Source organism: Prevotella sp. AGR2160 (genome assembly GCF_000424185.1).
In the GTDB taxonomy this organism is placed as follows: Bacteria; Bacteroidota; Bacteroidia; order Bacteroidales; family Bacteroidaceae; genus Prevotella.
Genome location: NZ_AUJK01000019.1, coordinates 1 through 52,801, shown reverse-complemented (window position 1 = coordinate 52,801; position 52,801 = coordinate 1). Strand labels below are relative to the sequence as shown.

Here is a 52,801-nt window from a genome sequence, read left to right as displayed (position 1 = left end):
TTCACCAAGACATCGTTGGCAATGTTCCAGATGAAGGAGAAGAGTTGGTTATATTGCGTCTGTTCCATATTATCTTTATTTCGTTTGCAAAGTTAAAGCATTTATTCATCATATGCAAATTTGACCTTAATTCCGCAACACTTTGATTTAACTTTATTTATAAGTACCTGAGCAACAAAAAGTTGCTCAGGATTTTGCCATGTCAGATTTTTCACCTATCTTAGTGTTGCAAATCAAAATATGTATCAAACCCGACAGACATGGCAAAGGTAGCAATAAAATCTGAGAAACTCTCTCCTTTTGGAGGTATTTTTCCAATAATGGAGCAATTTGATTCCAAGCTCTCATCTGTAATCGACTCAACCCTCGGTATGAGATGCAGGCTGTATGGTTATCAATACAGCGAAATCATCCGTTCGCTTATGAGCGTTTATTTCTGTGGCGGCTCATGCATCGAGGATGTCACCACTCATCTGATGTATCACCTCTCGCTTCATCCGACACTTCGCACATGCAGTGCCGACACGATTCTCAGAGCCATAAAGGAACTGACCCAGGATAACATTTTTTCATTCAATAATCTTGTAGCTTTGAAATAAAGTTATTATCTTTGTGGCAAAGAAAAAGATATGAACTTCTATCAATTCTATTTTGCAGAATACTGTATCGGCCCTTAGCTTCAAAGCATAGTTATGAATCAAGCCGATGTATTTGCCCGGCTTAAAAAGTCGGGCATAGGGGGAGGGTATTTCATAAAGGGCTACGATACTCTTCATACTTTCAGTAATGAATATGCAGATGGCCTTATAGATTATATGAAGGAGAATGAAGTGCTTGTATGAGTGTCTATCATTCTCAGATTATCCAGATGATATTTTTGATATGTTAGGAAATAGTTCAAATAGTGAAGACGGATGCTTTCCTGGTGGATGCTTTAGTCTCATATTAGTTATCGTGTGGCTTTATTTTTACTACAAGACAAAGTCGCCTGGCGATGGATTTGGCCATATCATCATCTATTCAATCGTATTTGCCGTAGTATATTTATTATTGGCATCGATTGTCATTATTGCTATTAGCCATTTCTTTAGGAACAGACCAGACTCCAAAGACCCCGGAGGTCATGAAGGCTGTTTATCTCTTCTCTTATCATTATTTAAAAGCAAACGTGATGAGGAGGATACGGAAGACGATGTAACCGATATCAGTCCCATTACTTTAGAAACCCATCATGCACAAACATCCGCAAGCAACGGAGCTTCACCCGTAAATTCTAGCCATGAAGGCTTAAAACAAAGCCAGACTTCACAGGATGGACAAAACTCTAACACTGGCGGCAAAGGATCAACAACAGACAACCCTACAAAACTTTATCTTACTGAGCAGCAATTTACGAATCTCAAGAATGCTGTAAACGAGCTTATGGATTATTGTCAAGAAGTTGGGAAGGACAAAGAAATTTACGATTACATCATTGACCTTACCAAAAAGTCTAATCCTATATACGACATGCCAGAATTCACTATATCTGTGAATGTGCCGGACATGTTTTATGGATTAGCTATGAAAGATGTCTTCTCTTGTATGGCAAGCATGGGATTCGCAATTTCAACCCTTTATGGTGGCACGTTTAATTTAGATGGGACACCTAAGATCAACTGCAAGCGATTTGAAGGACAGGCGTTGCTTGCCCTGATGATGCTCAGTAATGACAAATTCCTGGACTATTCAAAGTTCAGGTCCTTGTTAATTTCATACATGTCTGGCAAAGACTGTAAAGAAATTACTTCTGCAGAGAGGTCACTAAACGACTATCTTCAATCGAGCACCTCTGTCAGTACAGAAGAAGCTGAAGTGAAAGATTATCAGGTTGCCCTGATTTTGAAAAGTATAAGCTGAGACGAGGAAAGTCAGAAATACAAAAAGATACTTTACAAAATAGCTTTTTGCTTTGCCTATGCTGATGGGACGCTCTCGACAGAAGAGAAACTATTTCTTAAGCAACTGGGCAATGATGCTGGTATTATTGAAGTTGGTATTACGGTAGACAGTGCTTCTGATGAATCACTGGATAGTCTGGATCATCTCATTGGACTGAAGGAAGTAAAAAATGATATTAAATCGCTGGTCAACTTCATAACCGTCAACCAAAAAAGGAAGACGCTGGGTATGAAGGTACCCTCTGTGTCCTATCACTGTGTTTTTACCGGCAACCCAGGTACGGGAAAGACAACAGTAGCCAGAATATTGGCAGGGATTTACAAAAATTTGGGTATTGTAGAAACAGGACAGCTTGTCGAGACAGACCGCTCCGGTCTTGTTGCCGAGTATGTAGGCCAGACCGCCGTAAAAACCAATAAGATAATAGATAAGGCTATTGGTGGGGTGTTGTTTATTGACGAGGCTTATTCCCTAGTTCAGGGAGGAGACAACGATTACGGTAAGGAGGCTATCTCTACACTCCTAAAAAGAATGGAAGATGACAGGGATAAACTTGTCGTTATCCTTGCTGGCTATACCAAGGAGATGGAAGACTTCATTAACTCTAACCCCGGACTGCGCTCACGCTTCAGCAGATACATACATTTCCCTGATTACACCGCTGAGGAACTGTTCCAGATATTCGAGTTGAATATGCAGAAGTTTGAATACCATCTTTCTGACGATGCTAAACCTTTTCTCCAGAAACTATTAGAAGAAAGAGTCGCTCATAAAAGAAAAGACTTTGGTAATGCACGAGAAGTTCGAAACCTATTCGAGAAAGTCGTCGAGTCACAGGCTGATAGATTGCAAAAATCAGGTGATATGACCAAAGAAATGCTCTCTGAAATTAAGATAGATGATATCAGAAATGCGATATAAATGAATTAGCAATCGAAGACGATGTCATTTCCCTACGATATTCAGCACGATGTATTCCGACTGCGTGGCGATGCGGAACTTCGCGCCCCAGATACCAAGGCCACTGCTGACATAATACTGCGTATGGCCTTTGCGCAACGGACCGAAAGCATCCTCGTAGACGGCATCCGTGATCCAATTGAGCGGCCATACCTGTCCGTGATGGGTATGTCCCGCAAACTCAAAGTCAACGCCGTTGCGCTCTGCCTCCTCGAGATGATAAGGCTGATGATCCAATTCCAAAAGGAAACGTTGGTGATCAACGCCTTTCATAACGGCTGATAACGGTTTGCGATGGAGATTCGTACGGTCATCACGGCCTATCACCGTAATGCTGTCAACATCCGTGTACGCGTCGCGCAAGACATGAATACCCGCTTCCTTACAAAAGAGCAAGTCGTTGCTGACGCCCGTATAATAATCATGATTGCCGAGACAGGCATAGACGGGAATGCCCAACCGCCGGAACTCCTCTGCCATCCGCGTCTCTGCCACAGGACGATAGCTGCCGTCGATGAGATCCCCGGCAATAAGGATGGCGTCGGGCTTCTCCGCTTTCAACAGTTGCAGCCAGCGACGGAGGTCACCGCGAGTACTGTGATAACCGAGATGAATATCACTGACGAGCACGAGCTTCTTCGGTCTGCCTATAGCCTTCTCTGTCTTCACCGTCATCTCCACGCGCTTCTTATCCTCATAATGCCGCCAGGAAAAGAAGAAAAGGGCCGTGAGTCCCACAGCCATGACGGCTGTCGTGATGCCATTCTCCCGCACCGCCGTGACAGGCACGAAGTGGCAAAGGCGGAGGATGTCGAGGACGAGGAAGATCATAAAGAGATAGAGCAGAACGATCAGCCATGACGTGCCGATCTCATAGGTCGCCGTTGCCAGCGCCATTGGCCAATGGTTGATCACGCCCGACATCGCCACGAAGAACAGGATAAACGCCAGCGCCATCAGTGCCACGACCGTGATGCGAAGCGCCGGAATAGCCGGCAATAGCTGCCACGTCCGCCAGGAGATATATCCCTGCGCGAGAATCGGCAGGAGGAGGAAAATGAATATCGCGAGCCTCTGCATGTTTACTATATTTACTGTTTCTAAATATTATATTTACGACTCATAAACGACATATTTACGAGTTGTAATCAACATAGTTATGTTGATTGGCGTGACAAATATAGATATTAAGTTTGATACCACCAATTTTTCTTACATTTTTTATCATTTTCATCGGCTGCTATCCGTGAATTATATCATCTTCTTCAAAAATACTATAATCGTGGTATTTGTACATTTTATAAAATGTCGTAACTTTGCAGCAAAATTTAAAATTGATGATTATGAAACTACAGAAAGATTTCCTTCGCAATACAGACGTAGCGCTGTTGTTGCTCCGCCTCACCATCGGTGGGCTGATGCTTTTCCACGGTATCCATAAGCTCCTCGTCGGAGTAGGCTTCATCGGTGACATGCTCGCCGCCCTCGGACTGCCGACATTCATTGCCTGGTTCTCCGTCGCCGCGGAAGTGATCGCCTCGCTGATGCTTATCGTCGGTGCGTGGACGCGCCTCGCCGCCATTGTCTTCGTCGGCAATATGGCCGTAGCCATTCTCATGGCCCATTCCTCCATGATCTTCTCCGTTGATCCGATGACGGGCGGCTGGGCCATTGAACTGCCGATGCTCTATCTCCTTGGCGCCGCCGTCCTCTTCTTCTCCGGTGCCGGGAAATACGCGCTGACAAAAGGAAGCATATTGGACTAAAAAAACATAAAACTTTTGCCAACTTCAAAAATAATATTTATCTTTGCGATAAACTAAATAGATATGACGTTTAAGTATCAAAGACAAATTGGATACTGTGGGCGGCCTGCGGCATCAACCGGCCGGAGAGCGGGAAACTGACGGTGCCCTCCGCCATCAACGCCCAGGACATCCAAGTCTTTGTCGTCCGCAAGGACGGCGCTTATCTCTATCTGCCGAAAGAGAATCAGCTCAAGCCAGTCAGCAAGGCTGACCTGCGCAGCGCCGTCGCCGGCCGTCAGGCTTTCGCCGCCACGGCTCCCGTCTCTTTGGTACTCGTGAGCGACCATAGTAAGTTTGGCAATCTCCCCGCTGCTGCCGCCAGCCGCATGGGTGCCGTCGACTGCGGTTATGTATCTCAGAACATCTGTCTCATCTGCACGGCTCTCGGACTGAACACCGTGCCGCGCGCCACCATGGATACCGATGCCCTGAAAAAGGCACTCGGGCTCGGCGAACAGTATGATCTGATTATGAACAGCCAGATAGGTTATCCGAAAGAATAAATGAATAAGCATTATCACGACTTGTTCATCGATCTTGATGACACGCTCTACGACACCTACGGCAACAGCATGATTGCCCTGCGGAAACTCTTCGACGAACGGCAATGGCAAAAGGTCATGCCCTCCTTCGATGCCTTTCGCGAGGCTTACTACGAGACGAATCACGAGGTATGGGAGAAGTATGCCCACGGCAAGATTGACCGCGACACCCTCATCGTTGAGCGTTTCCGTCAGCCCGTGACGAAGATGATCTCGCAGTGTGGCGGCGACACCTCCTTCATCTCTGACGCCTGGTGCGTGGCCGTCAGCGACCGTTACGGCGACATCATCTCCCGCGAGCCGGGCATCGTGGAGGGAGCCCGTGACCTGCTCGTTGATCTCAAGGCGAAAGGTTATCGGATGCATATCTGCAGCAATGGCTTCCACGAGGTGCAATACCGGAAACTGCGGTCGAGTGGCCTCGAACCTTTCTTCACGACGGTCATCCTCAGTGAGGATGCCGGCGCCAACAAGCCCCGCAAGGCCTTCTTCGACTATGCCTTGGAGAAAACGGGCGCCAAACGCGAGGCGACGCTCATGATCGGTGACCATTACGACACTGACATCGCCGGAGCCCTCCATGCCGGTATCGACGCCATCCTCTTCAACCGCTGGCAGATAGACGTAAAGGCCCTCGATCCCCAGCCGCAGTATGTCGTCAATCATCTCTCCGAAATCAAAAGCATCCTTCCGTAAAAAATTGTTTCCGTCACTTGCAGGGGCCGTCCCTTGTGGCGGCCCGATGCCGGTACGGCATTCACCATGACAACGGTGGATCATTCGGCGTAACCGCCGACGGGCCGCCACAAGGGACGGCCCCTGCAAGTGGAAGAATAAAGGATCCGAAATACAAACACGTCATTTACGAAAATATCTCAATGAGATAAAAAATTATCTCATTGAGATATTTTTGTAAACAAGGCATTTAGATTGGCGGAACATGATAAATCAAGTCCCTACGTTTAATTCTTTACTTTTTTACTTCTTTACTTTTAAACTTCATTCTGTCGAATCCCATGCCATAGACGGCACTGACACTGCTCTGGGAGACAAAGGCATGGGGATCGATCTCATCGATGACACGGAAGATGTCACGGCGCTGCGTGCGGCGCGCGATGATAAAGAGCATGCCCACGGGCTTGCCGGTGTAGAAGCCATGGGCGTCGATGAGCGTGCAGCCACGGTCGATCTCATCGTTGATGGCCCGTCCGATCTTCTCCCACTGGTCGGAGATGACAAAGAACTGGACACTGCCGCGACGGCCATTGACGACATAATCCACGCAGGCCGACATCACGAAGAGTACGATATAGCCGTAGATCACTTTCTCCCAACTGCCAATGATGAGATAGGACGACGTAACGATCGTCAGGTCGCAAATCAGGATGACACGTCCGAGACTGATGTCGCGGTATTTATGCACCATCGCCGCAATGACATCACTGCCGCCGCTGCTGGCGTTGCACATCAGCGCCAGGCCCATGCCCACACCCATCAACAGTCCACCAATGAGGCAGGCCAGAAAGGGCTGGTCGGCAAAGAGGGGCTGAACGCCGCCCGACTGCAGCACGGAAGTCATCAACGTGAAGATACATACGGCGAAGATCGTGCGGAAGCAGAATTTCCATCCGAGGATCACCAGTGCCGCAACCAGCAGGATGGCATTCAGCGTGAAATACGTGTACTGTACGGGGATGCCGACACTCCAAAATACCAGGGAGGAGATACCGGGGAGACCGCCGATCGTGATGTGATGGGGCAACAGAAAAGTACACCACCCCAAAGAGCCGAGCACCATGCCGAAAGCAATGGTCAACAGGTCTAATACCAGGCGCCATGACGCCCGTGATTTCTTTCTCGTCATCTTTTCAGAAGATTATACGTTTATGGTTGCAAAATTAATAAAAAAAATGGTAACTTTGCACCTCGTTTGGAAGAAACATTGTTGGGATTAAAAGAATCAGATTATGACAGATAGGAATCAAGCTATCATCCGTACGAGCGGTATCGGCATTGCCGCGAATATCCTCCTGGTCATCTTCAAGGCCATCGTAGGTTTCATTGCCGGGTCCATCGCCATTGTCATGGATGCCGTCAACAACCTCAGTGATGTCCTCTCGAGTGTCATCACCATCGTCGGCACCAAGCTATCGGCTCGTCCGGCCGACAAGGAGCATCCCTTCGGCCACGGCCGCATCGAATATTTCTCAGCCATTCTCATCGCCGTCCTCGTGCTCATCGCCGGTGTCTCGTCCATGGTGGAGAGCGTGAAGAAGATTATCCACCCCACCCCGCCGGAATATTCCACCGTGACACTCATCGTCATCATCGTGGCCATCATCATCAAACTTTTCCTCGGACGCTATGTCAAGCGACGCGGCGAGGAGCTCAACAGTGACGCACTGAAAGCCAGCGGCGCTGATGCCCTCTTCGACTCCGTCGTCACCACGGGCACGCTGCTCACGGCCCTACTGATGCTCTTCACGGGGATCGACCTCGACGGTATCGTCGGCGCACTCATCGCCTGCGTCGTCATCAAGGCGGGCTACGACATGCTCATCGCGCCCGTCAGCCAGCTCCTCGGCACGCCGGTGCCGGCAGAACTGAAGCAGGGCATCATCCAGGAAGTCCTCAAGGAACCGGGCGTCAACGGCGTCTTCGACGTCATCCTCAACTACTACGGTCCCTCAACAATCATCGGCTCCCTCCATGTCAGTGTCCTCGACACGACGACGGCCCGCGAGATTCATCTCCTCACGCGGCATATCAGTGATAAGCTGTGGCAATGCCACGGCATCATCGTCACCGTGGGCATCTACGCCATCAACTCCAGCGAGCGTGACCAGCAGCTGCGCATCGCCGTACTCCATGAAGCCGTCAGCCAGCCTCATGTGATGCTTTGCCACGCCTTCTATGTCTTTGAGGATAAGAAACTCATCACCATCGATATCATCCCCGACCGCGACGTCACCGATGACGACCGCTTCCGCAAGGCCATCACCGCGCATTTCGAGGAGAAATTCCCCGGCTACAAGTTCGACGTGGATATCGATCACATATATTAATAAGGTGAACCCTGTCAAAACAAAAATCCTCCCCGAACTATCAAAATAGTTTGGGGAGGATTTTTTATAGTGAATAAATCGGTTTACTTCGTGGCGCGCATGATGATCTCAGCGTGATTGCCGGAAGAGAGAATGACCGTCTTCAGGAAGTTAGCAATATCCTGACCCGTGACGGAAGCAACGGTCTTCTTGTAATCCGTGAAAGAGTCACGGCCGTAGTCCAGGGCATCAACGAGGATTCCCAACCAGTAGTCGTTGTCCTTAGCGTTGACATCAGCCTGCTTGAGGAGAATCTCCTTTACTTTCTGCAGATTGGCGGCATTGGGATCGGTAGATGCCTTCTTCATACCGATGAAGAAATACGGCAGAGCCTCATCGACCTTCGCAGGGTTGAGCATGGAGACACCGATGACAGAATAGACGGCTTTCTTATCCGGCGTCGTAGCAACACGCTGGGTTGCTCCTGCGTAGTAAGCGGCGCTGAGCTTCTCACGGATGCTGTCGTTATAATCCATTTCGAGCAGACGGGCAGCGATATCATTGAGCACATCGTTGCGGAGCGTATAAGCGACAGGGTTGGAACGCCAGTACTCACGGGCCTGCGACTGAGGATTCTCCATAGACTTCGTAAACAGGTTCTTCACCTCTCCGTTATAGGTCGGATAAGGCATAACCTTCAACGTCTCGCCCTTCTTGGACGGCAGAGATGCGATATAGGTCTGGATCAGCGGCTTCAGGGAGTCAACGTTGAAGTTACCGACGAAATAGAACGTGAAGTCGGCGGCATTGCCATACATCTTCTTCGCCAAAGCGAGAATATTGTCGTAGTTGGCAGCCTTCACGTCATCGGCAGTGAGCACACGGCTGTAGGCGTCATGGCCGGTAGTGGTACGGAGGACGGAGTCCTGATAGACGATGTTCGGATTCTTATCCTTATCCTTCAGAATATTGATGAGATACTCACGGGAGTTGTTCACGCTCTTCTCATCCTTCTTCACGGCCGTGAAGTCGAGGTAGACGAGCTGCAGCAATGTCTTCAGATCCTTCGGTGTGGAAGAGCCGTTGATCAGACGACGGTTGTCGGTGAGGGAGAAACTCGTGCTGGCCTGCTTGCCGGCAAGAGCCTTCGTGAGTTCCGTATTGGAGAAATTGCCCAGACCGCTGGCGTTAAGCGCCTGGTCAGCCAACTGATAATCGGGGAAAGAGAGATCCTTCTTCACGGCGAGCATACCACCATTGGCACGGGCGAGGAACTTCACCTCGTCGTCCTTGAAGTCGGTCTTCTTCAGCACCACACGGGCGCCATTGGAGAGCGTCATGACGGTGTAGCCAAGTTTCTTATCTTCTACGGTCTTCACAATCTTGCCGGCTTTCGGCTCCTGGGCGATGAGCGGCTCCTGCTTTGTGTTGTCCACCCATGCGGTGACCGTAGCGGTCTTCGCCTTGTCGAAAGCAGCCTTCAGACTGGCCTCCGTGGGGATCTCCACGCCTTCCTTGTCCTGCATGGAGACGAGGGTGACGAAGTTGGAGTCCTTCAGGTTGACGAGTTCCTTAGCAGCCTCGTTGATTGCCTCAACGGGAATATTCGGGACAATCATCTGATAGATCTTATACTCATCTTCCACAGAGGGAATCGGCTCCTTCTCTACGAAGTTGTCGACATACTGGCTCGTGAACTCCTCATTCTTCATCTTGTTGCGGTTGCTGTAAGCCTTCTCCTCGGCAGAGAGGAAGTCAGCCTTCGCACGGGCGTACTCCGTAGGCAAGAAACCGAAGTCATGGACACGCTTCAGTTCCTCCAGAGCAGACTGGAAAGCCTCAACGGTCTTGCCGGGTTTCGGCAGGAGCTGAAGGGTGAAGGCATCCTCCGTACGGCTGACGAGATACTGGCCATCGTAGGCGCTGGCGCCGATATAAGGACAGGAAGCATCCTGAGAGAGTTCGGAAAAACGCTCGTTGAGCATGCTGCTGATGACGTTCTTCGCATAGTCCTCTATCATATATTCCATATTGCCTTTCAGAGAGTCGGGCGTAGCCTCATGCTTCAAGAAAGACAGGATGAGATTCTGCTGCTGTTCCTTATCCTTATCGACGACGATGATCGGCTGGGCATTATCGGGAACGGCAACAGGAACGACCTTGGCGGCATTCTTCGGCACCGTGATGCCGGAGAAAAGTTTCTTGATGGTGGCCTCAATCTTGTCGACATCGACATCACCAACGATAATCAGCGCCTGATTGTCGGGACGGTACCATTTGTGATAGTAAGCACGCAGCACATCGGGCTTGCAACCGTCGACAACACTCATCAAGCCGATCGGCATACGCTCGCCGTACTTGCTGCCGGGATAGAGCTTCGGCAAAGCACGCTCGAGGATACGCTGCTGGGCAGTCATGCGCATGCGGTACTCGTTGTGGACCACATCACGCTCATCGTCAATGGCTTTCTGCGTCAGGGAGATACCGTTGCTCCAGTCCTTCAGAATGAGCATGCAGGAGTCGATGGCCGTGGCACGCGTCGTCGGTACATTGGTGAAATAATATACCGTCTGGTCAAAACCGGTATACGCATTGAGGTTGCTGCCATACTCCACACCAATCGACTGGAGATAGTTGCGGAGATTATCATCCTTGAAATGCTCCGTACCGTTGAAGGCAAGGTGCTCAAGGAGATGGGCCAGACCGCGCTGGTCGTCATTCTCCTGCAGTGATCCTACTTTCTGGGCAATGTAGAAACTGGCTGTATGTTCAGGATACGCGTTGTGACGGATGTAATAGGTCAATCCGTTACTCAGATGGCCGATCCTGACGGCCGGATCTGTAGGGATGGGCGGCATCTGCTGGGCTATCGCCTGCACCATGCCGAGCAGCAAGAGCGCTGCTGAAAATAGTAGATTTCTTAGTCTCATCTCTTGAGGTTTATAAGATTCAGTACGTAAAGTTGTTGCAAATTTAAGAAAAAAGGCGGAGAAAACAATTTTTGATTTTGTTTTTTACGATATTTATTGTACTTTTGCAAGGAATTTAACGAATATAAATATTAAAGTTCATCAATCATATGGGAAAAATCATCCTCACAGGTGACCGGCCTACGGGTCGCCTGCATCTCGGACACTATGTAGGATCTCTGCGCCGCCGCGTGCAGTTGCAGAATGAAGGAGACTACGACCGCATGTTCGTCTTTATGGCTGACGTGCAGGCGCTCACCGATAATGCCGACAACCCGGAGAAGATCCGACAGAATATCGTGGAGGTAGCCCTCGACTATCTCTCCGCCGGCCTCGACCCGAAGAAATGTACGCTCTACATTCAGAGTCAGATCCCCGAGCTCGCCGAACTGACAACATATCTGATGAACATCGTCAGCGTCAGCCGTGTGCAGCGTAACCCGACGGTGAAGACGGAAGTGAAGATGCGCGGCTTCGGAGAGAACTCTGTACCATTGGGCTTCTTCTGCTACCCCGTGTCACAGGCTGCCGACATCGCCTGCTTCAAGGCCACGACAGTACCCGCTGGCGAGGACCAGGCACCGATGATCGAGCTCACGCGTGAACTCGTCAATCGCTTCAACCAGATCTATGCTCCCGTCCTCGTGGAGCCTTCGCTGATGTTGCCGGAGAATGCCGTGGCGCGCCGACTCCCCGGTACCGACGGAAAAGAAAAGATGAGCAAGAGCCTCGGCAACTGTATCTATCTCTCTGATGATGCCAAGACAGTAGAGAAAAAGGTGAAAGGCATGTATACTGATCCTACCCATCTCAATGTCTCCGATCCCGGTCATGTGGAAGGCAATGCCGTATTCACTTATCTCGACGCTTTCGCCACCGATCAGGACTTCGCTGACTTCTGGCCCGACTTCAAAAATCTCGACGAACTGAAGGCTGCGTATACCGCCGGTGGTATCGGGGATATGAAGTGCAAGAAACTGTTGATGAAAGTCATCAACCGTATGCTCGACCCGATCCGCGAGCGCCGCGCCCAGTTTGAACAGGATATTCCTGAAGTCTTCAACATTCTGAAGAAAGGCAGCGAGCAGGCCCGCGAGGTCGCCGCTCAGACGATGGATGAGGTCCGCAAGGCCATGCGCATCGATTACTTCAACGATGCCGCCCTCATCCAGGAACAGGCTGAGAAGTTTAAGAAGCAATAACAGCCTCTACCACCACCCACCACTACAGCCTCTCCCCCAACCCCTCCCCGAAAGGGAGGGGAGTAAAATGTCTATTCCCTTCGTAGGGACATAATTTATTATGTTCCGTCCCCAATAATACTTAAACATGAAACAAAGACTCTCCCTCAAATCAGCGATAAGACATATCACTCTCCTCTCCCTTCGGAGAGGGGTTGGGGGTGAGGCTTTTACGCTCGCTATCCCCAGCATCATTTCCAATATCACGGTGCCGTTGTTGGGCCTCGTCGATATGGCGATTGTCGGACATATCGGTGACGCACGATATATCGCTGCCATCGCCGTGGGATCGATGTTCTTCAATGTCATCTACTGGATCTTCGGTTTTCTGCGCATGGGCACGGGTGGCATGACCTCACAAGCCTATGGCCGCAAGGATTTCGCGGAGACTCTTCTCGTTCTCTTCCGTACCCTCGCCATCGGCACGGGCATGGGACTGCTTTTCATTATCCTTCAACAACTGCTCATCGCCCTCGGCTTCGCGTCGATGGCACCGGCAACGAATATCCGCAGTCTAGCAAGTATCTACTGCCATATCGTCATCTGGGGCGCCCCTGCCGTCCTCGGCCTCAACGGACTCACGGGCTGGTATGTGGGCATGCAGAACACGAAGGTGCCGATGATCGTCTCTATCTTGCAGAATATCATCAACATCATCGCCTCTCTCTCCCTCGTCTTCGCCTGCCATCTCGATATCGCCGGCGTGGCGTGGGGAACGGTCATCGCACAATGGAGCGGCTTCCTCCTCTCGTTGTTGATTCTTAAACGGTATTATCGTCAACTCGGTCGCTACCTCCGTCAGTCAACGGAGACTTCGCTCTTGCATAAAATCTTCGAGGCATCGGCCATGAAGCAATTCTTCGTGGTTAACAGGGACATTTTTGTACGCACGCTCTTCCTTGTCGCCGTCATGCTGTTTTTCACATCGGCCGGGTCGCGCCAAGGAGCCATGATTCTTGCCGTGAACACACTGCTCATGGAGTTTTTCACGATATTCTCTTATTTCTCTGATGGCTTCGCCTATGCCGCGGAAGCCCTCGGCGGGAAATACTATGGTGCCCGCAACAGAACCATGTTTCAGGAACTGTTGCGGGCACTCTTCAAGATCGGCTTTCTTTTGGCCGTCCTTTTCACCTTATTATATATAGGGGGCGGACGATGGCTGCTCAGACTGCTGACCGACGACAAAGGGGTATTAACCGCCGTTGGCCCGTACTTCTGGTGGTCTACACTCATCCCCGTAACGAGTATTGCGGGATTCCTGCTCGACGGCATCTTCGTGGGCATCACGAATACGAAAGGCATGCTCGCCTCTTCCGTCAGCGCCGCCATGGTGTTCTTCCTGGTATACTTCGTCTCTTTCCCTTTCCTCGCCAACCACGGTCTGTGGCTGGCCTTCATCCTCTATCTCATCACCCGTGGTGCCGTAGAAGCCATTCTGCTCCACCGTAGGGACATGATTCATCATGTTCCGTCAAACCAACGCGATGCTTAAAGGGCTGACGGTAATGAGCCGCTGCTTATAAAGATCACCGACGGCACGCTTGAAGACTTTCTTACTGACATGGAAGCGATCATAGATATCATCGGCAGCACTCTTGTCACCAAGATCGCAATGACCGTCATGATCCTTGAGATACTGCAACAGTTCATCAGCAAAGCTCTTGGTCTGTCGCATTCCCGTAGGCTGCAGCGCTACGTCGATCTTTCCGTCATCACGAACAGTAGAGATATATCCCTTCACACGGTCACCGGTATGCAGAGGCTGGAAGATCTGATCATCGTAGAGCAGTCCGGCAAACTTGTTATCCACAATCACCTTGAAACCAAGATCCGTCTTCTGCCATACGAGGAGATCGACAGCGTCGCCATGTTTATACGTCGGCTTCTCTTCGGAGAAGAAATGCTCCACTTTCGCCGAAGCGACAATGCGGTAACTGTCCTCGTCGATATGGATATAGACGATATAGCTCTCGCCGATCTCCATCTTCTTCTTCATCTCACGGAACGGACAGAACACGTCCTTCAGCACGCCCCAGTCGAGGAAAGCACCAAACTTATTCACCCAGTTCACTTTGAGGTAAGCGAAATCACCAACCTTGGCCAGCGGTGTCTCCGTGGTAGCGATGAGTCGCTCATCCTGATCGAGATAGAGGAAACAGCGCACGTCATCTCCGGGCTTCACGCCTTCGGGTACATATTTCTGTGGCATGAGGATCTCGCCCTCGTCGCCACCGTCAAGGAAAATACCGAATACTTCCTTGCCATTGAAGGCATGCGGGTCCTCACGCTCGGCCACCTTTGTCATCTTCAGCGTGTTGTAATCGCCGAGTTTCAGTGTTGTCTTCATATCGTCTCCTTTCCTTCTTGTTCGCTGTTGCTTTCTGTCCCGTTCTGGTCCTCAGAAACAGTCAGTTCTATCAACCGGCCATCTTCCATGTGGATCGTTCGGTCCGTGATCTTCGCCAAATTTTCATCGTGGGTAACAATGACAAAGGTCTGGCCAAATTTATCGCGAAGGTCAAAGAAAAGTTGATGAAGCTCTGCCTTGTTCTTCGAGTCCAGACTTCCCGACGGCTCATCGGCGAGGATGACGGCAGGATTATTGACAAGGGCACGGGCGACGGCGACACGCTGTTTCTCTCCGCCGGAGAGTTCATTGGGCTTGTGAGAGGCACGATCACCGAGTCCCATGAAGTCCAGCAGCTCCTCTGCACGCTCCTTCGCTTCCTTACGGCCCTTACCGGCGATGAAGGCGGGGATCATCACATTCTCCAGGGCCGTAAACTCCGGCAGCAACTGATGAAACTGGAAGACGAAGCCGATATGCTGGTTGCGGAAGTCTGCCAGCTTCTTCGCCGAGAGACTGCTGACATCGGTGCCGTCAATAACGATGGTACCTGTATCGGGCTTGTCAAGGGTTCCGATAATTTGCAACAAGGTTGTCTTGCCGGCACCCGAAGGGCCGACGATACTCACGACCTCTCCCTTGTCGATATGGAGGTCGATGCCTTTAAGCACCTGCAACGTGCCGAAAGACTTGGTAATATTCTTTACGTCTATCATTTTTTTCGTAGTTCTATCGTTTTCTATTGTGTTCTATTGCGAGCTATTGAGTTCTATTGCGAGCTAGAGTGGGCTATCCCCGTTTCAACCATTTTATCCGCTCCGCCCAAGGATGATCACGCAGCCACTCCCACAGACTCTGTTCCTCCTGGTGCTTCGGCTCGGCGAACGTGATCTCGTCGGAGCCCTTGCCATATTGATCGGGGAAAATAATAATCAGATTCGTACCGGAGAAATAACGGTCCAGCTCTTCCGGCAGATGTTCCTGGGCGTTCTTGTAAGATACCGTTCCCTTACGAGCGGTGATGACGACAAAAAGATGATCATCGGCGATCGTAGAGGCCAAATTCGGCAACTCATTCCAGTGATCCATCTCTGTCATCTCACTGCGCACACTCGGATGGACATTCTGCACATAGGCATTGATCAGGGCTAGCGTGTCACGACGACCGTAGAACGTGATGCGGCATTCGAGATTTTCCGCCAGACGACAAAGCCGTTCGAGCCAGCGATAGAATCCTGGCTCATATTCTGCTCTTGAAGGTACGGCAACCTGGATAAGACGAATCGTGTTCAGTGGCTGGCGGATACGGGCCATCATGATCTGACAGTTGAGTCCGTTGAAGAGACTCTGATGGAAATCACCCCAGAAGGTAGATGAGTTCTCCTTATGCATATGCATGCCGATAATGATCTCGGAAGCCTTATACTCATTGAAGGCATGCTTGATGCCATTGGCGATGTTCGCGGCGATGCGCACCTGCGTCTGGATGGGCACGTCGGCCGCCGAGACGAGTTTCTCACAATGTTCCAACAGCCGTTCACCCTGCTCTTGGTTATACCGCATATTCGCGTCATCATAGACCACATTCAATGCAATGAGACCACGGTTCAAATGCGGGTTACGCACAAGCATAGCCAGGGAGATGAGGTTATCGGCATACTCTGGATATTTCACGGGCACAAGGATAAGTTCGTCGTCGGCTTTCCTGTGCCGGGGCTCCGACGGCAACTCCTTGGCATGGAGAATCATCTGCCGTGACGCCCAGTCGGTCATCACCGAAGAGATCACACACGTCACGAGAATCATGATCACAACACCATTGAGCATATCGGCATTGACGAGGAAACCGCCACCGGCGACAGGCAGTGTCATACCCACCATCACCATTGCGATTGCTCCTGCCGCATGAGCGGAAGTAAGACCAAACATCATATGACCAGCCAACAGCGGCATGCGGAAGAGCCGTTGGGAAAGATAGGCTGCAAGCGCCTTACCAAGTGTGCCTGCTACAACGATCCAAAAGACAACCCACAGGATCCGTCCGCCCTGGAAGAGCAGTCGTACATTGATGAGCATGCCCACACCTATAAGAAAGTAAGGTATGAAGATCGCATTGCCAATAAACTCGATACGGTTCATCAAGGGTGACAGACGCGGGATATACCGGTTCAGGATCAAACCCGCAAGGAAGGCACCGAAGATTCCCTCCACGCCTGCCATGTCGGACAGCGCCGCACTCATGAAAAGGATGGCCATGACAAAGATAAACTGCATCACCGAGTCACTGTAGCGCCGCAGGAACCAGCGCGTCAGCCGTGGGATCAGCCAGATCATCGCGGCAACATAAACGATAAACTTCACCGTGAAGAGCAGCCAGAACCACCCACTGCTCGTGCCTTGATGGGCGGCAACGATGGCCGCGAGGACCACAAGTGCCACCAAAAGGGAAAACATGCTGGAGCCGACACTCAGTACGACACTCGCCTTTCGCTGCAGGCCATAGCGGGCAATAATCGGATAACTGATCAGCGTGTTCGATGCCATGATCGTGCCCAACAACAAGGACGCCGCCATCGTATAGTCGAGGAAATGGAGTCCGATGAATGCCGTGAGGACAAAGGGAATGATAAAGGTGACGAGACCGAAAATGAGAATACGGTACTTGTTGCGCTTGACACCCTCCATATCCATCTCCAAGGCAGCGAGAAACATGATATAGTAGAGTCCGACGCGTCCGAAAAGTTCGAAGGAGGCATCACGCACAAGGATGTTCAACCCATATTTTCCCACGAGCACACCTGCCAGGACCATCCCCACGATATGGGGAATGCGCAGCTTACCCATCACGATCGGGGCGAAGAGAATGATCAGCATCACCACGAAAAAGATGAGCGTGGGGTCTGTAATGGGAAAATATGATGAGATATTGAACATATTCGTCGGGTTTTGTTTGCAAAGTTACACAAAAAGTTGTACTTTTGCAAGCAATATCTTTGTACAACTAAAAAATTTTGATTATGAGAGTAGCTATTGTAGGAGCGAGCGGCGCAGTAGGACAGGAATTCCTGCGTATCCTCGCACAGAGAAACTTCCCCATGGACGACCTGGTATTGTTCGGTTCCACACGTTCCGCAGGACGAAAATATAACTTCAAGGGTAAGGACTACGAGGTCAAGCTCCTTCAGCACAATGATGACTTCAAGGATATTGACATCGCCTTCGTCTCCGCCGGTGGTGGCACTTCCGCCGAGTTCGCCGAGACGATCACGAAATACGGCTGCGTGATGATTGACAACTCCAGCCAGTGGCGTATGGATCCCGACGTGCCCCTCGTGGTGCCGGAGATCAACCCCGAGGATGCGCTGAACCGCCCGAAGGGAATCATTGCCAACCCGAACTGTACAACGATCATGATGGTCGTCGTGCTGAATCCTATCGACAAGCTGAGCCATATCAAGAAGATCCACATCGCCTCCTATCAGAGTGCCAGCGGTGCCGGTGCCGCTGCCATGGCCGAACTGCAGCAACAGTATAAGGAGATGGTGGAGACGGGTCACGTGAGCACCATCAATAAGTTCCCCCATCAGCTGGCCTATAATGTCATTCCGCAGATTGACAAGATGACGCCCAATGACTATACAAAGGAAGAGATGAAGATGTTCAACGAGACGCGTAAGATCATGCACAGTGACGTGCGCACATCCGCTACCTGTGTCCGTGTGAGCAGCCTCCGCAGCCATAGCGAGAGCGTATGGTTTGAGACGGAGAAGCCGTTGGAGATCAAGGATATCCAGGAGGCACTGAAAAAAGCCCCCGGCGTAACGCTCGTTCAGGATCCCAACGACCAGTATGTCTATCCGATGCCGCTGGAGAGTGCCGGCAAGGATGACGTCTTCGTAGGCCGTATCCGTAAGGACCTCGCCGACGACAACAGTTGTACGCTCTGGCTCACGGGTGATCAGATCCGCAAGGGTGCTGCCCTCAATGCCGTCCAGATCGCTGAGTGGCTGATTAAGAACGAGAAGAAATAGAAAACTCACGCACTCCCCTCCCCTTCAAGGGAAGGGGAGTTATCATTAACTACCGATTACTACTATTCTTTTTAAGATTATTTTGTCAATCACAAAAAATATTGTACCTTTGCACCACACTTTCATAAAAGACTCTATTTTTTGCTTTTGCGCTTGTGGCGGAATTGGTAGACGCGCTAGACTTAGGATCTAGTGATTTCGGTCGTGCAGGTTCGAGTCCTGTCAGGCGCACCCGTAAAAAAAGCTATTCTATACAAAAGAAACAATTCTTTTCTACTTCACGACAAAACCATCCCTATTCTTCGTTTTTTGACTCCCTACCCTCTTCCCGTAAATGCTTACCTTTGCACAGACAACAACAGAACTAAAAAATGAACCTTATGAAGAAATTATTCATTACCACTTCTACCCTCTTGCTGGCCCTCACCGCCACGGCGCAGACCAACAGCGAAGACGTCGAAAACGCTTATCCTGGTTACAAACTCGTTTTTCATGACGAGTTTGACAAGGACGGCAGACCCGATCCCGATATCTGGCGCTTCAAGACGGGCTTCGTCCGCAACCACGAGGCACAGTATTATCAGGCTGACAACGCCACGGTGAAAGATGGCAACCTCGTCATCGAGGCCCACCGGGAGAGCGTGAAGAACGACAAGTATGTTGCCGGAAGCAGCGACTGGAAAAAGAAGGACGAATACAGCACCTACACCTCTGCCTCCATGGTCTCCCGCGGCAAGACGAGCGGCGATGCCGTCAGCCGTCTCACGGGATCTTTGTGCAGAACGGAAAGAAAGTTGTGCGGTAAGCGGATAACAAATGTTACGATTGTCCCTACGACCTTACCGGTAACATCTGTGATCGGAAATCTCCTATCTTAGAAATCCTTTGATCCTATTGTGGGTGGCCGCCATGTTGCGGCCACGCAAGGAAGATGGGAAATTTATAGGGAAATAATTACCTGTGAATCATTCAGATTAGGTTCTGTTGGCAAGAGTTTTGCACCTTTGTCAACAGAAAGTTTAGTCATTAAAAACAGAAGATTATGGAAACAAAAGGAATTGAGACCAGCAAGGTATTCGACTACAAGAGTCTGATTGATTACAAGAAAGGTGAGGTAGTAGAGAAGATGGTGACGTTCGTCAGTGGCGGCGGCGTGGAGCTGAAGGCTGCCGATGCCGGTACGGAGATCGCGGAGCACAGCGTTCCTTTCCAGGCCACGCTCTACGTCCTTGACGGTGAGGCTGCCGTGACGATAGAAGGCAAGACCTATCATCCCCATACGGGCCAGTTGCTCGTCGTCCCCGCCAATGCCCATCACAGTCTGAAGGCCGAGCAGCGCTTCACCGTCCTCCTCTCCGTCATCAAAGCGTAGGAGATGATTCATCATGCTCCGCCATACTGACACGGCTGTATAGAAACTGATAGAATTTGAAAGACAGAGTAACCGATGAATACAAATGTTCATGGTTACCCTGTCTTTCTATATCTACCTCTTTCTTGCAAAAAAAATATTACCTTCCTCTTTTTGAACACCAGGTAAAGGTTTATGACGCTCATGGAAATCAGCAAGCAGACAATCGGTGGAGAATTCGCGAATCTGATGCATTTTTATAATCCATTGATTATCAGATAGATAAAAATTAACGTAAAATCAGCGAGGTTTAAACCGTATGATTATGCGCATAACCATGTAAAATAAGGTTCTGTCTTCGATGATTATGCAAAAATCTCCGTCATTTTCCGACCATAAACAACGTGTTTAGCGGTCGTAAACACCATAGATAATTTTCTAAACACGTTGTTTACGAAATTCTGCACGAAAGATAGAACCGTATCTCCGCAAGACACGTTCGTCGGGACGCCATTTTCGAGGTCTATCACGCTAGAACTGAAATCCAGACGACGAAATTTTAGGCGCAAAAAAGAGGTAGCAGAGCATTTGAGTGACTGTTTTTCCACTCTACGGTGGAAACAAGAAAGACAAAGTAACAAATAAAACATACACTCCACTGTATATGTTTTTGTCTGTTACTCTGTCTTTTTCATTGAAGGCGGAACATGATGAATCATGTCCCTACTTCACAACCTTCTTGTTGCCCATAATGACGAGCTGGCCCTTGGCGGGAGCAGCAACGCGCTGACCCATGAGGTTATAGCAGCGAGTGTCATTCTGTGTGTTGGCAGCGACGGTGTTGATGCCGGTCGTCGTTGCGTTCAACTTGTTGCGCATAGCCTCAATCTTGGCAACGGTGAGATAGCCGTTGTTGACGAAATAATCCGTCAGCGCCTGCTGAAGATTGCTGATCGTGGACGGCTCCTCGCCGAGCATGTTACGGAAAGAATAAGCGAGGAGCTTATAGTCACGGAACTCACGGATCTGCATGTTGTTCGACTTCTGATAGTCGGCAGCGATATCCTTCCAGGAAGCGCCGCAGAGACCGGCGATGACGCCGCAGATCACGCCCGTACGGTCTGTTCCGAGACGGCAGTGGATCTGGAACGGTGCGGGATGCTGGTCAGAGATGATAAAGTCAACAATTTGGGTCATCCAGTCGCCAAACTCCTTACTGTTGGATTTGGCATAGACATAGTTGTAAGAAGGAATCAAGTCGTTGGCATTGACAATGAGTACGTTGCCGTTGTCAATGATCTTCTGATAATAAGCGGGGATTGTCTCCTGGTAAGTCGTGTTGTTGTCAGAGACATAGGATGTCAGCGTATTCGTCTCATCTCCGGAGAGACAGATGTCGGACTGGATTCCTTTGGCTGCGGCATATTCGTCAACAGTAGCCAGACGGGCATGCTCTGTATCGATATCCTTGTATTTCTCCTCGCTCTCGCTGCGCGAAGCCTTGAAAGGATGATAGGAACGGAAGAGCTGCGTCGTGCCGGGGACGAGACGGAAATTGGAGATGGCTGCGCGGTCCTCCTCCTTCGTGAGATCGAAGTCCTTCAGCGGACGGACAGTACCGGCAATCTCACTGTTCTTCTTGATCTGATCGAAGTCATCGGTAGAGAAGACAATGATCATGTTCTTGTCGGAGGTGTGGAACTCATAGCCGTCGGTGAGCCAACTCGGCGCAAAGAGCCAGTTGCCGTTGATGACGAACTTATACTCGGGCTGACCGGAGTTACCGGGGATATTCACCTTGTCGTAAGGAACGGTGACATACCAGCACTTGCTCTCGCTGTCGTAGGAGAGCTTGTAGTCGTCAAGCTTCTTCCAGCCATTGAAAGAGCCGCAGACATAGGCGGACGTGATCGTCTCGTTGGGCCAGTAGCCATCGTCAACACAGTAGAGGAACGTGATGGTCTTGTTCGTCGGATCATCCATGAAGCAGCGCTTCTTGTCGGCTGTCGTAGGGTTGAGGGCCAGGGCCGGTACTACCATAAGCAGCATCAACAGGGCCATACAGAGTTTCTTACCGATCTGATTTCTTTTTTGGGTAAACATTTCACTAAATCGTTTCATTTAAACTTCGTTTTTACTTGTGTGTGTCGTTATCAGCTGAAAACTGCTGCAAATTTACCCCACTGATATGACAAACCAATAGCCGTTCCGTTTCGATTGGGTGACAATGCTGTGACAGGCAGGGACATGATTCATCATGATCCATCCAACGGAACATGATGAATCATGTCCCTACATTTACTTTTTCACTCTTTTACTTCTTTACTTCTTTACTTTTTTGTATCTTTGTACACGAAACCAAAAGACAAACAAAACCAAACAACAGATGAAACTAACGATGATGAACAAACTCAGGGAAACTATGGCGACGATGGCCTGCCTCGCGCCCCTCGCCCTCTCCGCGCAGACGTTCACGGAGTGGCACGACATGCAGGTCAACGAAGTCAACCGCTTCCCCGTGCATGCCGACTTCTTCTCCTATGACAATACGAAGGATGCTGACGCCCTGCATAACGAAGACCGTTCAAAATCCACAAACTACCTCAGTCTCGACGGCAAATGGAAGTTCAATTGGGTTCCCAATGCCGACGAGCGCCCTACAACCTTCTTCGAAAAGAACTTCGACGACGAGGGCTGGAAGAGCATTGCCGTCCCCGGCATCTGGGAAGTCAACGGCTATGGTGATCCCGAATACGTGAATATCGGTTTTGCCTGGCGCGGACATTTCAAGGAGAACCCGCCCGCTGTTCCGACGAAAGACAATAACGTCGGCTCCTACCGCCGCGTCATCACCATCCCCGACAACTGGAAAGGCAAGCAGGTCATCGCCCATTTCGGCTCCGTCACTTCCAACATGTATCTCTGGGTCAACGGACAGTTCGTTGGCTATACCGAGGACAGCAAGGTCGCTGCCGAGTTTGACATCACGAAATATCTGAAGAAAGGAGAGAACCTCATCGCCTTCCAGACGTTCCGCTGGTGCGACGGCTCCTGGGATGAGGACCAGGACTTCTGGCGCCTCGCCGGTGTGGCCCGTCACTGCTATCTCTATGCCCGTGATAAGAAACACCTGGAGGATCTCCGTGCCACGCCCGACCTGACCAACAACTACGCCGACGGTACACTCGCCATCCATGCGAAGACCACCGACGGCAGTCTCTCTTTCTCCCTCCTTGATGCCCGCGGCACCGTGGTGAAGCGCATGGCGAATGTCAAGGCCAAGGACGGAATGGTCGATGCCACGATGACGATCCCCGGCGTTCATCCGTGGACGGCAGAGACACCTTATTTATATAGTCTCGTTGTAGAAGGAAGTAAGATGACGACGCCCATCCATATCGGTTTCCGAAAGGTGGAGATCAAAGGCGCCCAGCTCCTCGTCAACGGCAAACCCGTACTCATCAAAGGCGCTAACCGCCACGAGATGGATCCCGACGGCGGATACAATGTTTCCCTGGCCCGTATGACCCAGGATATCCAGATCATGAAGCGCCTCAACATCAATGCCGTCCGTACATCCCATTATCCTGATGATCCGCGCTGGTATGACCTCTGCGACAAGTACGGACTCTATGTCGTGGCCGAAGCCAACCAGGAGAGCCACGGCCTCGGCTATGCTGACGATGCCATCTCCGGCACGCCGCTCTTCGCCAAGCCGATTCTTGAGCGTAACCAGCATAATGTCAGTCTGAACTTCAATCATCCGAGTGTCATCATCTGGAGTCTCGGCAATGAGACACGCTATTCGAAGAACTTCGATGATGCCTACAACTGGATCAGACAACAGGACAAGAGTCGGCCCATTCAGTATGAGCAGGCCGGAAAGACGGGCTATGCCACGGATATCTTCTGCCCGATGTACTATCCCGTAGCAGACTGTGAGCAGTATGCCAAGGATTCTACGACGACACGCCCGCTCATCCAGTGCGAGTATAACCATACGATGGGCAACAGCGGCGGTAACCTTTCCGACTACTGGCAGCTCATCCGTAAATATCCGAAATACCAGGGTGGCTTCGACTGGGACTTCGTCGACCAGGCACTGCATAAGTATATCAATCCCTCCGGCGTCGGTGGCTATGAACAAGGATACACTTCGTCTACCGACAATACGGCGCTTGCCGAACTGAATAAAAAGGCGGCTTCCCTGGAGCCCGGAACAGGCAAGCAGGAGGAATACTGCTATGGCGGCGACTACAACAATTATGATCCGAGTGATAACAACTTCAACTGCAACGGCCTCATCGGACCCGACCGCCAGTTGAACCCGCACGCTTATGAGCTCGCTTATCAGTATCAGAATATCTGGGCATCCGTGAAACAGGTGGGTGATCTGACTTCCGACAACAGTGAGGAACATTTCATTGATGTCAATGTCAAGAACGAGTTCTTCTTCCGCGACCTGAGTAATGTCCGCATGGAATGGACGCTGCTCAACGACGGCAAGCCAATCCAAAACGGAACAATCGACAACCTCGATATCGCGCCGCAGCAGACGAAGACTTATCATCTCACAGGACTGAATACGGGTAAGGACGACGGTGAACTGCTGTTGAATGTCGACTTCAAACTCAAGAACGCCGAACCGCTGATGGCCGCCGGTCAGACCATCGCTTATGCACAACTCGGCGACAAGGACAGTACTACCGGCGCTATAAACGGACTGATCACGCTCCTCAACGCACAGACGAAAAAAGCCGACCGCAGCTATTTCCAAAAGGTGAAAGTCAACAACCCGAAGGAAGGCTATGAGCTCACGCTCTCAACCGACAAGGCAACGCTCGTTTGGGACAAGACCAATGGACTGTTGAAACAGTATACCGTCGATGGACAGAACCTCCTGGCTGACAGTGGCACCATCAAGCCGAACTTCTGGCGCGCCGTCACCGATAATGACATGGGTGCCGGCTTCCAGAAGCAGTTCGCCGTATGGAAGAACCCGAAGATGAACCTCGTCGATATCCATGTGGAGAAAAACAACGACAGCCACTGCTATGATGTCGTCACCTATTATGACCTGCCGGAGGTGAAAGCCCATCTCACGCTCATCTATTCACTGGAGAATACCGACGGCAAACTCGCCATTCAGGAATATCTCGAGACAGAGAAAGGGGTACAGCAACCGGACATGCTGCGCTTCGGTCTCGTGGCCCAGCTCCCCTACTCTCTCGATCAGAGCGAGTACTACGGTCGTGGCCCCGTGGAGAACTACAGTGACCGGAAGGAATGCATGCGCGTAGGTATCTACCGACAGACTGCCGATGAGCAGTTCTTCCCCTATATCCGTCCGCAGGAAACCGGTACAAAGAGTGACATGAGATGGTGGAAACAGACTGACAGGAATGGTCGGGGATTCAAGGTGACAAGTGACTTTAATCCGTTCTATGCCTCCGCTATACATTATAATATAGAGGATCTCGACGAAGGAATGGAGAAGCACCAGCGCCACAGCTACCAGGTCAAGAAGTCAAAGTTCACGAACCTCTTCCTCGACGGTGAACACTACGGTGTCGGCGGTGAAAACTCCTGGGGCGCCTGGCCGTTGGAGAAATACCGCGTCCATTACGGCGACAAGTCCTTCACCGTTGTCATCACGCCTATGTAAGCCTCTCCCAACCCTCCCCCAAGGGAAGGTCTAACGTAGGGACATAATTTATCATGTTCCACCCCGCACAACAAAAAAGACAGAATAACAGATCAAACATATCTTGCGCAGTATATGTAAAATCTGTTACTCTGTTTTTTATTGTTTTATCTGCTATTCTGCCTTTACTTTTTTACTTCTTTACTTTTATACTTTTATACTTTTCCCGTCCGTCGCAACTTCCGCCACAGTCTGATCAGGAAGATGGTTCCGCGGAAGGTGAGTTCTGTGGCCATCGCGATCCACACGCCGCGCAGACCATAGGTCTTCGAGAGCCAGAAAGCGAGCGTCAGGCGCACGCACCACATCGAGCCGAGGTTCATCACCGCCGGCCACAGCGTGTCGCCCATCGCCACGAAGACAGCATTACAGACGATGGCGGCCCCGAAGAACGGCTCTGCCCAGGCTTCAATGCGCAGGACGGCAGCGCCAAGGGCCTGCACATGGATATCGGGGGAAAGTACAGCGATCATCTCCGGAGCAAAGATCCACATCAACAATCCCATGAAAGCCATCACGCTCATTGCCAACCCGATTGTACTGGCCGCGAATTTCCGTAATAAGTCTTTCCGTCCCGCGCCATACGACTGCCCGACGAGCGTCGTGGCAGCGTCACTGATACCATAGCCGGGCATATAGCAGAGACTCTCCGCCGTGATCGACAGCGAATGGGCAGCGATAGCCACCGTTCCCAAAGGCGCGACGATACTCGTGGAGATCAGTTGGGCGCCGTTCATCAAGACATACTGAAGGGCAATAGGAGAGGAAATACGGAAAGCCGTACGAGCCACGGACACTGCCTCACCCCCCTGCCCCTCTCCGAAGGGAGAGGGGAGTGAATTGTCTTTTTCCTCTACTACCTCTTCTGTATTTTCCTTTTCATTTATTTCCTGTATAAATCCTTTACGAAAACTCTTCCTTACGAAGTACAGCAAAGGAATGACGGTGACGATGAAGGCGACGACGGAACCATAGGCGGCACCACAGACGCCCTGATGGAAAATATAAATGAAGATATAATTGAAAATGACATCGAAGACACAGAGGGAGATGGCGATGACGCTCGGGCGCTTCATGTCGCCCGTTGCTTTGAGGATATTCGAACTCAGATTCTCCAACATAAAGACGGGAGCGCTGAGGGCAAAGATCAGAAAATAGGCGGAGGCATCACCACTGATTGCGTCATTACCACCAAGCCAATGAGGCAACGGACGAGCCACAAGGGCTGCGGCGGCAGCAAGGAGAATACTTACCGCCAGACAGTAACGATAGCCCTTACGGATAATGTCGCGGGCACGCCCGGCGTCACGGGCGCCGATGGCATGAGCCACCTGCACGCTGAAACCCATGGCTGTAGCCCCCGTGAGAGAGCCGAAGAGCCAACCCGCCGGTTCGATAAGGCCGATGGATGCCGATGCCTGTGCGCCGAGATGTCCGACCATAGAGGCATCGATGAAAAACATCAACACCTGGGAGATCTGCGCAAGGATGGAGGGAATGGAGAAAGAGACGATAAGGCGCAGGATATCCCAACGGGACTGCCGCTCATAGAGTCCTTCGGTATGGAGTAAAGCCGTGAGTTGTTGTTGTGCAGACATTTTATTGTAAACAATAAAGGCGGCCACGAGGGCCGCCCTTATATAATATGGATGATATTCCTCGTTTATTTTCTGAAATACGAATCGAGCTTGATACGGAACACAAGCGTACTGTTGGCCGGTATATAACTCGTAGCGCCATAGGTACCCTGGGCGCTCGTCTTATAAGCCATTTTCGCCGGCATGGTAACGAGCCATTCGTCACCGTTATGCATATGCAACAAAGCCGTAGTAAATCCGTCTACGAGGCCGGAGGTCAGGAAGGTCGTAGGACGCGCCGTGGTATAGTCAGGCACGGAACTGCTGTTCTCCGCATTCCAGGAGGAGTCGAAACTGTCGCCGTTGATGAGATATCCGGCATAATGCACACGCACGCTGTCCGTACTCTCCGAACAGGGATACTTGCTCTTTCCCGTGTGGAGGATCCGCACGGCAATATAGTCGTTGTCCGTGACAGTCGGCGTATACGAAGAGGAGGTCGGCGTGAGATTCTCCAGCGCCCATCTCTTATAGACACGGAAATGCGCCGTGTCACCACTGGCCACCGCCTTACGTGCCTGCGTCAGCGAGTCAGCCCAGGCGGTCGTGTTGCGCGTCTCCCAGTTGTCGTATTTCTCTGCCGTCGTATCATTATCGGTCTCAGAACAGGAAGCAAAGCCCAGAACGGAGAGCAACAGGACAGCAAAAAACAAAATCTTATTCATAAACAGATCATAAAAAGAAAGGCACGTCGTCTGAACGGGCGTGCCTTTCATCTTTTATTCTTAATAATCCTTGATGGTCTTACCAAGCTTCTTCAGCAAGGACGTGATAGATACACGATCCTCGATGATAGAACGGAGCTCAGAGATAGGCACACGCTCCTGCTCCATGGTATCACGGAAACGCAGCGTGACCTTCTGGTCCTTCGGCGTATCGTGATCGACAGTGACACAGAACGGCGTGCCGATAGCATCCTGACGACGGTAGCGCTTACCAATGGAGTCCTTAGGATCACCATAATGGGTATTGAAATGGAATTTCAGGTCATCGACAATCTGCTGGGCAATCTCAGGCAGGTTATCCTTACGGTCGAGCGGGAAGACAGCGCACTTCACAGGAGCGAGGGCCTCGGGGAGATGGAGCACAACACGCGTCTCACCATTCTCCAGTTTTTCCTCATCATAGCTGTGGCACATCACGCTGAGGAACATACGGTCGACACCAATGGAAGTCTCTACATCATACGGCGTATAGCTTTCCTTTGTCTCAGGATCGAAGTACTTGATCTGATGACCGGAGAACTTCTCATGCTGACTGAGGTCGAAGTCTGTACGGCTGTGGATTCCCTCTACCTCCTTGAAACCGAACGGCATCTTAAACTCAATATCCGTTGCGGCATTGGCATAGTGGGCGAGCTTCTCATGATCGTGGAAACGATAGTTCTCGTTGCCCATGCCGAGCGTCTCGTGCCAAGCCAGACGAACCTTCTTCCAGTATTCAAACCACTTCATCTCCGTACCGGGCTTACAGAAGAACTGCATCTCCATCTGCTCGAACTCACGCATACGGAAGACGAACTGACGGGCGACGATCTCATTACGGAAGGCCTTACCAATCTGTGCGATACCGAACGGCAACTTCATACGGCCGGTCTTCTGAACATTCAGGTAGTTGACAAAGATACCCTGTGCCGTCTCCGGACGGAGGTAGATCTTACTTGTGGCATCAGAGGTAGAACCAACTTCCGTGGAGAACATCAGATTGAACTGGCGCACATCGGTCCAGTTCTTCGTACCGCTGATAGGATCTACAATACCCTCGTCGAGGATGATCTGCTTCAGCTCTGCGAGGTCGGGACCCTGCATAGCCTTCGTGTAACGCTCGTGGAGGGCATCACGCTTCTTCTGATGGTCGAGGACACGGGGATTGGTCTCGCGGAACTTCTTCTCGTCGAAAGCATCGCCGAACTTCTTGGCGGCCTTCTTCACCTCCTTGTCAATCTTCTCGTCGTATTTGGCAATCTGATCTTCGATGAGGACGTCAGCACGATAGCGCTTCTTGGAGTCACGGTTGTCAATAAGGGGGTCGTTGAAAGCATCAACATGGCCGGAAGCCTTCCAAACCAAAGGATGCATGAAGATAGAGGCGTCAATACCGACGATATTGCTGTGAAGCAATACCATGGACTGCCACCAGTACTGCTTGATATTGTTTTTCAGCTCCACGCCGTTCTGACCATAGTCATAGACGGCAGCGAGGCCATCATAAATTTCTGAACTGGGGAAGACGAAGCCATACTCCTTGCAATGGCTCACAATCTTCTTGAATACATCTTCTTGTGCCATAATTTTGTAAATTTCGAAATTTGGCCACAAATTTACAAAATTATTTCCGAAAGACAAAAAGAGATAGTATTTTTTAATACCCTTTTTGCCTTCTCATTTTTTTTTGCTAACTTTGCACACAAAGCAAAAAATTTATGAACGACGATATCAAAGATAAGAATAACGCTACAGACGACGAGCTTGAGATCGACGAGCACAGTGACTATCAGCCTGCGGACCGTTTCGATGCCGCCGCCGTCCACCACCTCTCGGGAATGTACAAGAACTGGTTTCTCGACTATGCCTCCTATGTCATCCTCGAGCGTGCCGTCCCCCATATCGAGGACGGCCTGAAACCCGTGCAGCGCCGTATCCTCCACTCCATGAAGCGAATGGATGACGGTCGTTACAATAAGGTGGCCAATATCGTGGGACATACCATGCAGTTCCACCCTCACGGTGACGCCTCCATCGCCGACGCCCTCGTACAGCTCGGACAGAAGAACCTGCTCATCGACACACAGGGCAACTGGGGAAATATCCTCACGGGCGACCGTGCCGCCGCCTCGCGATATATTGAGGCTCGACTCTCGAAATTCGCATTGGAAACGGTGTTCAACCCGAAGACCACAGAGTGGCAGCTGTCGTATGACGGCCGTAACAAAGAACCGGTGACGCTGCCCGTGAAGTTCCCGTTGCTGCTCGCGCAGGGCGCGGAGGGTATCGCCGTGGGCCTGAGCTCGAAGATTCTGCCCCATAACTTCAACGAAATATGCGATGCCGCTATCCATTATCTCCGTGGTGAGGAGTTCCATCTCTACCCCGACTTCCCTACCGGCGGAGCCATCGACGTCAGCAACTACAAGGACGGACAGCGCGGCGGTGTCGTGAAAGTACGTGCGAAGATTGAGAAACTCGACAACAAGACCCTCGTCATCCGCGAGGTACCCTTCGGCAAGACGGCAGCGTCACTTCAGGACTCCATCACGAAAGCCGTAGAGAAAGGGAAACTGAAGATCCGTAAGGTCGAAGACATGACGGCATCAGAGGTGGAGATCCAACTGCATCTCGCTCCCGGCGTGTCGAGCGACAAGACAATGGATGCTCTCTATGCTTTCACCGACTGTGAGACGAATATCTCGCCCAACTGCTGCGTCATCGAGGATGACAAGCCGCAGTTCCTCACGATCAGTGATGTGTTGCGCCATACCGTTGACCGTACGATGGGCCTGTTGCGCAAGGAACTTCTTATCCGCAAGGGAGAACTGGAGGAACAGCTCTTCTTTGCCTCTTTGGAACGGATCTTCATTGAGGAAAGGATGTATAAGGAGAAGAAATTCGAGGGAGCGAAGAACAACGATGAAGTCGTGGCCTTCCTCGACACGAAATTCGAGCCCTTCAAGCCACAACTTCTCCGTGACATCACGCGTGACGATTACCTGCGGCTGTTGGAGATTAAGATGCAGCGCATTCTGAAGTTCAACAAGGACAAGGCCGACGAGCTCATGGCAAAGATAAAGGGGGAGATCGCCGATATCGAGAAAGACCTCGGTCAGATGACGGAGGTAACCATCAACTGGTTTGAATATCTCAAGGAGAAATACGGCAAGGACCATCCGCGCCTCACGGAGATCCGCAACTTCGATACCATCGAGGTGACAAAAGTCGTCGATGCCAATCAGAAACTCTATATCAACCGCCAGGAGGGCTTCATCGGTACGGGACTGAAGAAGGACGAGTTCGTCTGCAACTGCTCGGACCTTGACGATATCATCGTCTTCTATAAGGACGGTAAATATAAGGTGATTCGAAATGCCGATAAGATCTTTGTCGGTAAGAACATCCTGTGGGTCGGTGTATGGAAACGTAATGACAAGCGTACGATCTACAACCTCGTATACCGCGACGGCAAGAAGGGAGCCTATTACATCAAGCGCTGTAATATCCCTTCTATCACCCGTGACCGCGAATACGACTTAACGAAGGGAACGGCGGGCTCTCGTATCATGTATTTCACGGCCAATCCCAACGGAGAGGCAGAGACCATCAAGATCACTCTCGAACCGAACCCAAAGAAGAAGCGCCAGAACATTTTCCTCGAGCGGTCCTTCGCCGATGTCATGATTAAAGGGCGCAGCGCGCAGGGCAATATCCTTACGCGGGAGGAGATCCACCGTATCTCTCTGAAGAGTCACGGCCACTCCACCCTCGGCGGAAGGAAGGTATGGTTCGATCCCGATGTCAACCGTATCAACTACGACGAGCACGGACGCCTCCTCGGTGAGTTCAATGATGACGATATGATCCTCGTAATTCTCGACAACTGTGACTTCTATGTCACCAATTTCGATCCCAACAACCACTACGAGGACAACATCATGCGCATTGAGAAATGGGAAAAGGACAAGGTGTGGACAGCCGTACTCTACGATGCCGACAACAACGGCTATCCGTATGTCAAGCGCTTCCTCATGGACGCGACGCGGCGGCCGCAGAATTTCCTTGGCGAGAATAAGGACTCCCGTCTCATCCTTCTCTCCGATGATCCCCGTCCTCTGCTCCGTGTCACTTATGGCGGTGCCGATGCCTTCCGGGGTACGGAGGATATCGATGCTGAACAGTTCATCACGGTCAAAGGTTTCAAGGCTAAGGGCAAGCGACTGACAACCTACGAATTGGCCAAGATAGAAGCGGTGCCTCAACCCTCCGATGATGATACTCAATCCTCTTCTGATGACGCTCAATCCTCATCGGATAGCTCTTCCGCCTCAACAGATGCCTCTCTTGAAGGCAACCAATCTGTCCCTGATGGCGCCTCACAAGAGGAAGAGAATCTCGATCCCGACAAGGGAAAGAGCCAGCAAGAGGTCGCTGACGAGATTACTGGCCAGACGAATTTCTTCGATAAACTGGATGAATAATTGCGAAACATGATGAATCATGTCCCTACCAATTATTCTATCTTGAACACCAATGCGATATCATTCGGCAACCGCTCGGGGACTTGTATCTGCAAGCCTTTATCGGTTGCACGAAATGAGACGACACCATAGCCCAGAAGGGAAACCTTCCGGGCTTTTTTGATTGCCTTCAGCGTCACGACACTGTCACCCCCGGGAACGGCCAGTGTCGTGGCATAGACGACACGGTTCTTTTTGACATACCGGATATCCTGTGCGGTGTAATGGACCTTTCCCTCATTGAAGCCTTGATCCTTCATCGGATTCTTCGCCTCAACAGCAGGACCCTCACCGAACTGCTTCCATGGGCGCGTGCCATAGATACTCTCGCCGTTGACTTTCAGCCAGGCACCGATCTCTTTGACGATCTTATATTCCAAAGAGTCGATCGTCCCGTCCGCCTTCACCGGAACACTGAGAAGAAGGTTTCCGTTCTTGCTCACCACATCGACGAGGGTCTGGATGACGGTCTGCGCGCTCTTATACGTACCGTCATAAAGCCGCCGTTTGTCGTAATGCCAGGAGCCGATACACGTACAGGTCTGCCATGGCAGCGGCTGTATAGCATCGGGAGCGCCACGTTCCACATCCCACACCATAGCTTTCTTATGCCAGTCTTTCAGAATCTTTCCCGTCACCACAGCCTCATTACGTCCGTGATGCTCCGCCATACTCCTATTATATATATGTGCCAACAGATTGACACCGGCATCACAGAAAGGATAGAGCGGTAGGACAGTATCGTCGAAATAGACGACGGCAGGATCATAACGGTTAATCATATCCATCGTACGGTTGTATACACGGTCACAATAAGCCTGATCAGGCAGCGTAACTTTCGCCGGATCCCAGTCCCATTCGCCGTTGTCCTTGCTCAGCACATGCCGCTGTTCGTAAAGATCCTGCGGGTCGTAGCCTTCCCACCACATACCTTTACCGTCGTCCTTCGTCAGTCGACCATCGTAGGTCTGTCCGCGGAAAGTTCCCTTACTGTCAGCCCCGCGTGAGGGCTCATAGAAGGTCCAGGCATGAGCGAGATGAACACTCAGACCGAGCGGCATATCAAGTTTCCGGCAGGCATCGGCCCAACCCTTCAGAATATCTTTCTTCGGTCCCATATTCACGGAGTTCCACGGCTGATATTTGCTGTCCCAGAGGTCAAAGTTGTCATGATGATTAGCCAGGGCGAAGAAATATTTTGCGCCACAGTCTTTATAGAGCGCCACGAGTTTCTCCGGATCCCAATTCTCAGCCTTCCATTCGTGAATCCAGTCCTTGAATCCCCAGTCGCGCTGGGGGCCCTTCGTCAGCTTACTGAAGTTATAGGCATCAGTGCCATCCACATACATCAGTCGGGCAAACCAGTCGCCCATCTCCGGCTCACACTGTGGTCCCCAGTGGGCCCAGATACCGAACTTCGCATCCCGGAACCATTCGGGACAATGATAGTCGGAGAGACTCTCCCACGAAGCCTTGTATTTTCCTTTCATCACCGGCTCACGGGAGGTATCGACATGCACCCTCACGGCGGCCTCAGCCTCCTTGGGAGAGTTATAGATATTCTGCGCGTGCAGGCCCAACGGCAGCAACAACAGTGTGCAAAGACAGTATTTGATCTTCATACGACGGAAATAGTTTTGGTTTTTAAGTCGTCTGCAAAGTTACAACATTTTTTTTGAAAATCAAATCTCAATCACTTTTCATCTGATCAAGATTTGGAAATTTGAATGAATTTTCCTATATTTGCATACCTAATAATGTAGGGACTTGATTGATCATGTTCCACACCCCGTTAAAGAAAATATGCTAATGAACAACCATCTTGAGAAAAATCATCAGTTGATCCATGGCCGCGACTGTATCTGCTATCAGCGGGGAGAAGCGCCGGAATATCTCCTGCTGCAACCTGTTGACGGCCACGACATCAAGGAACTGGATACGGAACTCGACTATATCTGTCGGCACAGCGACAAAGCCTTCCGCTTCATCGCCGTGCCCGTTACGCGCTGGTTTGACGAACTGGCACCGTGGCCGGCACCACCCATCTTCGGCAAGACGCCCTTCGGGAATGGTGCAAAAGAAACGTTGGAATGGATAAAAGCCAACCTCTTTCCCTCCCCAACGGAAGGGCATAAGAAAGCCGTCATACTCGGCGGCTATTCTCTTGCCGGACTCTTTGCCCTTTGGGCAGGCTACCAGACAGAACTGTTCGACGGTATCGTCGCCGCCTCCCCCTCTGTATGGTATCAAGATTGGATCGATTATGCCGAACAGCACGCCCCCAAGGCCGGACGTTTCTATCTCAGTCTTGGAGACCGTGAGGTTCATTCCAAGACGCCGATCCTTACCACAGTGGGCACAGCTATCCGCCGTCAGCAGCAGCTTCTCACCGATACACATATCCCGAACACCCTGGAGTGGAATCCCGGCAACCATTTCATGGACAACGGCATTCGAACGGCCAAGGGGTTCGTCTGGGTAATGAACAAGTAAGGAAGGCCTCTCCCAACCCTCCCCCAAGGGGGAGGGCTTTTTTATTTCCACTGTAATCCGTCAAACATCACCCATGTAATCTTCTTTCCTCTCGGAACCACGGGTTTGGCGAAAGAACCATGAAGCACGAGGATCGTCGTCTTTCCCTTCGGGGCGGCAGCGACGGCAGCCTCGGGCGTGAAATAATTGCCACGACCTTCATCAGAGACGATATAGTCGAAATGACGGACATGCGGTTTCAGAGCGGGCACGGCGTCACCGAGGGCATCCGCGAGGGCGCCCGCCATGACATGAGCGCCATAGGCATTATAATGGGTGTTGTCCTGACGGCCCTGCGGCGCTTTGACATACTCCCCGGGCTTCAGCCACATATGAAAACGACGGGAGCCGTCGACACCGGCCTTCTGTTCAATGTCATGGGTGACCTGATAAGCATCGACAAACACGGCGCCATATTTCTTTGCGACACGGGCAGCCACATAACGGTAAGCGCCATGAGTGTCTACAAGGGTATCACTGTTCACCTGCTCGCCCTGCAGCGTCGTCTCCCGGAGTTTCTCATCATCTTCCTGCTTGGCAGGCTGCAAATAGAAGTTGCGACGGGCAACAGGACTCATGAGAATCGGTGTGGCACCCTTGGCCTTCGTCTCAATGACATACTGTGCCAGGTGGGCGTCGAAGGTCGTACCGACATCGGTATGACGCTTCGGATCCGGCTTCTCGTCGTTATGGCCGAACTGGATAATGACGTAATCGCCGGGCTTAACCTTGTCGATGACCTCCTTCCACCGGCCGTCGGTATAAAAGCTGCGCGAAGAGCGGCCGTTGACAGCATGGTTCTCGATGCGCACGCCCTCGTCGAAGAAGCCCTGGAGCACCATGCCCCAGCCACGCTCGGGATTGCCGTCGGCAATATTTTTCTCCGCTGCCGTGGAGTCACCGATAATAAATACCGTCGGCACATCGGGTTTCATGGCCATAGCCATCCACACTACTGCCAACAGTCCTAAAAATCCAAATAAATGTAGATGTTTCATTACGTTGTTTGTTTTGGTTTGTTTCAGATGCAAAAATACACAATTTTTTTGACACTCCCTCATACAAATAGCATTTACTTTTTTACTTCTTTACTTTTTTACTTATAAAAAAAGACCCGCAGGCATTCACACGCATACGGGTCCGGGACATATATATAATTCGTAGATAGTTTTTCTATTTCTTCAGCCTTTATAATTCATTGATCCTTTTGTAGGTGTCGTCCTATTGCGGCCACGCAAGGAAGATGGGGAATATGTAGGGAAATGATTACTTTTTGTTTCTTCAATGCGGGTGCGTGGCCGCAACATGGCGGCCACCTACATAAAGAAAACACGTCATGGTTTTTGTTTTTCTAGGTTTTCTTCTTCTATTCAAAATAAATCCGTAATTTTGCATCGAATATAAACATTCAAGCATATGTTGAAAGAAGTAAACTACAAAGATTTGAAATTCAACCCCTTCAACCTCATCGGCGGGGAGTGGATGCTGGCCAGTGCCGGCAATGAGAAAGATGGCTGCAACACGATGACCGTCTCCTGGGGCGGCCTCGGCTGTCTGTGGGGCCACAACGATCCCGTGGCAACCATCTATCTCCGTCCGAGCCGTTATACGAAGACGTTTGTTGACAAGGAGGAGTTCTTCACCCTCTGTGTCATGGATAAGTCGTTCAAGAAACAGATGGCCTATCTCGGCTCCGTCTCCGGACGCGATGAGGACAAGATCAAGAAAGCTGGTCTCGAGCCCGTCTTCGCCGACGGCACCGTCTATTTCTCCCAGGTCAAGCTCGTGCTCGTCTGTCGCAAGATGTACGCTCAGGAGCTGCAGGAGAAGGACTTCTTCTATCCGAAGACCATCGAGGAGAGTTATCCCCAGCGTGACTTCCACACGATGTATATCGGCAAGATCGAGAAGGTCCTCGTCCGTGATGATGAATATCTGAAATAACGCCGTAGGGACATGATTCCCCATCTTCCTTGCGTGGCCGCAACAAGACGGCCACCTACAATTCCCGGATCAAAATCCCGTTGCGTGCCACCCCATGTCTCTCCCTCTTTTTTACCCCAAGTATATGTTTGAGAATCGCGGGAAAATCAACAAACGGACAATCGGCCGTCTATACGCGAAATATGAGGTTGTTTGGTAAGTTGCAGATTATCAGAGGGATACGAATTATACTACATATAAGCAGATTTTACACTGCATATTTATCCGTGTAAATATGCAGCAGAGCATTCTTTTTCTGATGATTATGCATAAAACTGCATAGAATTTTCAGCGAAAACAAGGTATTTACGGCTCGTAAACATCGTGCAGAATTTTCTAAACACGATGTTTACAAAATTCTGCACGATAGATATCCGACCAGACTCGGTAGTTTGTCACTTCCGCATTACATTTTCGCCCCTCTCTTTCCTAGAACCGAAATTCAGAAGCCACGAAAATGACGCGTAATTTTCAGTCAGTCGGGATATCTATTGTGCGTTTTTTATCCTTTACAATGAATCTTATTCGTAATATTTAATCCGGATTACTTTCTTCGCATTGTCAATCTCCACGGACCCTAGACGGGCCAGGACAGACTGACCAAGGAGCAACGGGGCCTTCAGATTGCGGACCACGGTGGCATGGACATTCTTCAACTCCGAGTCACCGAACGTGACCTTGCGCAGATTGATGACCGTTCCCTCGTTGACATTGCCATTGGCATCGAGGAAGAGCGAGGTACCGACGACATCATCCTTCGACAAATAACCGTTCTTCAACATGAAGGTCGCCTCCACGACCGACAACGACACGTCGCTGGCACCAGTGTCCAGCCAGAAATTCAGCGGCAGACTGTTGATGCTGCATTTCACCTTACAGAGATCACCCTCCTCACGCGTGAAAGGGATCTCGCTGACGCGGGCCTTGCCCGACTTCTTCACGCTCGCCGCAGCGCCGATGACGCTATTCTCCGCTGCAATCTCTTTGGCGGCCTTGTCCTTGTAGGTCTTGACGAGGGCCTTGAAATCATCACGGTTCCGTATGGCGTCAAGGTCGAGATCACCGTCGAGATGTGCAAAAGCCCGGTAGCCTTTCTCGAAACTGAGTTTCAGATTCTCCAACGCCTTCTGCGGCTCACCCTTGCGACTATAGAAGCAGGCGGCATTATAGGCATTGTAACGCTCGGGGACATCCTTGCTGTGGGCTGCCACGGAGTCCTGGAAAGCCTGCGCCTTGTCCTTCTGACCCAGTTCCACGAGTGCGTACTGTGCGCAACCGTCCGACGTATAAGTAGTATCGATGGCCACCACTTTCCGGTAGTCTTCCATCGCGGCATCCTTCTTGCCGAGAAGCTGACGGCAGTATCCGCGGAGCAGATAGGCATGTGCCAGGTTGGGATTCTGTACGATCGTCGTGTTCAGGTCGTTGACAGCATCATCATACTTCCGCATGCTCGCCTCGATCTCGGCCTTCTCATAATAGCCGTCGGCATCACCGGGCTTCTTCTCAATATAGCGGTTGATGGACGTGAGCGCCTCCTGGTTTCGGCCAAGACCGGAGAGGATCCGCGCCTCCCGCACGATATTATCCGTATCGTTGACATCCATCGACATAGCCCGGCGGATATAGTCAAGGGCCTTATCGTAATCGCCATACTCGGAATAACAACTGGAGATCTGTATCATGTTGGCCTCGTTGGCATCTATCGTGTCGGCGGCAAGATACATCTTGATGGCATTGAGAAAATCATCGTTGTTCTGGTATACATAGCCCTGGATATGCGACCACACGCCGTTGTTCTTGTCCGAAGCCTGTTTGATACGTAGTTTGGCCAACAGTACATTCATGCCATCGCCCTTGAAATCATCAAGCAGATTGATGGCCTGACCATTATTGCTGAGTTCGACGGCCTTGATGAGATCATCGGAAGCCTCACCGTATTTCTTCATCTGCAGATAACTGTCCGCACGGTTGGCATAGGCGGCATCATCATTGGGATCGAGGGTGATGGCATAGGAGAAGAGGTCGAGGGCCTTCTGGAAGTTCTTCCGTTCAGCCTCATTACGACCCTTACCCTTGTAGCCCGTTCCGTCACCGGGGTAATATTTGATCAGTTCGTTGTAGTCGGCATCAGCAAGGTCATACGCCTTATGCTGGTAGTAATACTCCGCACGGTCCGACAGCACATTCTGGTCATGGGGACTGGCTTTCAGCGCGGCCTTCCAGTCGTCGAGGGCCAGGTCGTCATGGTTCAACTGAAGATTCACGCTGGCACGCAGCCGGTAGACCGTAGGGAGAAGATCCTTGTCCTTCTTCAACAGTTCAACGGCCTTGTTGATATTCTGCAGAGCGTACCCTTCCTGGTCGTTGTTGTCGTAGATAGCCGCCATGAGGAAGTAGGCATAGCCGTTCTTGGGATGGTCCTTGATCTCCTTCTGAAAGCACTCCATGGCCCCCTTCTCATCCGGCGTGTCACCGTTGAGAAGTTCATAGCCCCGTTGCAAGTTATAACTGCTCTGCATCTCTTTCAGGCTCTGGGCCATCATGGGCATAGCGCTCAGAAGAAGGAATAGGATCAGTAGCCTACGTACCGAAAATTGTCTCATCATTATTTTGATTAAGTATGATTAAATCGCAGGGCCGTTCGTCCCCGGAAAAGTTTTCCATCGGCAAAGATAGGAATAATTTTTGATAATCCTTAACCTTTTCAAGAAAAAATGTCGCAATCCCCGTTGCCTTCGTAGGGTGCGGCCCTTGTGGCCGTCCTAACGCCACAATTCCCGGTTAGGGCGCCCACAAGGGGTGCCCCTACGATGGACAGATACATTTTTTGTCAGAAACCCTGCATTTTTCAAATTTTATACTTACCTTTGCGATGACAAAACAATGTTTGACCTAAAAAGCTTGCGCTTATGAAAACGAAGCATATCCTTCTCTTGTTTGTCCTGCTCCTCACAATGGCCGGATGCAAGAAAGACCCGCAGGAAATCTTCAACGAGGAGAAATCAGGCGTGGTACTCATCTGCAATGAGTTCTACTATGACGTGGCCCTTGCCGACGGCGAGCATTTCTATTTCTCCGGTATCGCCAGTGACGGCAGTCTCGAAGGCCTCACGACGGACCTCAGTGAGATCAAGAAGAATCCAGCCATCCTCAACGGTACGGGCTTCTTCATCGACAAGACAGGCCGCATCCTCACCAACCGTCATGTCGTGGCCCCGGAGATCGACAAGGAGACGGTGAGGAAGAACATGAACAGCATCATCGAGGGCTATGCCGAGTATATTCAGTCGCTTCAGGACTCCATGGACCAGCGCTACCAGGCTATCCAAGAATACGCGCAGTCGCAACTCTACGAGGACGAATGGGGCGAGACGCAGCTGAACATGACGCAGGAGGAATACGACCAGCTCAATGCTGAGGTGGAGAGTCTGAAGGAACAGTATGCCCAGGCGGAGAATATCAAGGAAAACGTGCGCAGCAATATCCTCGACAACAACTTCACCATTCAGCTCCACTCCCAGTTCGGCATCGCCTACGACGGCAGTAAGGTCGGCTCATGGGATGACTTCATGAAGAACGACTGCACGCTGTTGCGCGTCTCACAGGACAGTAACTCCGACCTCGCTCTGCTGCAGCTGAACTCGAAGACGACGCCCGCCGGGAAATATGTCTTCGACTATACGCAGTTTGACGCGGACTATGCCGACCTGAAGATCACACAGTCTCTCTATATGATCGGTTACAACCAGGGCATCGAACTCGCGCAGACGGACAACGGCATCAACGCGCAGTTCACCACGGGAACGGTATCGCAGAATCCCGACGGTAACCGTGTGGTCTACAGTATCCCCGCCATGCACGGCTCCAGTGGTTCTCCCGTAGTGGACGACAAGGGCCGTGTCGTCGCCGTCAACTTCGCCGGCAGCAATGGCAGCGACAATTTCAACTTCGGCATCCCACTGCTCCGCGTCATCACATTCCTGAAATAATACATAGATCCTTTTGTAGGTGGCCGCCATGTTGCGGCCACACACAAAAGGATCTATGAATTATACAGGCTAAAGTCATCAATGACATCCTCGGGCAGGACAACGTAATCTTTCATACCGTCAACAGGCTCATGACGGAGGAAAAGGGCGTAATAAACTTGATGTTTCTTCAGATACGGAAACTCTTTTGCCCTGCTCATAAGATTCTCCAGTAGTTTCCCGGCATTCTCTTGTCTGGTCCATTTACATTCTCCTATCAGGATACTCTTCTTATCAATGGATTCTGCCACGACATCCAGTTCAATCTGCTTATCCCGTGCTACTGTCCCCCACCAACGTGAGGCGGCATTCCATGTGACACCGAAGAGGGTATTTCCACTGACGGCACGCCGACAAAGCTTCTCCCACTCCTTTCCTGCATAGTCGGCATAGTTGTCCTCAATATACTTTCTGACAACATCCTTTCTATCAAGTCCGATCAGAGATCTCTCCGGAACGATGAAACGGTGATAGAAGTTCAGAAACTCATCGGATATCTTATACAGGCTGCGCTTGGTGTTCTTGGCGCTCTCCCCAAAGGGTACCTCACGCTCGATATACCCTAAGTCGATGAGTTTCTTGATTGGCATGCTCAAATCAGTTGATTTTCGGTCCAGTCGTGCGGCAATCTCCGACAGTCGGTTGGCGCCACTGCCAATGATGGAGAGTATAGAGGAGGCCATTGCCGTCTGTTGCAGATCATCGGCAAGCAAGCGATGTATCCTTTCGACCTAACGCCCTTCTGAGTCTCTCTTTCTCGTCTATTCTATCCAAAAATTCCATAGGCAATAATTATAATGTGCAAATATAATAAATTTACTTTATAATTCCAAACATTTCATTGCCTTTTTGAATTTCATTTGGTGTACCGAATATCCTCTGTGGGAATAAAATAGTCATCTACCAGACCGATAACGGAAGAACCCAACTTGACGTGAAGTTGGAGCGGGTGCGTGGCCGCAATAGGACGACACCTACAAAAGGATCTATGTATTATTATTTATCTCATCCTTGCTCTGTATTCCACAGGGCTCATACCATACTTCCGCTTGAAGGCTGTACAGAAATGGCTGGGATAATCATAACCCAACTTCATTCCGATCTCCGCAATCGGCAGATGGGTGTCGAGGAGGTAGCGGACGGCTAGGTCCATGCGGTAGTCGAAGAGATACTGGAAGACCGTGGTGCCGAACTCCTGCTTGAAAGCTTTCTTTAGCGTACACTCATTGGTGCCCACCATTACGGCGAGTTCACGGAGCGACGGCATGTCCTGATAGCGGGAGAGGATGAGATCCCTGGCATCGTGCATCTTGTCACGCATAAGCAGGCTGTAGTAACCGCTCCCCGGCAACAAACTATCAGGGTCGAGGAAGCCCGAGAAGCAGTCAACGATCTTCGACTCCATATAGCGGTAAGCATTGCGGCCCATCAGATGAGCCTGTCCGATGTCGTTGGCAGTGCGGATGACGGCCCTCTCCATCGGCTGGTTCTCGTTGAGGAATACATGCGTATTATCGTGGCAATGCGTGAAGACGGAAAGTGAGTCGAATACTTCGGCGTTGTACTCCACGAGATTTTCAATAAACTGTTGCGGGATGACGATACTCAGGATGTCGAGCGAGAGGTTACGGCTCAGGTTCACGTTCAGCCCTCCCTCACCACTGATGAAACAGAGATTGGCGTCGCCCGTCCGCCACAGCAGTTCCTGGCTCCGTCCTTCCCCGGAGTAGACGTTCTTAGAACCAAATCCTTTTGTGGCGATAGAAAACATCAGTGCCGGTCGCACCTCGTGCATCACCTGAAAGCCGGCATTATCCGTATCGTGGGGAGAGTCATCAGAATGCTCAGATGAAATGGCGAGGCTGGTCGCCCCAAATTCAGGTGAACTACATGATCGATGAGAATCACTCGTTCGGCGCCTATTATAAATGGGACAACCACCCCTGGCAGAACTTCAGCGGATGGCTGAACACCGAGTCATATGAGGATGACAGATACCGCGAGCTCTCCGAGAGCAACATCTATCAGCAGACAACTTTCAAGAAACACATCTTCAATGCTTACTATAATGGTAAGGTCGGGAAGTTAGGTATCGACTTCAATGTCGACGGACTCTTTGATTCTACCAGCGATCCCAACGGCACGGAGGAGCATATCACCGATGCCGAGGGCAACAAGACCTTCAGGAAGGTGGATAACTTCACAAAGAGCAAGAATCGTTTTTGGGCCACCAAACTTGTTCTCACCTATCCTATCGCCAAAGGAACGCTGACGCTCGGCGGCGAGTATAGTTACAACAACCGTACGGACAGCTATTCCTATCAGAGTGAGCAACAGTTGCCTGTCACCAACAGCGACACGCGCATCAGGGAGTCGATGACGGCAGGCTTCATGGAGTATGGACGGAACTTCGGCCGCCTCTTTGCGCAGGCAGGCGTAAGATATGAATATCTCTACACAGGCTATTTCGAGTCGGGAAAGCGCCAGGACGAGATGAGCCGGAAGTATGGCGACTGGTTCCCTACGGCGTTGCTGAGTATGCCCCTCGGTAAGGTACAGCTGAGTCTCTCCTATCGTCAGGACATCATGCGGCCGGAATATGGTAATCTCACCAATTCTACGATCTATATCAACCGGTATACTTATCAGACGGGCAATCCTTATCTCCGTCCGGCCTATTCGCATGTCGTCGTACTAAATGCCGCCTACAAAGCCCTCAATTTCGTGGTCAACTATTCGTATACGAAAGATGTGGCTACACTGGTCACGGAGCCCTACCCCGGCAGCGACGACCCACTGCTGAGCATCATCCATCCCGTGAACACAAAGGATGGTTACGACAAGCTCGTCATCAATCCGTCCTTCCGGCCTACAATCGGGAAATGGCATCCTCTGTGGAGCGCGGGCTGGATCTTACAGAACTATAAAACGCTGACGGCGAGTGGCAAGGAGATGACGATGAACCGGCCTTTCTGGCAATTCGTTTGGAACAACGACATTGAGCTTCCGGCCGACATCCGCCTCAATGCCTGCTTGCAACTTACGACCAAAGGCGATTACGACAATCTCCGCATGACCCGAACGGCATGTAACCTAGGACTGGGCGTTCAGCGCGATTTCGCCCTCAAGGCTCTCGGCAAGCTTACTGCCGACCTGCGTTGCTACGATATCTTCAATACAAATAAGAGTGGCGTGACCATCTATGGCATCAGAGAACTGACCTCCTACAATCCCAGCCGCCGCTATTTCTCACTCGACATCACCTGGAAGTTCAATGAGGCAAGGAGCAAGTACCGCGGCACGGGAGCCGGACAGGAGCAAAAGGCAAGAATGTAGACTGTCTTATAATGTAGATTATTGGTGTCCGCTAAATAGATATAACGACTTATGGAATCCCTTTGGTTTAAAGGAATCCCGCTCTAAGCATTATGCGACAAGCCCCTCCTTCAATTTTGTTCACTTTCAGGAGGGGCTTCCAAAGCCTTCTCCAATGCTTCCTCCCAATCCTTTTCCGGGTGTTCCAAGAATCCATGAACGTCAATATAGTACATGAGCATTATCCTGACCATTGTAGCAAGCCCGGAGAAGCTCCATGACCGCGTAGTGCTCTTTTGCAGCAGCATCAGCAACAGATTGGCTGTCAGTGTCACCCAAATCTGTATTTTGATGGCGCTAGCGCTCTCGCCATAGAAATACCTTAACGGGAAGTTCTGTTTCAGTTGCTTGAATAGCGACTCTATTTCCCATCTAGCGTCATACGTGGCCACTATTTCTTCATAAGCCGTCTCCAAATCATTTGTAAGCAGCCTCGTGAGTTTCGGCTTCTTGGGATTTTTCATATTGACGTAGGTTATTTAGCAGCTGTCCCAGTATCGGCTGTCCGATAAAATGTGTACTTTTGCCCATAGTTACTTGGTCTTTTTACAAAATACAAAAGTAACACAAAAAGGCTGGATTCCAAGCGAGGAATTCAGCCTTAATTTTGGTCACACTGTTCAGGTTTTAGCGGACACCAATAATCTTCAATAAATTATTTGGCCGTCCGAAACATGTGCGGCAGACACGAAAAGGTGCCGGTGGAGTGCTTCCCAACCCTACTATAATCCCCTTAAAAGTCAATCCAAGAGTTCTTCCTCAATGTCATACCTGGGGCGTTGCTTCACCTCAAGGTATATTTTACCGATATATTCGCCCACGATACCCAGTCCCATGAGGATGCATCCGCCGATGAACCACATTGAAAGGATGAGCGACGACCAGCCGGGAACCACCTCGCCCGACACATATCGGTAGATAACGTAAGCCAATATTCCCAAGGACACCAGCAGGAAAAACAGTCCGAAGAAGAACACTACCCGTACGGGGCGCACGCTGAACGACGTGATGCCATCGATGGCAAAGTCTAGCATGGCTCGCACAGGGTATTTGCTGCGTCCGCCCTTGCGCTCTGCGCGGTCGTAATATCTCACGCCTGACGCATATCCCAACGTCGGAACGATGCCGCGCAAGAAGAGATTACGCTCACGATAGCGGCACAACTGCGTAACGGCGCGGCGGCTCATCAGCCTGCAATCGGCATGGTTATACACCGTTCGCACGCCCATGGCTCTCATCAGCCTATAGAACATCTGCGCCGTGGTGCGCTTCATCCACGAGTCAGAGGCACGGTTTCGCCTCACGCCATACACGATGTCCATGCCGCGGCGATAGTCATCCACCATGTCGGGAATGACGTTAATGTCGTCTTGCAAGTCGGCATCAATGGTCACAACAGCGTCAGCCCGTCGCCCAGCCACCTCCATTCCGGCCATCAGAGCCTTCTGCTGCCCCACGCGGGCAGCGAGACTGATGCCGCAGGCGCACCCGTCCTGCCTGTGAAAGGCGATGATTTTCTGCCACGTGCTATCCTTTGATCCGTCGTTGACGTATAGAATGCGGCTCTCGGCCGACACTTCCTTGCGTCGCATCATAGCCTTCAGCAGAGTCATGAGCCTGGCGTTGGTGGTTTGGAGCACTTCTTCCTCGTTGCAACAGGGCACAACAATGAAGAGCACGGGCAGCGTTCTTCTCTCTTTGTCTGTTTCTTTCTTCATGACGAATAAGATGAAAAGGGTCAGGCGGCCGCCAGTCTCCGACGAGAGACCACCACCACCTGACCGTTATACTATCCCGAAACCGAAGGCTTAGTCGCCCCAGCCCGTCAGTCCACCGTCTTCCCAGGCAGAGAACGGCTTGGCACCCACCTCGTCATTCTCGGTGTTTTCCTGAGCAGTATTTATGTTACCTACTGATACGGGCTTATGCTCGCTGTCCTGCAGCATTGTCATGCCACCACCATTGTAGTTGTTCGGGCCCTCATACAACATGCTTCCCTTGAGCGAGAGCCTGACGATTTTAGCATTTGGTTTTATATAGTTCTTTTTCTTCATATCATTGGTCAGTTGTGGTTTACGATTACTTTCTTTCCGTTCACGATATACAGTCCGTTGGGCAGACCAGCGAGAGAGGTGCCACGGCGCACGAGGACACCGGTCATGCTGTAGACATTGTTGGCTGCCGACTGCATGCGTGCCGACGGGGTGGTGATGTCCTTGATGCCGGTCGTCGTGCCAGAACCGTAGAAGTCGACGAACCTCATGCCCAGGTTCTCCTTGGCGGGATTTGAAGCGTCAGTCTTCTGGCCTATAATAGCCAGGAACGCACGGAACGGCGGACAGGACACCTTCTTGTGTTCAGTTTCTTCGCTTACCTTCTTGAACTTATAGTCCTTTGCCGACCAGTAATAGAAGTGATAAGTACGTTCATTATTATCATCGTCATAAAAGGAGTCTGTATACCTCACTTCTGCCAGATCATCAATTCGCTTAAAGCTTCCCACGAGGAAGTTATAACCTTCCTCGTTTTGATGGGTTCCGAATTTATCATAGTTCGATCCATCAGGATCAATGTCGGTGTTAGTCATATATCCGCAACGAACCATACCTCCTTTATTATCATAGCTGACAGGATAATTGTTATTTCCTACATCCCTATCAGAAGTGTAAAGAACCAGAGGTCTATTTTCGTTCGACTTCATGCCCATGAAAGGTTTTCCGGTCTTCAGGGTTTTGAGGTACATGATTGGTCCGTAGTATGACGTGTTGCCATTAGAATCATATTTAGGAGTACGCAGCGTGCCACCGATGGTGCCGTCGCTGTTGTATCCCCATGTCTGGCCCAACTGCACCTGTCCGTCGTCTGTTACGTTATACAGCACACCCCAGTTCTGGTCTGCCGGTGATGGAGTCCAACTGTATTTTCCCTCTACGGCCTTGTATTTGCCAGTGGTACACCAGTCGAAGATGACATCCATCGGAACGGAGAACGGCAGAGCCAGCGTGCTCGGCTTACCAGCCGTGAACTCGCGGTCGTAGCTGATATAGTCGCACTCTACAGAGCCAAGACTATTCATTTCTGGCCAGTAATACGGCTCTTTGTCCTTGAGGAAAAGCCGGTAAATCTTATGACCAGAGTTGTCGATCGTCGGCAACACCACGTTGAACGGCATATACAAGGAGTCAGCACCTGTACAGTAGTTCATTACCGTGCCGCGTGCCATCTCCACGATGCGGTTGATGTTTGGACCGCGGTCGAAGAAGCTGAACTTTTTGTAGCCAGTCAGGACTAACTTATTATCATCTTCATAATTATAGACGCCCGTCGAATCACCCTCTATAGCCGGCACTGTCGTGAGGAAATGACCAAATTCGGTATCGCCTCCTGTTTTATTTGCGTTCAGCAAGAGCACGACATCGGCGAGGTCGAAGTGCTTATCAGAGGAGATGGTGATGCCGAGGCTATCTGAGTTTTCGCCCGATCCCACCGTAGCTTCTATCTTCTGCCAGCCGCCTTTAGGAATGTCAGACTCTTCAAAGCCCATGGCCTTGAGATCATCATCGCTGAGCACCGTATAGATGGTGTCCACACATCCATTGTGGTCAACCGTAGAGTGAGTTTGGTCGTCTACACCCAGTCCGAGCACGGTTGCATGAGCTTTCATGTCTCCATGTGTGAGATCGAGGTTTATCTTCGCGCCCTTTTCACCGCGCACGATGGCCTGCAGGGTGTAGGTGTTTGGATCATATTCCGACTCGTCTGCTGGGAGCTTGTCCGCTTCGATGGTCTGCGACAGAGTGGTGCCGCCGGTCACTTGATAGTAACGGCTATTGCCATTTCTCCAGACCTTTCCTTTCTTAGCTTCTTCAAACTTCGGCCCACCGGTCCATTCCTTCTTGAGCAATCCCGTGAGGTCGTCATACACGCGGTCCTCGCCATAACCGGTCACGTCACCGTCGAGATAGCTGGGATAGCGTATAGAGGTACTGCATTCTCTGTCCACCTTTGGCTTTGCGCCCTCAGCATCATATACCTTTTTATCTATGAGATATTCTTTCGTATAATCACCGCTCATAAGTTTAAGGTATGAATAGAGGTAGAACTTCTTGACGTTGGCATTGGAAGCAGGCAGAAAGTAATTGCTTTGTCCTGGCTTGTTTTCATTATCTACATCACTTAACCAGTTCGAAGAATTACCACCTTCGTAATCAATGATCAATTCATTCAAGTCGTTGTCGTCAGCGTTCTCACTGGCAAACTTATACTTGAACTCATATTGATACTTATAGCCGTCTACATAACCATCATTAGCTAGATCTGCGACACTATCAGCTTCCCCGTCTTTCTTTAACTGGAGGGTTACTCTATATCCAGGATTATCATAAAAATTCCTATCCTCATCATTATAAGTACCATATTCTGGCTTTGTTCCATCAAGCAGTTCAAGGGTGTACTTGCCGGAAGTTATTTTCTTCTCCGCAGCATCCATATCTTCTTCTTTCTGCAGATCATCCATATTCTTATACGCATAGAACATCGAGCCATTGTTCTTCACATTGCCATCGGGTGAATACCAGAAATATACGTATAGGTTGGAAGAACCATTCAGAGTAAGATCTGTATAGGAACCATCACTAGAATAGGCTTTAAAGTAATAGTTATAATTTTGGGTCCTCCAGTGATCCATGTCACATGCGATGTCGGCTGCACCGTCTGTAAGGTCAGCCGATGTATAATATCCGGTTTCGAGGTAATTAAACGTCCTTACGCCGGTGGAATCAATAGGGTCATTGTACTTTTTGCCGGTATTATCAGTGCGCAGATAATAATAGGGCTTTGACTCGTCCCTAAAATCTGATATGAATTCTTTTTCTGTTACAGTCTCATGTTGATAGCATTGCTCTAAGTCCTCAGCATTTTTTATATTTCCCACGCGATTATAGTGGCTTAGGTCGTTCTCATAGAACACCTGCTGCGTAATATATGGCTTGAAATTGTGAAAGCCTATCGAGTAGTATATCTTACCGCCGCTCACCTTGCTGCCCATCATATCAGTCACCTCGGCGTGTATCTTATGCTCTGTCTTTTGCAATGTAAGATGGACGGTGTAAGCCTTGATGGTAGCTTCAACTATTGTATTATAGTTAGATTCTTGGGGGTCAACGATATTTAATGTTCCGGCTTTATCCGATGTGGTCCATGTAAAGGTTCTGTCGGTGGAATTATATCTGAAGGGATCGTTTGAAAGTTCTTTGGAATCCGGCATAAAAAAACCGGATCTATTATATCGTTCACCATCATAACTGTCATCATATAAGATGCCTGTGTTGGCTGGCGAGAAGGAAAAGACATTGTCGAAACCCATAGGGTTGACAGCCTGCAGCTCATCTGTATAGTAAGGCGAGGGATCGCCATTCTCTGTCACCGCAAGACTGGACCTGAGCTTATACTGGAAAGTATAAGTGTACATCTTTGTCGTGGCATCCCATGTCATTCCCTTGGTTTCAAGCTTATGCTCAAAACCGACCTTTGTCATGATGTAAGGTGATATGCCGGGCCCTGAGATGTATCCATTGCATTGTTCTTTTGATCGACATGTAATGGCTATTTTTGTGTCGAGTTCAGTGTAAAAAGGTATTCTCAGCTCAAAGGTGGTGTCATTGTCCACTACCGCTAAGTCAGAGGAGATACCGTTACCTATATCTGCTGTCACGCAGAATTTAGTTGGGTCGAGTCCATCCTTGCCGGTCCCCACCTTTTTCATGTTGTGCACCTTACCCGTGATGGCAAAGTATATCTTGCCATGCTCGTTGGTTTTCTGCACCATTTGTCCATTGTGGTCCAGCGTGAGGTAGACCACCTGTGCCCTTGCCGAGAGTGTGGCGACAATGAGCATTAAAAAGAGTAGCAGTTTTTTCATACCATATTGTTTGATTGTTAATGATTATGATTTTTAATTTCTTTCTTCATCGGCATCCGCTGGTAGAGCACCAGGTTGACGTCGTGCTCGGGATGCACGCGGCGGTAGCCTCTCTCCTCCAAGGCGCGCAGCCGTCGTGGGTTGTTGGGCACGACGATGAAGTCGGCATCGCGGCTGTAGACGGCCTCGTCCTGCGCGAGCTCCATCTGTGGTGTCGCTCCTGCCTGCCAGAACCAGTCGCGGCAGGCGGGTACGGCCTCTGCACCGACGCCGAGGGCGTTGCCCAGGCAGTGCCAGAACAGTATGCGGCAGCCCGGATGGCCGTTGACGACGGCGGCATAGTCGTCGAAGACGGTGCGCTCGGCACTCTCCTGGCCTATGTAGTTGCGGTAGTGGTGCCACTGGTAGAGGCCGTTGCCCACGACGGTAAGCAGCGACAGCGTGGCGATGAGCGGCCACCGTGGACGCCGCCGCACGATGAGGGCGGTGCCGAAGAGCAGCAGGGGCGCGCAGATCTGCATGTAGTGCACATGGATATAGTTCAGCGAGGCCAACAGCCAGAAGGCCAGGGCGAGCAGTGAGGGGAGGAAGCGCCGTGCACCTTTATACATTGTTATATATGGTACCGTCGCCGCTGCCAGGAGCAGGAACATCACTATCCGTCCGCCTATGAGCTGACGGACCTCCCACGGTGCCGACGGTGGCACGTGGCCGTGGGCGATATTGCCGACGGTGGCAATGGTGTTTAGGAAATAGCTCTGGACGAAGGCATGGAGGTTGCCCTCGACGAGGAAGTAGATAAGGAACGGCATGAGCACGAGGAGCGCGCCGAGAGCCGTCCATAGCAGTGGCTGCCACCAGGTGCTGTGGCGTTGGCGGACGACGGCGACGTATGCCACCGTCCATAGCAGCATCGTCATCGCGGTGAAGGTGTATTTGATGAGGAAGGTGGCACCTAAGGAGATGCCAAGGAGGAAGAACGGCAGGGCGCAGTCAGGACCTTGCCGGGTGATGGGTCCCGCGGCCCTTGCCGCGTCGCCGTGGGCGCTGGCAAGGCGCAGCATCGCCCATAGCGAGGCTGAGATAAAGAGTGTGCCGAAGTCCTCGGCACGTGTCTCAACATGTATGATTGGAAATAGGCACCCTCCCCAGACACATAATATCGTCGCGGCGAGGGCTCTGTGGCCGTCGTGGTCGTCGAGGAGGAGACGGGCGGCGTGGTAGAGGAAGAAGAAGATAAGGGTGTAGACGATGACGCTTATCCAGAACACGCCGTGATAGGTTGTCGGCGAGAGCCACGCGCCAAGGGCGTAGATAGCCAGGAGCAGTGGTCCCTTGGAGTCGGTGAAGTCGACATACGGCACCATCCCCTTGAGCCACGCGTGTCCCTGTGTGAAAAACATTGCGGAGTCCAGTCGTCCAAACACCTGACGCACATAGCTGTCAGGGGAGAGGAAAAAGAGAAGAACGAACGACATCAGGAAGAAAAACATCCATTGACGCGTCTGTTTGTAGAATAGCTTACAGGTCATAATTATCTTATCACACGTAGCTTCTGATTACATTTTCTAAAAATAGGTTATATGAATAGTTGTCTTTATCTCACAATCAGCTGCAAAATTAATAATTTTATCTGTATTACACAAACAATTTAACGCATTTGTTTACTTTTATGCTTTAATCCGTCAGGATAAATAAACTAACAATTATTACCTTAACCCACATTGCAGCAGCCCCTCGGCTCACCACTGCAATTATGTGTAAATTTTCTTAAATTCAGACATGCGGCACATGAAAAGGAGCCGTTTCTGTGCAAGTTCAAGATAGAAGTGCAATCGGAGTTGAGGAATATATTGAAAAAATATATACCATAAAACACCGAGGGGACTGGGGGCGAGAAGCCCCCAAGATATCTTGTACTTGATATAGGTTAAGAAAACTGGCAATGACAGATAAAAAGAAAAAGGGGAGAACGCTTTCTCCCCAAAATCAAATATATTTGCATTGCTTATGTACAAACATTTGACTTCAGAGCAAAGGTACGCAATTTCTATGTTGCTTGCAAACAATTCCAAGAAAAAAGATATAGCAGCTGCTATAAAAGTCAGTCCGTCAACCATTACCAGAGAGCTGAAACGCAACAGTAGCCGGAGTG

Annotated in this window: 39 protein-coding genes, 1 tRNA gene and 1 pseudogene; 21 read left to right on the top strand and 20 right to left on the bottom strand. The window is 50.6% G+C overall.

Going from position 1 to position 52,801, the window contains the following annotated elements:
- Positions 1-260: 260 nt before the first annotated feature.
- The 4 genes and pseudogenes from G604_RS0110620 to G604_RS14195 form a co-directional block, all read left to right on the top strand.
- A pseudogene (locus tag G604_RS0110620) lies at positions 261-566 on the top strand (IS1380 family transposase); the annotation flags it as partial.
- Between the two features lie 126 nt (positions 567-692).
- Positions 693-842 (top strand): DUF3791 domain-containing protein, encoded by a 150-nt coding sequence (locus G604_RS15720; protein ID WP_081657748.1) that lies wholly within the window; start codon positions 693-695, stop codon positions 840-842.
- On the top strand, positions 826-1,899 hold the full coding sequence (locus G604_RS0110610; RefSeq protein WP_036905386.1) for a hypothetical protein: 1,074 nt from the start codon (positions 826-828) through the stop codon (positions 1,897-1,899). The genes G604_RS15720 and G604_RS0110610 overlap by 17 nt, the downstream gene beginning before the upstream one ends.
- 270 nt (positions 1,900-2,169) lie before the next feature.
- A complete protein-coding gene (locus G604_RS14195) occupies positions 2,170-2,862 on the top strand; it encodes an AAA family ATPase (protein ID WP_051220364.1) in 693 nt (230 codons plus the stop codon).
- A 24-nt stretch (positions 2,863-2,886) separates the two neighbouring features.
- Here the strand turns inward: G604_RS14195 and G604_RS0110600 are convergent, their stop codons facing one another.
- Positions 2,887-3,981, bottom strand: a complete 1,095-nt coding sequence (locus G604_RS0110600; RefSeq protein ID WP_028910548.1) for a metallophosphoesterase — start codon at positions 3,979-3,981, stop codon at positions 2,887-2,889.
- A 263-nt stretch (positions 3,982-4,244) separates the two neighbouring features.
- Between G604_RS0110600 and G604_RS0110595 the strand changes: the two genes are divergently transcribed.
- The 3 genes from G604_RS0110595 (at position 4,245) to G604_RS0110585 (ending at position 5,947) form a co-directional block, all read left to right on the top strand.
- Positions 4,245-4,667 carry a DoxX family protein gene (locus G604_RS0110595; RefSeq protein ID WP_036905409.1) on the top strand — a complete coding sequence of 141 codons (423 nt, stop codon included), beginning with the start codon at positions 4,245-4,247 and terminating at the stop codon, positions 4,665-4,667.
- Between the two features lie 92 nt (positions 4,668-4,759).
- A complete protein-coding gene (locus G604_RS14190; RefSeq protein WP_081657747.1) occupies positions 4,760-5,212 on the top strand; it encodes a SagB/ThcOx family dehydrogenase in 453 nt (150 codons plus the stop codon).
- Positions 5,213-5,947 (top strand): YjjG family noncanonical pyrimidine nucleotidase, encoded by a 735-nt coding sequence (locus tag G604_RS0110585; RefSeq protein WP_028910546.1) that lies wholly within the window; start codon positions 5,213-5,215, stop codon positions 5,945-5,947.
- A 274-nt stretch (positions 5,948-6,221) separates the two neighbouring features.
- Here G604_RS0110585 and G604_RS0110580 read toward each other — a convergent pair whose 3' ends face one another.
- Positions 6,222-7,115, bottom strand: a complete 894-nt coding sequence (locus tag G604_RS0110580) for a YitT family protein (RefSeq protein WP_028910545.1) — start codon at positions 7,113-7,115, stop codon at positions 6,222-6,224.
- 103 nt (positions 7,116-7,218) lie between these two features.
- Here G604_RS0110580 and G604_RS0110575 point away from each other — a divergent pair, with 103 nt between their 5' ends.
- The gene (locus tag G604_RS0110575; RefSeq protein WP_028910544.1) at positions 7,219-8,316 is read left to right on the top strand and encodes a cation diffusion facilitator family transporter; all 1,098 of its coding nucleotides are present in this window, start codon (positions 7,219-7,221) and stop codon (positions 8,314-8,316) included.
- Between the two features lie 83 nt (positions 8,317-8,399).
- On the opposite strand, the gene G604_RS0110570 is transcribed toward G604_RS0110575, so the two are convergent.
- Positions 8,400-11,225, bottom strand: coding sequence for a M16 family metallopeptidase (locus G604_RS0110570; protein WP_028910543.1), 2,826 nt, complete (start codon positions 11,223-11,225; stop codon positions 8,400-8,402).
- 149 nt (positions 11,226-11,374) lie between these two features.
- On the opposite strand from G604_RS0110570, the gene trpS reads away from it, so the two are divergent.
- Together trpS and G604_RS0110560 are read left to right on the top strand one after the other, a co-directional pair.
- On the top strand, positions 11,375-12,466 hold the full coding sequence (gene trpS / locus G604_RS0110565) for a tryptophan--tRNA ligase (RefSeq protein ID WP_028910542.1): 1,092 nt from the start codon (positions 11,375-11,377) through the stop codon (positions 12,464-12,466).
- 127 nt (positions 12,467-12,593) lie between these two features.
- Positions 12,594-14,000, top strand: coding sequence for an MATE family efflux transporter (locus G604_RS0110560; RefSeq protein ID WP_081657746.1), 1,407 nt, complete (start codon positions 12,594-12,596; stop codon positions 13,998-14,000).
- Here G604_RS0110560 and G604_RS0110555 read toward each other — a convergent pair.
- The 3 genes from G604_RS0110555 to G604_RS0110545 all read right to left on the bottom strand — a co-directional run bounded on the left by G604_RS0110555 (position 13,980) and on the right by G604_RS0110545 (position 17,789).
- Positions 13,980-14,855: a S1 RNA-binding domain-containing protein gene (locus tag G604_RS0110555; protein ID WP_028910540.1), complete on the bottom strand. Its 876-nt coding sequence runs from the start codon at positions 14,853-14,855 to the stop codon at positions 13,980-13,982. The genes G604_RS0110560 and G604_RS0110555 overlap by 21 nt on opposite strands.
- Positions 14,852-15,571 (bottom strand): ABC transporter ATP-binding protein, encoded by a 720-nt coding sequence (locus tag G604_RS0110550; RefSeq protein WP_028910539.1) that lies wholly within the window; start codon positions 15,569-15,571, stop codon positions 14,852-14,854. Before G604_RS0110550 ends, G604_RS0110555 begins: the two co-directional genes overlap by 4 nt.
- A 73-nt stretch (positions 15,572-15,644) precedes the next feature.
- Positions 15,645-17,789, bottom strand: coding sequence for a cation:proton antiporter (locus G604_RS0110545; protein ID WP_028910538.1), 2,145 nt, complete (start codon positions 17,787-17,789; stop codon positions 15,645-15,647).
- 83 nt (positions 17,790-17,872) lie between these two features.
- Here G604_RS0110545 and G604_RS0110540 point away from each other — a divergent pair, with 83 nt between their 5' ends.
- From G604_RS0110540 to G604_RS0110525, 4 genes are all read left to right on the top strand, one after another.
- The gene (locus G604_RS0110540) at positions 17,873-18,886 is read left to right on the top strand and encodes an aspartate-semialdehyde dehydrogenase (protein ID WP_028910537.1); all 1,014 of its coding nucleotides are present in this window, start codon (positions 17,873-17,875) and stop codon (positions 18,884-18,886) included.
- Between the two features lie 149 nt (positions 18,887-19,035).
- Positions 19,036-19,117 (top strand) — tRNA-Leu (locus G604_RS0110535).
- Between the two features lie 149 nt (positions 19,118-19,266).
- Complete coding sequence (locus G604_RS14185; RefSeq protein WP_155941926.1) at positions 19,267-19,764, top strand: hypothetical protein; 498 nt, start codon at positions 19,267-19,269, stop codon at positions 19,762-19,764.
- Between the two features lie 164 nt (positions 19,765-19,928).
- Complete coding sequence (locus G604_RS0110525) at positions 19,929-20,258, top strand: cupin domain-containing protein (protein WP_028910536.1); 330 nt, start codon at positions 19,929-19,931, stop codon at positions 20,256-20,258.
- A gap of 702 nt (positions 20,259-20,960) precedes the next feature.
- On the opposite strand, the gene G604_RS0110520 is transcribed toward G604_RS0110525, so the two are convergent.
- The gene (locus tag G604_RS0110520; RefSeq protein ID WP_028910535.1) at positions 20,961-22,340 is read right to left on the bottom strand and encodes a tyrosine-protein phosphatase; all 1,380 of its coding nucleotides are present in this window, start codon (positions 22,338-22,340) and stop codon (positions 20,961-20,963) included.
- A 298-nt stretch (positions 22,341-22,638) separates the two neighbouring features.
- Here G604_RS0110520 and G604_RS0110515 point away from each other — a divergent pair, with 298 nt between their 5' ends.
- Positions 22,639-25,902, top strand: a complete 3,264-nt coding sequence (locus G604_RS0110515) for a glycoside hydrolase family 2 TIM barrel-domain containing protein (protein ID WP_028910534.1) — start codon at positions 22,639-22,641, stop codon at positions 25,900-25,902.
- A gap of 194 nt (positions 25,903-26,096) precedes the next feature.
- Here the strand turns inward: G604_RS0110515 and G604_RS0110510 are convergent, their stop codons facing one another.
- The 3 genes from G604_RS0110510 to G604_RS0110500 all read right to left on the bottom strand — a co-directional run bounded on the left by G604_RS0110510 (position 26,097) and on the right by G604_RS0110500 (position 29,866).
- Positions 26,097-27,539, bottom strand: coding sequence for an MATE family efflux transporter (locus tag G604_RS0110510; RefSeq protein WP_028910533.1), 1,443 nt, complete (start codon positions 27,537-27,539; stop codon positions 26,097-26,099).
- A gap of 65 nt (positions 27,540-27,604) precedes the next feature.
- Positions 27,605-28,243 carry an FKBP-type peptidyl-prolyl cis-trans isomerase gene (locus G604_RS14175; protein ID WP_196801122.1) on the bottom strand — a complete coding sequence of 213 codons (639 nt, stop codon included), beginning with the start codon at positions 28,241-28,243 and terminating at the stop codon, positions 27,605-27,607.
- Between the two features lie 60 nt (positions 28,244-28,303).
- Positions 28,304-29,866, bottom strand: coding sequence for a glycine--tRNA ligase (locus G604_RS0110500; RefSeq protein ID WP_028910532.1), 1,563 nt, complete (start codon positions 29,864-29,866; stop codon positions 28,304-28,306).
- 134 nt (positions 29,867-30,000) lie between these two features.
- Between G604_RS0110500 and G604_RS0110495 the strand changes: the two genes are divergently transcribed.
- Positions 30,001-32,766: a DNA gyrase/topoisomerase IV subunit A gene (locus G604_RS0110495; protein WP_028910531.1), complete on the top strand. Its 2,766-nt coding sequence runs from the start codon at positions 30,001-30,003 to the stop codon at positions 32,764-32,766.
- Between the two features lie 32 nt (positions 32,767-32,798).
- Here the strand turns inward: G604_RS0110495 and G604_RS0110490 are convergent, their stop codons facing one another.
- Positions 32,799-34,427, bottom strand: a complete 1,629-nt coding sequence (locus G604_RS0110490) for an alpha-L-fucosidase (protein WP_028910530.1) — start codon at positions 34,425-34,427, stop codon at positions 32,799-32,801.
- Between the two features lie 187 nt (positions 34,428-34,614).
- Here G604_RS0110490 and G604_RS0110485 point away from each other — a divergent pair, with 187 nt between their 5' ends.
- Complete coding sequence (locus G604_RS0110485; protein WP_036905377.1) at positions 34,615-35,298, top strand: hypothetical protein; 684 nt, start codon at positions 34,615-34,617, stop codon at positions 35,296-35,298.
- 41 nt (positions 35,299-35,339) lie between these two features.
- Here the strand turns inward: G604_RS0110485 and G604_RS0110480 are convergent, their stop codons facing one another.
- Positions 35,340-36,335, bottom strand: coding sequence for a rhamnogalacturonan acetylesterase (locus tag G604_RS0110480; RefSeq protein ID WP_028910528.1), 996 nt, complete (start codon positions 36,333-36,335; stop codon positions 35,340-35,342).
- A 421-nt stretch (positions 36,336-36,756) separates the two neighbouring features.
- Between G604_RS0110480 and G604_RS0110475 the strand changes: the two genes are divergently transcribed.
- Positions 36,757-37,281 (top strand): flavin reductase family protein, encoded by a 525-nt coding sequence (locus G604_RS0110475; RefSeq protein ID WP_028910527.1) that lies wholly within the window; start codon positions 36,757-36,759, stop codon positions 37,279-37,281.
- A 560-nt stretch (positions 37,282-37,841) separates the two neighbouring features.
- On the opposite strand, the gene G604_RS0110470 is transcribed toward G604_RS0110475, so the two are convergent.
- A complete protein-coding gene (locus G604_RS0110470) occupies positions 37,842-39,929 on the bottom strand; it encodes a TPR end-of-group domain-containing protein (RefSeq protein ID WP_081657744.1) in 2,088 nt (695 codons plus the stop codon).
- A gap of 303 nt (positions 39,930-40,232) precedes the next feature.
- Between G604_RS0110470 and G604_RS0110465 the strand changes: the two genes are divergently transcribed.
- Complete coding sequence (locus G604_RS0110465) at positions 40,233-41,312, top strand: trypsin-like peptidase domain-containing protein (RefSeq protein WP_028910525.1); 1,080 nt, start codon at positions 40,233-40,235, stop codon at positions 41,310-41,312.
- Positions 41,313-41,365: 53 nt separating this feature from the next.
- On the opposite strand, the gene G604_RS14170 is transcribed toward G604_RS0110465, so the two are convergent.
- Both G604_RS14170 and G604_RS14820 read right to left on the bottom strand, forming a co-directional pair.
- On the bottom strand, positions 41,366-42,034 hold the full coding sequence (locus G604_RS14170; protein WP_155941925.1) for a DUF234 domain-containing protein: 669 nt from the start codon (positions 42,032-42,034) through the stop codon (positions 41,366-41,368).
- A 317-nt stretch (positions 42,035-42,351) separates the two neighbouring features.
- On the bottom strand, positions 42,352-43,146 hold the full coding sequence (locus G604_RS14820; protein ID WP_051220358.1) for an AraC family transcriptional regulator: 795 nt from the start codon (positions 43,144-43,146) through the stop codon (positions 42,352-42,354).
- A 53-nt stretch (positions 43,147-43,199) separates the two neighbouring features.
- Here G604_RS14820 and G604_RS0110450 point away from each other — a divergent pair, with 53 nt between their 5' ends.
- Complete coding sequence (locus G604_RS0110450; RefSeq protein WP_028910524.1) at positions 43,200-44,687, top strand: outer membrane beta-barrel family protein; 1,488 nt, start codon at positions 43,200-43,202, stop codon at positions 44,685-44,687.
- 110 nt (positions 44,688-44,797) lie between these two features.
- Here G604_RS0110450 and G604_RS14160 read toward each other — a convergent pair whose 3' ends face one another.
- The 5 genes from G604_RS14160 to G604_RS0110425 all read right to left on the bottom strand — a co-directional run bounded on the left by G604_RS14160 (position 44,798) and on the right by G604_RS0110425 (position 52,178).
- Positions 44,798-45,190, bottom strand: a complete 393-nt coding sequence (locus G604_RS14160; protein WP_051220357.1) for a transposase — start codon at positions 45,188-45,190, stop codon at positions 44,798-44,800.
- A gap of 276 nt (positions 45,191-45,466) precedes the next feature.
- Positions 45,467-46,444 carry a glycosyltransferase family 2 protein gene (locus tag G604_RS0110440; RefSeq protein ID WP_051220356.1) on the bottom strand — a complete coding sequence of 326 codons (978 nt, stop codon included), beginning with the start codon at positions 46,442-46,444 and terminating at the stop codon, positions 45,467-45,469.
- A 90-nt stretch (positions 46,445-46,534) separates the two neighbouring features.
- Entirely contained in the window at positions 46,535-46,780 is a 246-nt protein-coding gene (locus G604_RS0110435; protein WP_028910522.1) for a hypothetical protein, read from the bottom strand.
- Between the two features lie 8 nt (positions 46,781-46,788).
- Positions 46,789-49,281, bottom strand: a complete 2,493-nt coding sequence (locus G604_RS0110430) for a hypothetical protein (protein WP_155941924.1) — start codon at positions 49,279-49,281, stop codon at positions 46,789-46,791.
- Positions 49,282-50,663: 1,382 nt separating this feature from the next.
- Positions 50,664-52,178: an ArnT family glycosyltransferase gene (locus G604_RS0110425; protein ID WP_036905371.1), complete on the bottom strand. Its 1,515-nt coding sequence runs from the start codon at positions 52,176-52,178 to the stop codon at positions 50,664-50,666.
- A gap of 478 nt (positions 52,179-52,656) precedes the next feature.
- Between G604_RS0110425 and G604_RS15055 the strand changes: the two genes are divergently transcribed.
- Positions 52,657-52,801 (top strand): helix-turn-helix domain-containing protein (locus tag G604_RS15055; RefSeq protein ID WP_155941923.1); only part of this gene is annotated, 145 nt, incomplete at its 3' end.

What these genes read in the sequence shown, in the direction of transcription:
- G604_RS14170 (WP_155941925.1), bottom strand. Translation starts at nt 42,034, where the DNA reads ATGGCCTCCTCTATACTCTCCATCATTGGCAGTGGCGCCAACCGACTG.
- G604_RS0110550 (WP_028910539.1), bottom strand. Translation starts at nt 15,571, where the DNA reads ATGATAGACGTAAAGAATATTACCAAGTCTTTCGGCACGTTGCAGGTG.
- G604_RS0110610 (WP_036905386.1), top strand. Translation starts at nt 826, where the DNA reads ATGAAGTGCTTGTATGAGTGTCTATCATTCTCAGATTATCCAGATGAT.
- G604_RS0110470 (WP_081657744.1), bottom strand. Translation starts at nt 39,929, where the DNA reads ATGATGAGACAATTTTCGGTACGTAGGCTACTGATCCTATTCCTTCTT.
- G604_RS0110520 (WP_028910535.1), bottom strand. Translation starts at nt 22,340, where the DNA reads ATGTTTACCCAAAAAAGAAATCAGATCGGTAAGAAACTCTGTATGGCC.
- G604_RS14820 (WP_051220358.1), bottom strand. Translation starts at nt 43,146, where the DNA reads ATGCACGAGGTGCGACCGGCACTGATGTTTTCTATCGCCACAAAAGGA.
- G604_RS0110525 (WP_028910536.1), top strand. Translation starts at nt 19,929, where the DNA reads ATGGAAACAAAAGGAATTGAGACCAGCAAGGTATTCGACTACAAGAGT.
- G604_RS15720 (WP_081657748.1), top strand. Translation starts at nt 693, where the DNA reads ATGAATCAAGCCGATGTATTTGCCCGGCTTAAAAAGTCGGGCATAGGG.
- G604_RS0110555 (WP_028910540.1), bottom strand. Translation starts at nt 14,855, where the DNA reads ATGAAGACAACACTGAAACTCGGCGATTACAACACGCTGAAGATGACA.
- G604_RS0110545 (WP_028910538.1), bottom strand. Translation starts at nt 17,789, where the DNA reads ATGTTCAATATCTCATCATATTTTCCCATTACAGACCCCACGCTCATC.
- G604_RS0110575 (WP_028910544.1), top strand. Translation starts at nt 7,219, where the DNA reads ATGACAGATAGGAATCAAGCTATCATCCGTACGAGCGGTATCGGCATT.
- G604_RS0110490 (WP_028910530.1), bottom strand. Translation starts at nt 34,427, where the DNA reads ATGAAGATCAAATACTGTCTTTGCACACTGTTGTTGCTGCCGTTGGGC.
- G604_RS0110450 (WP_028910524.1), top strand. Translation starts at nt 43,200, where the DNA reads ATGAAATGGCGAGGCTGGTCGCCCCAAATTCAGGTGAACTACATGATC.
- G604_RS14195 (WP_051220364.1), top strand. Translation starts at nt 2,170, where the DNA reads ATGAAGGTACCCTCTGTGTCCTATCACTGTGTTTTTACCGGCAACCCA.
- G604_RS0110515 (WP_028910534.1), top strand. Translation starts at nt 22,639, where the DNA reads ATGAACAAACTCAGGGAAACTATGGCGACGATGGCCTGCCTCGCGCCC.
- G604_RS0110465 (WP_028910525.1), top strand. Translation starts at nt 40,233, where the DNA reads ATGAAAACGAAGCATATCCTTCTCTTGTTTGTCCTGCTCCTCACAATG.
- G604_RS0110510 (WP_028910533.1), bottom strand. Translation starts at nt 27,539, where the DNA reads ATGTCTGCACAACAACAACTCACGGCTTTACTCCATACCGAAGGACTC.
- G604_RS0110600 (WP_028910548.1), bottom strand. Translation starts at nt 3,981, where the DNA reads ATGCAGAGGCTCGCGATATTCATTTTCCTCCTCCTGCCGATTCTCGCG.
- G604_RS14185 (WP_155941926.1), top strand. Translation starts at nt 19,267, where the DNA reads ATGAAGAAATTATTCATTACCACTTCTACCCTCTTGCTGGCCCTCACC.
- G604_RS0110480 (WP_028910528.1), bottom strand. Translation starts at nt 36,335, where the DNA reads ATGAAACATCTACATTTATTTGGATTTTTAGGACTGTTGGCAGTAGTG.
- G604_RS0110595 (WP_036905409.1), top strand. Translation starts at nt 4,245, where the DNA reads ATGAAACTACAGAAAGATTTCCTTCGCAATACAGACGTAGCGCTGTTG.
- G604_RS0110585 (WP_028910546.1), top strand. Translation starts at nt 5,213, where the DNA reads ATGAATAAGCATTATCACGACTTGTTCATCGATCTTGATGACACGCTC.
- G604_RS0110540 (WP_028910537.1), top strand. Translation starts at nt 17,873, where the DNA reads ATGAGAGTAGCTATTGTAGGAGCGAGCGGCGCAGTAGGACAGGAATTC.
- G604_RS0110495 (WP_028910531.1), top strand. Translation starts at nt 30,001, where the DNA reads ATGAACGACGATATCAAAGATAAGAATAACGCTACAGACGACGAGCTT.
- G604_RS14175 (WP_196801122.1), bottom strand. Translation starts at nt 28,243, where the DNA reads ATGAATAAGATTTTGTTTTTTGCTGTCCTGTTGCTCTCCGTTCTGGGC.
- G604_RS0110435 (WP_028910522.1), bottom strand. Translation starts at nt 46,780, where the DNA reads ATGAAGAAAAAGAACTATATAAAACCAAATGCTAAAATCGTCAGGCTC.
- G604_RS0110440 (WP_051220356.1), bottom strand. Translation starts at nt 46,444, where the DNA reads ATGAAGAAAGAAACAGACAAAGAGAGAAGAACGCTGCCCGTGCTCTTC.
- trpS (WP_028910542.1), top strand. Translation starts at nt 11,375, where the DNA reads ATGGGAAAAATCATCCTCACAGGTGACCGGCCTACGGGTCGCCTGCAT.
- G604_RS0110560 (WP_081657746.1), top strand. Translation starts at nt 12,594, where the DNA reads ATGAAACAAAGACTCTCCCTCAAATCAGCGATAAGACATATCACTCTC.
- G604_RS0110485 (WP_036905377.1), top strand. Translation starts at nt 34,615, where the DNA reads ATGAACAACCATCTTGAGAAAAATCATCAGTTGATCCATGGCCGCGAC.
- G604_RS0110500 (WP_028910532.1), bottom strand. Translation starts at nt 29,866, where the DNA reads ATGGCACAAGAAGATGTATTCAAGAAGATTGTGAGCCATTGCAAGGAG.
- G604_RS0110580 (WP_028910545.1), bottom strand. Translation starts at nt 7,115, where the DNA reads ATGACGAGAAAGAAATCACGGGCGTCATGGCGCCTGGTATTAGACCTG.
- G604_RS14160 (WP_051220357.1), bottom strand. Translation starts at nt 45,190, where the DNA reads ATGAAAAATCCCAAGAAGCCGAAACTCACGAGGCTGCTTACAAATGAT.
- G604_RS0110425 (WP_036905371.1), bottom strand. Translation starts at nt 52,178, where the DNA reads ATGACCTGTAAGCTATTCTACAAACAGACGCGTCAATGGATGTTTTTC.
- G604_RS0110570 (WP_028910543.1), bottom strand. Translation starts at nt 11,225, where the DNA reads ATGAGACTAAGAAATCTACTATTTTCAGCAGCGCTCTTGCTGCTCGGC.